The sequence below is a fragment of the Nostoc sp. DedQUE07 genome, from assembly GCF_034530975.2.
Classification (GTDB): Bacteria; Cyanobacteriota; Cyanobacteriia; order Cyanobacteriales; family Nostocaceae; genus Nostoc.
The window spans coordinates 1-46,364 of the sequence record NZ_JAVRCC020000057.1 but is presented as its reverse complement, the minus strand read 5'-3'; the positions used below and the strand labels follow the sequence as shown (position 1 = coordinate 46,364).

The window sequence follows — 46,364 nt, the reverse complement described above, 5'->3', positions numbered from 1 at the left end:
CGTTGACTAAATCATCTTTCCCATCTGCGTTAAAATTGCCGACTAGCCATTTTTGAGCATCCCAAAAACCGCCTTGGCCAGTTGCCCAGCGCTGGCTATCAAAACTCCCACCATTAGATAAGTGAGTATCGATACTGGCTAGACCCCCATCATTGAAGACGTTGACTAAATCATCTTTCCCATCTGCGTTAAAATTGCCGACTAGCCATTTTTGAGCATCCCAAAAACCGCCTTGGTCAGTTGCCCATCGCTGGATATTAGGAAAGTTTAGAGTACCACTGATAAAGTACTGCCCCAAACTGCCGTAATCCGTGTAGCCAGTTGCAAGAGGATCTTCTTTTCCTATACCATCAATTTTGAGGTAATAATTTCCAGCAACGACATTTGCTGTAATACTTGCAGATAGTAAATCTGTTGGATTGGACGATGCAATTAAGGTACCAGCAGAATTGTATAGCTCTGCCAAAATGTCTAAGTTTGGCCCTGGACTAAAAGGATTCACTGTCAAGCTAATCAGACCAGAACCTGTGACAAAACTATAAAAATCTAGGTCTGTATTGCGCTCAATGATGCCACTACCACTGACAGACGTACTAGAAATGGTTAGTGGCTTTGCTGTCGCAATTGTATCACCACAATCATCGGCTCGGTAGGTGAACCCATTTTGGGTCGTAATAATTTGCAAATCATCCTCGGTATTGTTAGCAGAAGCATACTCGCCTTTACTCCACTGGGTTAGCTCGTCGTAATACGCTGCTCCCATGATCGGTGCCCAGCCAGTCTCTCCAGTAGGATGTCCTAGATAGTATTCTTGAGCGGGGGTTATTTGTCCATCATGCTTGAGTCCCAGCGTATGACCTACTTCATGAGAGATAAGTTCAGCCGTATCCTTCTCATCATCGAACGCATTTTCAACAAAAACAAAGGCAGGAGTATCACTATTCCAGTTGAAAGAACCACGCTTGGCGATTCCTCCCACTCTTTCACCATACCAATCGTAACTGCTACCGCCGATCGCAACACGCACCCCCCAGCGAGTATCATCACTACCGCTCTTAATTAGATCGTTAATATCTGCTGGAGCCTGCGTTGTGACATTAACATTAAATGGGCTGAAATCCTCAGCGACGCGCTGCCAGATATACTGAATTCTTTCAAGTTCAGCCGAGCTAAAGGATGCTGTATCGCCGTCGAAGTCGAAGGCAGGGGTGATAATGTTAGCCGGACGTTCACTTGTGTTCCAGATAGTACCAGAGGTGATATTGCCGTCGAAATCTAAATAAATTGTCTGATTAGCTTCTAATAAGCTGTTGAGGAAGAAAGTTTTAGACAGGTCTAAAGAAGCTGATACTGACATATAATTTCATCTTTAAAGGAAATCTCTATTAATTTCTCTGTATCAAGCAAATAACTTTACGTACTTTCCTATGCAATCTTTACAAAAAGTTAGAATCTGCTCTCACCGATACTGGAAATATTTGTATTTCATCTCGCAGGATGGTATCAACTAACTGACAAACTGCTGTTGATATACCCTAGTATTTCCTTTGCGTTCAAAAATGTTATAGCCTCGTTTACGAGTTAGCAGCTCCCGTAAGTTCGGGAGTTGCTCCCATAAGTTCAGGAGTTGCTCCCATAAGTTCGGGAGTTGCTCCCATAAGTTCAGGAGTTGCTCCCGTAAGTTCAGGAGTTGCTCCCATAAGTTCGGGAGTTGCTCCCGTAAGTTTAGAGCTGCTCCCATAAGTTCGGGAGTTGCTCCCATAAGTTCGGGAGTTGCTCCCATAAGTTCGGGAGTTGCTCCCATAAGTTGTGGAACCGCTACAGTTGCAATATTGATAGCTACAGCTTAAGTATGGTGACACCAACTTCAATATTGCTGATGATACCTTAAGCATTCAAAGGTAAAGGCACGCAGTCATGCTCTTATACCGCGTATTACATCCAAAATTTTTGTATTTTCTTTATTTTCCCAAAATCCGAAATATTGCAGAGTAAAGTTGTATAAAATCTCTGTAAAAATCTCTTGCTGACGCAATTGCAAGCAGCAATTGAGGCTGATACAAATTTACCGCCAGAAGATAAAGCTGAGGCATTAGAACAAGTGAAAGCTTTAGCAGAAGCTGGGAAAAATCCTCAAGAGGGGGCGATGCAAAAGGCGGCGAAAACGGCTATAAAGATTTTAAAAGGAACAATTTCTAGTTTACCCAGTGCTACAAAGTTGGTTGAACAATGCAGCAATCTATTGCCGTTGATTTCAAATTTTTTGGGTTTAGGGTAGCGTGTCAAATTAAGAGGTTGTTTGAAAAGTGTTTTGCTGTGAATATAGGCACTTTTAGATCCCCCTTAACCCCCGTGTACATACAAATTTTTGATGAGGCCATTTAAGATTTATCGTGCAACCCCTGAGATAGCTTAAGAAAGGTTATGCTACGCAAAATCTGTTCCTCTCCTTAGTAAGGCTATGGTGTATACACAAGTTTGAAACAGTCTACTCACTTGCATTTAGGGGTAAATTTACCCCACCCTAACCCTCCCCTTATAAAGGGGAGGGAACCAGATTTTCCGGTTTCCCCCAATATATCGGGGGGATTAAGGGGGTAATTCGATGACTTGTGTACACTAGCACCCTTCGACCCCATTGAACTTTGAGATTAAGGTAAAATTATGAGTAAAAGTATTAAGAATTTTAAAGAAAATAATCAATGTCCAGCATTTCTCTTGACAAAAGTAACTCTCATGTCGTCGTTATTGGTGCGGGAATAGGTGGACTGACTGCTGGGGCATTATTAGCTCATAGGGGTTACAGTGTCTTAATTTTGGATCAAGCCCTCGTACCGGGAGGCTGTGCTTCCACGTTTAAACGCCAAGGATTTACCTTTGATGTGGGCGCAACTCAGGTGGCGGGGTTAGAACCAGGGGGAATTCACCACCGGATTTTCTCAGAATTGGACATAGATTTACCGGAAGCAACGCCTTGCGACCCTGCTTGTGCAGTGTATTTACCTGGGGAAACCACACCTATCAACGTTTGGCGCGACCAGGAGAAATGGCAAGAGGAACGACAAAAACAGTTTCCTGGTAGCGAACCGTTTTGGCAGTTGATGGCAACTTTATTTGCTGCTAGTTGGGAATTTCAAGGACGCGACCCGGTGCTACCACCGCGTAATTTATGGGATTTGTGGCAGCTAACTCAGGCGGTGCGTCCGAGTACATTAATTACCGTACCCTTCACCTTGTTTACGGTAGGAGATGCTTTACGGTTGTGCGGACTGGGAAATGACCAGCGATTGAGGACTTTTTTAGATTTGCAACTGAAGCTATACTCCCAGGTGGATGCAGAAAACACAGCATTACTTTATGCAGCCACAGCGTTGAGTGTATCCCAACTGCCCCAAGGATTGTTTCACCTCCAGGGAAGTATGCAAGTATTAAGCGATCGCTTGGTACAATCCTTAGAGAGAGACGGCGGCAAACTGTTGATGCGCCACACAGTAGAAGAAATCAAAGTAGAAAACGGTAAAGCTACTGCTATTGTTATTAGAAATCAGAAAACTGGCGAAGTTTGGACAGAAGCCGCCGACCACATAGTTAGCAACGTCACCGTGCAAAATTTGGTGCAGTTGTTGAAAGAACAAGCGCCATCTGGATATAAAAATCGGGTGGAAAAATTGCCCCAAGCATCGGGTGCTTTTGTGGTGTATTTGGGTGTAGATGCCAGCGCAATTCCGCCTGGGTGTCCTCCCCACCTGCAATTTCTGTATGATGTCAATGGCCCCATTGGCGAGAATAATTCCCTATTTGTTTCCGTCAGTCATCCTGGAGATGGTCGCGCACCGGAGGGGAAAGCGACAATTATTGCTTCTTCATTTGTCGATCCCGCACAGTGGTGGCAGACTGGTGATTATGAAGGACTAAAAGAAAAGTTTACCCAAGAAGCGATCGCTCGTCTTGCCCAATATTTCTATCTCAAACCAGAAACTATTATTCATCAAGAAGCCGCAACACCGCGCACTTTTGCCCATTTCACAGCCCGCGATCGCGGTATAGTTGGTGGCATCGGTCAAAGGATTCCCACCTTTGGCCCCTTTGGGTTCGCCAATCGGACACCAATCCAGAATTTGTGGTTAGTTGGTGACTCCACCCATCCAGGCGAAGGTACTGCTGGGGTGAGTTATTCAGCGCTAACAGTAGTTAGGCAAATTGAGGCGTGAAGAAGGCAGATTTAACTATAATTGAAAACTCTGCCTTGATTGAAAGGTAAGTCATACTTATAACCGATGGCAAACAGGACACAAAACTGGTGAAATTAAGTTAGTGTTGCGAATGCTGGAGTAATGACAGACAGCGTTTTAATTCTTGGTGGACGAGGGCGGATTGGTAGCAGTGTTGCTCAGGATCTCGCTACCCATACGCAGGCTCAAATTACGATTACTGGACGTTCTGCGGAGTTTGGGAAGGCTGTAAGCTTGTCTTCAGGAGGACAAGTGCAGTTTTTGGTATTGGACTTGGCAGAAGTTGACAAATTGCGAGATGCGATCGCAAACTCTAATTTAGTCATCCATTGTGCCGGGCCATTTCACTATCGAGATACTAATGTTCTCGAAACCTGTATTGCTGAAGGCGTTAATTATCTAGATGTTAGCGACCATCGGTCTTATACCAGCAAAGCTCTGAATTATCATGAAAAAGCTGCTGCTGCTGGCGTGACAGCAATTATTAATACTGGCATTTTTCCTGGTATTTCTAACAGCATGGTACGTCAGGGAATTGAACAATTTCAGCTACCAGAAAAGATCCATTTAAGTTATTTAGTTTCTGGTTCTGGTGGTGCTGGCATTACAGTGATGCGGACAACTTTTCTTGGGTTGCAGTATCCTTTTGAGACTTGGATAGATGGAAAATGGGAAATAATCAAGCCTTATAGTGAAAGAGAAGTAGTTGAGTTTCCACCTCCATATGGACGCACCGGAGTTTACTGGTTTGATATGCCAGAAACCTTTACACTGCCCCATGCATTCCCATCAGTGAAAACTGTAATTACTAAGTTTGGTTCCGTTCCAGATTTTTATAATCATCTAACTTGGATTGCGGCACACGTTTTTCCCAAATGGTTAATGCAGCGTCGTTACATGATTGAATTTCTGTCTCATGTCAGCCATTCAATGACAGATGTCACTAATAATTTTAGTGGAATTGGAGTAGCAGTTCGTTCTGAGGTTACAGGGCAGAAAAATGGTGAAACAGCCGTTTATTGCTCAACTGTCGTGCATGAAAATACTGCTGTGGCTTCTGGTTGTGGCACAGGTAGTATTGCCCAATTATTGCTAGAAGGTAAACTCAAAAAACCTGGAGTTTTTCCTGTAGAAGAAGCATTACCAACAAATTTATTTGAAGAGGTAATGCAAAGCCGAGGAATAAAAATTAATCATAGTTGGTCATAAGTGTCTATCCGATCGGAAAGTAAAAATATCAGTCTACTTGAGTCGATTTGAACTATTAGTCCAAAAGTTGAGTTCTAGATGGTATTGTTAGTAAGCACGACAATCTTTGACTATAGGGATTATCATTTTAAAAAAGTACACAGGTAAGGTGGCACAATTTTGTCCTCCTACTAAATCATTTCAGAACAACGAGATCCCCGACATTTTAGAGAAGTCGGGGATTTTAGTCTTGTGAATAAGATTACCCTAGCTAAAAATTAATATACCTTGAGGTAGAAGAAAGAACTGTACCTAAACACTTAGGATGCCTGTGAGCCTAAGATATTCAATCTATCTTCTACCTCAAAAGCCTCATAACAAAAAGATTAGGAGATTTTTTTCATGCAAAAAATTCTATTAAGTTTAAAACAAGCATTACGTTCAAGCTTTTTGGTTGTTGGCTTGATGGTTTTCATCAGCTTGTCAGGTTCTTTCATTTTTGTTCAGCAAACTAGTCACGCAACTACTCTTGAAGAATTAAAACTAATACCTCCAGAGTATAAACCAAATTCTGAAGAAAAAATTAATCGTGCTAACGAATTTGACCCAGGTGTTGGTATTCAAGAAGAAGAACGACAAGAAGCTTATGAGCAAGCAATAAAAGATTCAAAAAATCTTAATACTATAGAGAAGACTTACGAAAGAAATTTGAAGGCTGAACAAGAACAAAATCCGCCAGAAAGTTTTGGTGAAAAAGCGAAAGAAGTTATTGAAAAAGTGACAGGAAAATAGGGAATATAGACTGAACCTGAACCGCTTTATTACAAAGAAATTAGAATTTAAGAATCAAAGCGCCTCTCTGGTTTGAAGCAAATTCAGAAAATTAAATTGTAGCGACTGTCTTGAAAGTCGCTACATACAAGAAATATTTTCACTCAAATTCATCTATTGTGGTGGGAGGAGTAGTATTTTTATTGTTAGCAAAATTGCGCTCATACCACTTCATTAATGGAGTTGCACTAATGCCATGCACAATTACCGAGGCTACAATAGTAGTGTAAGTTATCCAAGCAATTTGTTCGGCTGCCTCACCTTTCAAACCATGACCAAAGGCATAAGCTAGATAATATAAAGAACCAACACCGCGAATCCCAAACCATCCAAATAACAACCGAGTTCCTGGGTGGAAGGTTCGGCGGCGTGAATCTAGAGGACGTTTACCTATTGTGCTAATCCAAACTCCTAAAGGTCTGACGATCAAGAATAACAAAACTATTACTAACACAGATTGCATAGCATAATTGAGTATTGGTTTCAATAATAATATTGAACCCAATAGTAAAATTGTCCCAACTTCCAGTAGTTTTTCGATTTGCTCAACAAATTCTAATTGTTCTATCGGTTTTTCAGAATTTTTGTAACTGCGTTGGACAACTAAGCCAGCAACAAATACCGCCAAAAATCCATAGCCATTAACCATTTCTGTTAAGGAATAAGTTATGAGAATTGTACTGATAGCAGTAAAGTCTTCCATTAACTTATCGGCAGGACGGCGTTTTTGAATTTTTTGTTCAATCCAAACTATAGATTTGGCAACAACAATTCCCATAATAATGCCAGATGCGATCGCCCAGATTAAATCAACTGTAATCCACTGTTTAAACCAGTTACCCCAGTTGTCATCTTTTAAAGCATGAAGACCAAAATAAACAAAGGGAAAAGCTAAAGCATCATTTAATCCACCTTCAGAGGTTAAACCAAATCTCAACTCATCTTGGTCATTTGCACTGGTCAATTGTACTTCTGATGCTAATACTGGATCTGTAGGTGCAAGAATTGCTCCTAATAAAATTGCTTCTCCCCAATTCATTCCTAAAAAGAATTTACCCACAACAGCCAGAGCAAAAATTGAAATTGGCATCAGAAATACAATCAATCGCACTGTAATATCCCAAACCCCTAATTTTAGAGGCCGAACAATTCTTAAGCCGCAGCTAAACACAGAAATAATCACGACAAGTTCTGTTATTTTCTCCAGCAGTTCGGTATTAAAAACGTCATCTCGACGTAATTCAATCAGCCCTAAGCCATAAGGGCCTAAAAAAATACCAACCACTAGGTAGATGATGGCAAAAGAAAGGGGTAAGCGAGTAATCCAACCCGACCCTAAAGTTACCATCAGTAAAAGTAGACCAATTACAAATAGGTCAATAATATAGATATCTACCATATAGCGATTTACATAAATATAAGGTGTTGCTTTGTAAGCTTAGTTGCAATACCTTTGTATTAGAATTTACCTATAGGCAGATTTTCTGGGATTAAGAATTTAGAGACATCACTAAATTAGAGAAGAAAGGAATAGATAAATTTGGCGTTGGCTTTGCCCATCCTAGACATTGCGCTTTGATTATTTGTTAAAAGTCCTTTAACTAATTGGATGTAGCACGGGAATATAGCTAAGACACACCTATACGCTTTTACGAATGATTTATAAGCTAAACGACATCTAATTTATTTATATAACTCTTGTGGCATAGACCGAAAAGCCTACGCTAATTATGCAAGTTAAATGTGGAACGGCTTAATCGTGTCCCGCGCTAAGGGCACAAAGCCTTCATTGGTGTAAACTTAAGCCGAAAACTATATCAGACAGGCGTTTTGCAAATCCTTTACACCCTCATCCCCTAATCCCTTCTCCCAAAGGAGAAGGGGAATTGAATGTCTAGTTTCCCTCTCACGGATGGGAGAGGGACTGGGGGTGAGAGCAAAACGTTGTCACCAAGCGGGTTTCGGGTTAAGTTGACACCAATGGGCCTTGCGCCCCTACGACAAGTGTGGTTCAAATACATGAAAACTGTTGTAAGACCAAAGAGCGAAGGGATTTTTGAGCTTTCCGCATAGATTAGGGAATATAGCAATTAGCTAGACATGATATATTTCCTACTTTCTGACTCAGATATCGCCCAATTTAGTACAAATATACTATAATAGATATAGCGTCCACAAAGCCTAGCCAAATGCATAATGGCTCTGTGAAAACCTTCTGGAAGATGGATTCAAGGGTTAGTTCGATGATGAAGCATTATATTCTCAACCTCAATCCGACTGCCAAGCATGAATGGGATCGGTGTATTTTACGTGACCCGCTGACTGCCAAACGCCCAGACATTGCTAAACTCATTGCCGAAGCAGTTGGTGCTGATACAGGTAGTTATTTGGTCAGCGTGAATATTGAAGTTCAAGTTTTGCAGCAAGCGGCAGTACCTCAAGCCGAACAACTCTCGCTTTCATTTCCAGAGGTGAGTGTGCCGTCACAACCACAACTGCGGGAAGCAGCTTGAGCTAAAGTGTAGAATTTAGCAGAAAATAATTAGCCTGCTTATGCAGGCTTACTTTATTAGCCGCAGACTTCAGTCTGACGGCTAAATAAGTCATGGGTATATGGGCGGACTTAATCTTAAAAGGCAAAATTAATAGTGTTATTCAAAAGACATCTCTAGAAATTAATGACGATCGATATTCATTTTTACTCCTTTGTCTAAAGCTAATTTCAAAAACTTAAAAAGTTAGCTCATACAGAGTAAAGATAAAAATTTTGGAGAGTTTATTTTAACTTTATTTTAGCTAAAAATTAGGAAAATGATTGTAAATAATTAGAGGAAAATAATTGGCATACCTGCACTTCAGGCATCGCTTTTTCTCCCCTAATTCAATACATTTGGACTATAATATATATATAGCTTCTACCAAGCTGACTTAAGTGTAAAACTGCTCTGTGACAGCCTTTTGGTAAATGGATTCAAGGGTTAGTCTTATACTTAAACACTACATTATTGACCTGAGAGGAAAATTATTAAATGATGCAACTGAGTCATTATCCAGCTGCGATCGCACAAGCTGCCCAACGGGCTAATGAAATAGATTCTCAGTTGATGGCAGTGCAGCACCAAGTTAACCGATTTGAAGGCAATGCAGACCGCACCGCCGCCTTTGAGATGGATTTGAAAAATGATGCTCAACGCAAGGCTCGCCGCTTTGAGGTGTTGCTTGTGAATCAGGAATATCAGAAAGCAATAGACACCCAAATTCGATTAACTGTCGAGAAAGCAAATGCCATCGCCCATTTGGAATATCTGCGTAACCAGTTTAGTGTAGCTAAGTTGGAAGCAAGATTAGCGATCGCTCAACAACTTTCTGATTTTGAATCTCGTGAATTAGTTGGTTTATAGTCACACCTGAACCGTAGTATGATTAGACAACTGCTAAGGAGGCTAAGTTACCTTTGTAGCCACTAATTTCAATCACAGCATCCGTGAGGGCAGAGAATCCATTAGTGTTATCATTGAGTGCCAAAAAAGTCTGCCCCTTATTCTCTGTACCAAGGGTAAAAGTTGCCGCACCTTTAGCCACAAAAGCAGTTGCACTCAATATCTGCTGTACATCGGAAAGATTTAGACTCGCAACAGTGCCAAGTTGAACTAAATTAGTAGCGTCAACTGCATACAGCCCATCTATTTTATCTTCATCGATTTTCAAATCAGTAATTTTATCAAAGCCAGACAGCAGCGAATCACTCAGACTATTGAACACAAATTTATCAGCGCCACAATCTCCTGTGAGGGTATCACGGCCAGCGCCACCCTTAAGGATGTCATTACTATGACCACCAACTAGTTTGTCATTTCCGGCTAATCCAAGGAGTTGATCGTTACCGTTTTTGCCTTTAATTTGATCGTTACCAGCCGCACCAGTGAGCGTGTCTGCACCATTGCCACCATTTAAGCTTTGGTTTGGCACAGTTCCTTCTGTGGTGGTCTTGCTAATCAGTTGACCATTGGCATCATACAGATAAGTGGCAACTGCATCAGTAGTGCCATCACTGTTGCTGTCAATATCTGCGCTAGTTACTTTGCCATTGGCATCGTAGTTGTAAGTGGTAATCTCCTCAGCGATGCCATCATTGTTGAGGTCAGCTAGCTGTGCAGCTAGTCTGTTGTTATCATCGTAACTTAGGGCAGTCACTCGATCAAAGATACCATCATTATTGTTGTCAATTTTCTGTGAAATCAGCTTGCCGCTCAAATCGTAGCTGTAGATGCCAACTGCATCAGTTACACTATCGTTGTTGAAGTCATAACTGGCGGATGTGCGTCCATAAGTATAGGTTGAGACATAATCAACTATGCCGTCGCCGCTGTTGTCACGCCTAGAAGATGTCAACTTGCCGTTGGCATCATAAGTATTATCAATTGTGACAAAATCAACTATGCCGTCGCCATTGTTGTCTTCGCTAGAGAATGTCAAGTTGCCGTTGGCATCATAAGTAGAGGTTGAGACATAATCAAATATGGCGTCGCCATTGTCGTCACGGCTATAGGATGTCTGGTTGCCGTTGGCATCATAGGTTGAGACATAATCAACTATGCCGTCGCCGCTGTTGTCATAGCTAGAGGATGTCAACTTGCCGTTGGCATCATAAGTAGAGGTGTAGCCATTATCAACTATGCCGTCGCCGTCGTAGTCTTCGCTAAAGGATGTCCGGTTGCCGTTGGCATCATAAGTATAGCTTAAGACTCTACCAACTATGCCGTCGCCGTTGAAGCTTTCCGTAGATGTCAACTTGCCGTTGGCATCATAAGTAGAGGTTTCGACATAATCAACTATGCCGTCACCGTTGTAGTCACCGCTTTTGGATGTTAACTTGCCGTTGGCATCATAAGTAAAGGTTTCGACTATATTAACTATGCCGTCGCCGTTGGAGTCTTCGCTAAAGAATGTCCGGTTGCCGTTGGCATCATAAGTAGAGGTTGAGACAAAATCAACTATGCCGTCGCCGTTGGAGTCATTGCTAAAGGATGTCAACTTGCCGTTGGCATCATAAGTAGAGGTTTCGACTGTATCAACTATGCCATCGTTGTTGATGTCAGAGCTAAAGGATGTCCGCTTGCCCTTGGCATTATAAGTATAGGTTGAGACAAAATCAACTATGCCATCGTTGTTGATGTCACCGCTATACGATGTCAACTTGCCGTTAGCATCATAAGTAGAGGTATAGACATAATCAACTATGCCATCGCCGCTGTAGTCCTGGCTTTCGGATGTTTTGTTGCCGTTGGCATCATAAGTAGAGGTTTCGGCATAATCAACTATGCCGTCGCCATTGTTGTCTTCGCTAAAGGATGTCTGGTTATAGCGGTAGGTAATAACTGAGTCTATTATCCCATCACTGTTGTTGTCTATCTTCTCAGATATCACATTGCCAGCAGCATCGTAAGCGTAAGTTGTAGTTGAAGGCATAATATTTGTGTTCCTTATCTGTTTGATTCGGTCTTGTGTCAGGGCAAACGCATCATGTCAACAAAAGGATTTTATTCTCAATGGCTCGAAAATAGTCGCATTAATCCCCGCTTATTGACATAAATTTAGCGTCACTGATAGCGTAGCGTTAGCGTTAGGAAGCGGTAGCGAGTACTCGAGCGTCCGCAGGAGCGTCACAGCCTGTCGTAGATATTGCTTTGAGTCTTGGAAACTAAACCAAATGAGAAATGCTGATTTTGTCGTTGGTTCTTAACCTTGGTTGCGATCGAGAGTAATTTAGATGCGTTTGCCTTGGGTGTTGTGTATTGCGATGTATTTTGATAATACAGCGTTATGGTCAGCAAAATCTTTTTATCTACCAAATGTGGGTAGTTGAAAGTCGCAGAAGATTGTTAAATGTATTTCTGTTGTATCATTTATAGAAATAACAATATAAGATAGAGTTTTTTCTAGTCAGTGTTCTGAATTACACTATTTATATGACATAGAGCATTGCTAAATACAGCAACTTGGTGTAAATATTCGCACACTAAGGCAAAGTTTTTAAATTCGATTCGCTGCAAACTTGTGCAAGGCTGTACTAATTTTTAATATTATTATGCCCGTCTAATTATCAATCATAAAAGCACCCCTTTGCAAGTGAGGAAGAAAGTAAAAGCTATGCTTTAGCTGGGTGGGGTTAGCATGGGTATTATGTCTATTTAAGCGGACATGATATCAGACAGCAGTTGGAAAATTTGCTGATTAATAGTTGCAATATCAAAACGCCCACTAGCAGTAATCCTGGCATTCTTAGCTATATTTGCAGTTATTTCCGTCTCCTGTAAACAGGTAGTAATTACTTGTGCAAGTTCCTGGGGTTTTCCTGGTGTGACTAAAAAACCATTAAGTCCATGTTCTACTAATTCCATTGCACCTCCAGCTTTGGCTGCAACTACAGGCTTTTCACATAGCATTGCCTCTACAATCACTCTACCAAAAGGTTCTGGTGAAGTAGAGGTATGTGCCACCAAGTTACAAACTGCCATTAACTGGGGAATATCAGAACGAAATCCTAAAAATTTGACTCTATTTTCTAATTCCAATTCACGAACTTGTTGGTGCAACTGTTGGACATAATCTTGTTCGCCAAACAGTGCATCACCCACTAAAATTGCTATTACATTATGCGGACATTTCGCAAGGGTATCAATTAAAATATGTTGCCCTTTCCAAGGTGCAAGACGGCTAAAGTGTCCAACGACAAATTTCCCTTCTAATCCTAACTTTTGCTGTAATTTCTGAATGTCAGACTCATCAGTTTGATAATTTTTGGGATTAAAGCCGTTATAAACAACTTCGATGATGTCTGGGCGTCCTCCTGCTTGTACAAAGGCAGATTGACTAGCTTGAGAATTAGCAATTACTAATGATGCAAAACGATTAGCTAGGTTAACAGCAATACGAAGATTAGTTGGGCTAAAATGTTCTTTGGAAAGAATATCATGTAAGTGATAAACCAGAGGGCGACGACTGAAAAAACTTGCCAACGCACCGACAACTAATGCTTTTTGGGTGTTGGCATAGATTAAATCGTATTCACGCGCTTTTTTAACTACCTTAGTAATTAAAGGTGCAAGTTGTCCCAAACTCTTGAATCCTTGTAGCAAACTGCTTTCTTTGCGAACTTGGATTGCTTGAGTTGCGAGAACTTCTACTGGGATATAATTTTGTTGTAGTAAATGTTTAAATGGGCCATCTGCAAATAAACCTACTAAAGCGCGATCGCCATAAGGTTTAGCAATATCTATTAAACATAATTCGGCACCGCCTGGTTTACCGCTTTGATCTAAGAAAAGTATTTTCATTAAACCTCTATTTTATCTAACTTGGCTCATGTAGTGCCCCTATAATTTCTTCAAATTACTTGTTTAAGTTAATAAAACATTCCGTACTTGCTGGGCAATTTGATTCCAGTCATAGTGTGTGGTAGCATAGTGGCGACAGGCCGATTGTGAAGGTATGGGGAGATTACCCAAAAGCACTTGCTCTAATTTTTCGGCAATAGCTGATGCTTCTGTTGAAGTAGTAATTAAATCGGGTGAAAATTCTGATAAAATTTCTGGCATTCCCCCAACTGGAGTACATAAAACAGGAGTACCACAGGCTAGAGACTCAACTATTACTAATCCAAATCCTTCAAAAGATTGGCTAGGCATAATAGTCAATTCAGCAGCTTGATAAGCTATAGGTAATTGTTCATCAGGAAGAAAACCTAAAAATTTAACGTTGTCTTCTAGTCCTAATTCTGTAGCCTGTTGTTGTAGTGCAGCTTGAATGTGACCGCGACCTGCGATCGCTAGCCAAACATCTGGTATTCTGGGCTTAATTATAGCTAGAGCTTGCAATAATTTGTCAACTCCCGTTCGATGCACTAAGCGGCGTGATGTAAATATAATCTGGCGATTAGTAGGCCAGCCTAGCTTTGCACAAGCCTCTTGGGGTGATAAATTTGGTTGAAACCAGTTAATATCAACTCCACCGGGAATAATATTAATTTTGCTCCACGGTACTTGATATCGATCGTGTAAAATTTTCCCAAATGCTTTGCTCAAAACAATGAAGCGATCGCAACGATTATAAGTGTTTTTTTCTATTAACCAGTGCTTGATTAAAAGACTGAGATTTTTATTAACTACCTCTTGCTGACTTTCAGAAGCCCAAGGGCCATGAAAGTTAAAAGTAACTGGTACTCCCTTTGGCAAAATATCTAAAATCGGAAAGCTGTATAATGCAAAGTGCAAATTAATAGCATCTGGTTTGCTAGTTCTTGTTTTCTGGAAATTCGTGCGAATTGACCATAATCTTTGCCAAATAGCACTATCGGGACTCGCTAAGTTAGTCAGCTTAATGGGCGAATTTATCTCAGTCTCTGGTAGACCGACTCCACATAATTCAATCTGGTCTTGATTTGCTGCTAATTTATGAGTTAGTTCGTAAATATACCTTTCTAGTCCTCCGGGACTTTTGGGAAACCAGCCTAATCCCAGAGTGAGAATAGATGCAGATGATGAAGTAAAGTTTTCTAGTTTATTTTCCACTATGTATCGCCTATAAATATACTAAAACAAGCGCATATCTCTGCACTTTTACATCTGTATCTAAACCTGAATCAATAGAATTTATGAGTACACATTACCAATAATAATTTTTGTATATAAAACCAATTTATAAACTATTTATATATCAACGTCAACAAGGATTTAAACCTGTATTTTTATTAACCAGATAACACTGATATAGCTATATATGATACCTATCAATTCAGAAATATGAATGCTATATAGGGAGAAAGCAAAGCTGGTATAAAGCAAGAAATATAGAAAATTTTTGTATTCATGCTTACTATTATGATATAAAAATAAGTAAATATTAATACCTTTGCTCGACTATATCCATTTTTGTTGCAACCCAAACATAGACCGGATATTAACCACTTAAAAATAGTTGTATTTTTTTACGGATTTCATAAACAATGATTGTATATAAATAATTAAAACCTGAAAATTATATGACAAATAAATTACTGACGCAGTTCAAAAAACTCCGTCATTATCTCAATCAGCACATCAAAAAATTATCTAATACTAAATATTTACAAAGAAATAAAACTTTCAACTTTTTACTCAGTCTGACTATTGGAGTTATTGTTACTACCCTTGGAATGACAACAGACTGGGCGACAACTGGAACACGCACGCTTACACATAATACTATTGGCAGCGAAAATATTCGGGTACAAAATCATACTGAAATACACCCGCTTAAACATAAAATCTCGTCAACAAATAATACTATTGCCAGCCAACATCTGTGGGTAAAAAACAATACTGAAATACCCATACTTACACACAAAATGTCGCCAATAAGTAATACTATTGGCAGTGAAAATCTGCGGGTACAAAACAATACTCAAACAGCCGCGCTGAACTACAAAACATCGTGGATAGGTAACACTATTGGTAGTGGAAATCTGCGGGTACAAAACAATATTGAGGGCATGTATGTTGCTCCTGATGGCACAGTTTATACCAACAGTCATTGGGATGAGGCGGCAATGGAGGCAGGAATATATAAAGATGGTAAGGTTATTGCTGCCCTTGGGGATACTCACGGCTGGAGTCGTGGCGGTGGCAAAGCTGTAACCGCAAATAGTAAATATGTTTACATTGCCATGACTCAAGGTTCGAGGGGCGATACAAAAGAAGATTATCCACCAGAAGGAACAACTTGGTATAGCGTTAGACGCTATGATTTATCAGGAAAACCCGCGCCGTTTCCGAATGGGCGTGGTTGGGATAAAAGTATGTTGATTACCAGTACTAAAAGTGAAGTTACTGGATTAGCAACTGTGGGAAGCGATTTGTATGTAAGTGATTCTGCTGCTAACCAGATTCGTGTTTATGATACTGATACGATGAAGAAACTTCGCAGCTTTGCCGTTGCTAATCCGGGAGCAATAACTATCGATCCACAAAAAAATCTGTGGATTATTCAAAGCAAAAATGGTAGTAAACCTGCAAAAATTTTACATTATTCCCAAAGTGGAAAGCAATTGCCCCAACAGATTGCAGATATCGTCGAACCAACTGCGATCGCTATTAATCATCAAGGTAAGCTGTTAGTAGCAGAAAATGGCCCGCGTCAGCAAATGTTGACTTATGAGATCAAAGATCGGCCAGTGCAGGTGAATAGTTTTGGTTCTAAAGGTGGTATCTATGCAGGAGTTCCTGGTGAAGTTCGAGATTTGAAACTTTACGGACTTACCGGAGTTGGTACAGATGCTTCAGGCAATATTTATATAAATAGTAATGGTTTCAACAAATCAGGAACAGATTTGCGGAAATTTTCGCCATCGGGAAAACTAATGTGGCGATCGCTGGGATTGATATTCGTCGATAATGCAGATGCCGATCCTAAAACTGATGGTATCGATTTATTCACCAAACAAGAACACTATCTGATGGATTACAGTAAGACTGCTGGTAAGCAATGGAATTACAAAGCCTACACCTTAAATCCTTTCAAATATCCTCAAGATCCACGTCTGCATACATCGCCAGATGGAACCTTTGTTCGCCGCATCCAAGGGAAGCCGTTTTTGTTCCTCACAGATATGTATAACAGCTTTCTGCAAATCTATCGTTTTAATTCCGCCACAGATGGTAAAGTCGCCATACCCGCCGGCATGTTTGTTGGTACTAATAGCGCAGATAAACCATTTATCACCGGAAATTGGCCACCGCATCAACCAGAAAAAGGAGAATGGATCTGGCGCGATCGCAACGGTAATGGCAAATTTGAAAAGAACGAATACGATCGCAGTAAAGATTATCCTTATCTCGGCGGTTGGTGGGTAGACAGCAAAGGAGATGTTTGGAAAGCTTTGCGAACAGAAGATGGCATTCGACATTATTCTTTACAGGGAATAGATCCTAAAGGCAACCCCATCTACAGTTATAGTTCGATGGAAAAGCAAACTACTCCCAAAATATTTAACGACTTGCGCCGGATCGAATATTTCCCTGAAACAGATAGTATGTTTTTGTCAGGTTTTACGGTAGATCGCCCTGCATTTAGTGACGATGCTGGAGTTGCTGGATCTGAGATTGCCCGTTTTGACAATTGGAGTAAAGGAAATCGTACTCCCAAGTGGCGGATTGTAATTCCCTATGACAGCACCGGGAAGCGTGAAGTGTCTACAGCAGCAATCAGTGTGACGGAAGACTATGTATTTGCCGTGACAGTCAAAACCGCAGAGGTATATGTCTACAATGCCAAGACGGGAGCGCAAGTACAACAGTTAAAACCAGGCCCAGAAGTTGGCAGCGAAAGTGGCTGGATTGATATACCCTACGGTATTCGCGCTTTTCGGCGTTCCAATGGTGAGCATCTAGTATTTGTAGAAGAAAATTGGAAAGGAAAAGTGATTATGTATCGGCTGGCAGGGTGAGTATTTACACTAATTACGACATAACACAGCTTTGACTCTAAAAGGATGTTTTAAAAGTAGTTAGCTGTGACTTTAATCGAATTCTTACCCCCCTTAATCCCCCCTTATAAAGGTGGGAAACAAGAAAATCCGGTTTCCTCCCCTTTATAAGGGGAGGGTTAGGGTGGGGTAAAGAAATATTTGATACATTAATCATGACTTTTAAAACATCCTCTAAGCTTAACCAAGCCACAGATTCCCGACAACTTTTACAGAGTCGGGGATTTTGTTTTTCACAAATGATTCAGTATTGCTATAGAACTAGTATTTTATTTCTGAAAAAACTCAGTACAACTAGGAAGCTTTCTTTCCCCTTGCCTATTGCCTACCTACGCAAATCAGTTCAGAAATCAAATCGGATTCGTATATATGTACAAAAATCTGCGATTAAATGTATCGCAGATTTAGTATTAATTACTTTGTCATTTCTTATTTAGCCTGAACCCGCGCCTGCTTCACCATTGCAATCAAAGTTTGATGAGCATCTTCGGCATCTACTAAAACCCGATCGAATTGAATGCGAACTGGTACAGTTTCCCCATTTACTTGCGCTGTTAAATCCATACCCTGTGCATCAATTGACAGCATTTCGGCTGCATTCGCATCTGTGACACCACCAAAAGCTTTAGCATAAATAACTACAGCATCAGCATGATCGTCATTCATGTGCTTGCAGATGCGCGAACTAATTTCAGCAGAAAAACCATTAGACATTGTGAACTTAAAAATGATGAATATGGCAAGAGCCTAAATTCTCGGCTAAGTAGTTTAAATTAGCAGAAAAAGCTAGTCTTACGCCATCGTTATTATAAGTTATATCTGAAAAACAATTGCTGTTGTATATATTTGATAAGTTAAGTTTATTACTGGTACAAAAATTAAATTAAAATAAGCATTATCCAGTATTTTTACCTTTCATTGCGGAAACCAGACAGCGTAAACTGTAGCAGAAGTATTAGCCAAAACTATTGCAGCTAAGAGACAATGAGCGAAATTAGCCCCAGACGAATTGTAATTGGGGATGTGCATGGACACTATGAAGGTTTAATGACACTGTTGGAGGCGATCGCCCCCACGTCAGAAGATCGAGTCTATTTTCTGGGAGACTTAATCGATCGCGGCCCTCATAGCGCACAAGTAGTTAATTTTGTCAAACAAAATAACTACCCATGTTTGTTGGGAAATCATGAGCAGATGTTATTAAGCATTCTGACGAATGAAAGGACTTCCTCCTCGACCATGCAAGCATGGCTGTTTGGGGGAGGGCAAGCTACCGTGGCCAGTTACCAAGAGGCTCCCATTCCTGATGACCATCTGGATTGGTTAAAAGCTTTGCCTACATACATTGACTTGGGAGATATTTGGTTAACTCATGCTGGTGTTGACCCTTCCAAATCTGTGACAGAACAAACTGCCGATGAACTGTGCTGGATACGAGAGGAATTTCACAGTATTGAAAAACCCTACTTTCCAGATAAACAAATTATCATCGGTCACACCATTACCTTTACCCTGCCGGGTGTTTCTCCTGGTAAACTGGCACAAGGAAAGGGATGGCTAGACATAGATACTGGCGCTTATCATCCCCGCAGTGGCTGGTTGACTGGACTAGATGTCACAAATCAGTTGGTTTATCAAGTTAATATCTTTAAAAACTATATCCGTACCCTGCCTTTAGAAGAGGTTGTAAGTACAGTCGATCCAGCCAAAATTAAAGTCGATCGCCGCAATAGGAATTGAGCAATGTTTGAAATGAGGGAGATGAGGGGACAAGGGGACAAGGAGATAAACAAAACTCCTAACTCCTAACTCAGCACGGGCTAAACGCCCCGCTACCGCTAACAGCACTCAGCACTCCTAACGCCCAATGCCCCATACTTCGGCTACGCTCAGTACAAGTGCCCCATGCCCAATGCCCCATACTTCGGCTACGCTCAGTACAAGTGCCCCATGCCCAATGCCCCATGCCCAATTTCCTCAAGACCTTACTAATGGTCGAATATTTGCTTTATAACTAGCATTATCCAAGCCAGATTTTCCATTACTAGGTTGAGAGTTAATTGCACGTCTGAGGGCATCAATGCGATCGCTGGTTCCGGGGTGTGTACTCAAAAATGTCGGACTGGAACCACCCTTTTTCAGCAGCTTTTGCATAAAAGAGACCATTGCTGACTGGGCATAACCAGTACGTGTCAAAGTTCGTAGTCCTCTTTGATCGGCCTCAAATTCGTTTTTACGACTGCGTGGTAAGTCTCGCGCTATCTGTACACCAATTTGCACTGCGGAATTTCGATCTAAGCCAGCCGCCGTTAATAGACCGCTTTCGAGGGCTTTTTGCTGCATTTGCTTGACTACGTGTTTCCCGCCAATGTGACCGATTTCATGGGCGAGTACACTTGCTAGTTCCGCTTCATTGTCTGCGGTTTTCAGCAAACCCGTGTGGACATATACATAGCCGCCCAAGGTCGCAAAGGCGTTAATAGCGTCATCCTCAACTATTTGAAAAGTATAGGGGAGATCGGGGCGATCGCTATTCGCTGCTAAACGCCGACCAACTTGTTCTACATAACGATTCACTTCGGGATTGCGGTAAAGTCGGACTTGACTGCCGACCAATTCCTGATTAATCTGCTTACCAAGATCAACTTCTTGATTAGGGGATATATTAGAAAGCTGAAATGCCTGAACTCCTTGGAGTAAAAGAGGTAAGAAATCTAAAGTTCTTCCAGGCAGGGGTGTACTCAGGCACAGACTCAGGGCGACTACCACTGAAATTAGGGGATAAAACCAGCGACGCCGCCATACACGGTAATTTGCAGCAAAACCTTTCCAATTGAACATAATACGCTTTGAAGATTATTTTGGAAGAACATAAAATGAGGGGACAAATTATGAGACGGATTTAGAGTATTCTAAGTTGCATTCTTAACTCAATATCAAAGGAGTTGTTATACAGATAATCTTGACTCAAATCGACCGAACTGCGGGAGGCTAGAGATTCTCTCTAGAGATAGCCCTAAACACTAGATTTTACTTTCTAGGCGCGTAAGTATTACAGCAGAATTCAGAATTCAAGAGTCAAACACGCTTTATATATGGGTAACAGACGCGAGCTTGTGTACCTTACTTTCCTTGAAATCTGCTATAACAGGTAAAATTTTCAGGGTTAGCTGCCGACTCTTCAGAAATTACGAACTCGTGATAAACTGTCGCATAACTGCAACCCTTGAATACTTTGAGTTATTACCAAATAGGGAAAATTACTGTTTCCATCGTAAACTTTCTAGCTACAATCCATTACTTCGTTATTAACTCGGAAAACTTTTTATGGCTATTTTAGATTCAAAAGGTCGCTTGTTTGGCAAAATCAATCTCCTAGATTTAGGTGCTTTACTGGTAATTTTGCTAGTTATCTTTGGCATCTTTATTTTTCCTGGCACTTCTGGTTCTGTTGCCCAAGTTGGCGCGAAAACAGTACCCATAGAAGTAGACTTAGTAGTTCGTGGTTTGAATGTACGCGACCCGGAAAAATTAATCGACAATGGTTTAAAAAAGGGTGGGAAAACCAATGTGATTATCCGCAATCAGCCATACGGACAGATTGAAATTAAATCTATTCAACAGCTACCTAGAACAATCAATGTCTTCCAACCGGATGGTACTGTTAAAGAACTGCCAGATCCAAAAAGAAACAATTATAGTGCAGATTTTCTTTTGACTTTAGATGGTAAAGCCCAAGTTACTGAAAGCGGGCCAGTTTTGGGTAACAGTAAAGTGAAAATTGGGATGCCATTTGAGTTAGAAGGCTTTAACTACAACTTCAATGCAACTGTCATTGATATCAGATTGAAAGACAAATAGTATATCACTTTTGTTGATAATATTTTCTCTAGAAATCTTATTAAACATCTGCTGAAAAAGAATGTAGAGACGCGTTAGGAAAGCAAGGCAAAGCCCAGTCCAATTTTGCGTCTCTACTACTCATGTTAATTAAGCAAAGGCAAAAATTTGCGAATTAACCCAATTGTCACTGCTGGCAATTCTAACTGTGGTGTCAATCCGACATCTTCCAACTGTTGAAAAAATCGGATCGCTAAGGGATTGATTTCAGCAAGGCGGCGACCAATTGAGGGGCCTGTAAATTGCGACTTTTGTCCCCAAATAATCGCAGTGGGAGTGACTAATTGTTGAATGTAAAGGGATAAATCAAAGCACAAATCGCCACGTACAAAGGACAGTGCTGCATACTCAGCATTAGGTTGTTGGGCAGATTCTAGATAAGCATCTACAATTTCTTCGTAAACTCGATTGGATTGAGCAAATTGCCGTTGTTCTAAAAAGCTGCGAATACCACCACTAGTAGCAATTCCAGTGCTGTAAAGTAAACGATCGACAATGGGAACGCTAACTAACTGGGCAAAAAAACTCCTAGAGTAGTCTTCGCCAAAGTCAGAAAGTCCGGCGGGGGTAGTAAGAATTAAAGACTTAAATAAATCAGGATGATTTGCTGCTACCCGAATTGTAAATGCTGCGGTCAAAGAAGAAGCGATCGCTGTTACTGGCCCAGTACAAGTCTGCTCGAAAAACTCCCGAATCGTAATCAAATAATCCTCAATTTTATAACTCCGTGCCGGATGTTCAGACCTACCCCAACCGAGCAAATCTGGCGCAATAACCCGATATTCAGCCGCAAAAGCCGGATAAACTTTCGACCACTCATAAGCAGAAGACCCACCACCAAAACCGTGCAGGAATACCAAAGTTTCGCGATCGTCTTTGGCAGTCACATTATCCTCCCAAGGCGCTCCAGCAGCAGTATAATATACCATTCTACCTAGTGAGGTATTTATAGAGCGTTGTTCAAATCCTAGTGGTTGAAGCATAAGTTTTTTTGTTGACTGTAGTGATTCGTTGGCACAAGTAAGACACGATACCTGGGGTGCAGGCGCACGAAGAGAAGATTCGATAATTTCTCCGCCTCCCCTTTAGTCACCCTAGATGTTTACCGCATTCAGTGCTGAGTAAATTAAAAAGCACTTAATATTTGTGTACTTAGTAAGAGCAACGTCCTTTATAGGCAGTCTTTTAACTCAGCACTGTTCATGTGTCTAGTTCAAACTCCCCACTCATTGTTATTATCAGCGAACCAATCACTCTCAAACTTCTCGCTAGCGTCAGATTAAGTAGATATAAAATTACTGGATTACTTGTAAAGATTTGGTGCTTTTTTTCATAAAAATAAAGTAACGGAACGTTGAAATTACTGTTTTATAAGGGTTTTTCATGGTAGCGAGGATCGCTCCAGCGTGAATCCAGCATAAGTTTTTATGGTAGTCTATCAAAAAACCGATAAATAATTTTGAGCGTCAACACGTCAAAAATAGTTAAAACGCTTATTTAAATAAGCTGTTAATTCTACTTATATATGTAGAAAACACAGCTTTTGATGTATAACTAATCTAATTTTTATCTAAGTAATAGTAAGGCGGGATGTCATGGTAAAGCAGGCTACTCTTCAATCAAATAAACTACCAACGATTGAAGACGCTAAATTTGCGCTTGACAACTTGAATATACAAAACGAAATTAAAGCTTCAGCTAGGCGGGGTGAGGTCGAACCAGCTCTTGATGTTACCAGACTTACTGTACCTACTTGTATTTGTTTAGATTTAGAAGACTTGAAGTGTTTTGAAGCGGTAGAGCGCCAATATGAACGTTGGGGAGTCATTTTTCACAATTGTCTAGCAATACAGCCATCAAATCCAGCATTTCCAACCTATTCAGGGCTAATAGTCTTAATGGGAGCGCCCAAAAGCGGATTTTTAGAAGCTACTTTCTTGCGTCCCGTGAACTCGGTTAGCGCCTTTGTGACTAGTTCGCAACGGCTAGTGCTTTCCGCTTACGATCGCGATCGGCAACTACTCGCTCAAACTGCACTACCAGGCTCTAATCTTGCCAATTCCGATTCGGCAATTTCCCCCAATACCTTATTATCTATAAATGTGAATAACATTTGCAGCGTTACCTTTTGTACTTTTGATGGGCAATTCACCCTTGATAACTTTCGTTTTTGTCTTTAATTAAGACTTACGTACAAAATGCCCTTGCTCTGAGCGATTGAAAATGGTATGTTAATTGGCGCTGTGCTGTATTAGTCTACTATCTGTCTATAAAATCGGGCATTTTGTGATTTGAGCCTTCATTCTTTCTTCATCCATAGTAAAACTTATACAATAAGTAATTTCATAATCAAGTAGGTAAACACTGTGGCACAGGCTTCGTCTTCTTGGCAGCAATTGATCAACCAAATCCCCAACTGGAACTGGTCGCTTCCAAAATTCAAGACAAAGGGAGCCATAAAGCAGCAAACATTTAAACGTTTCTCTGGCCCTGGGGGCTTTCTTGGGTTCCTGACAATTATCATTGCCATGTTGTTGTGGAACTGGAAACTGCTATTGGCTCTTTTTATCGGCATTGGAGTAATGGTATTGGTTTACTCAATGCAAGAGTGGGACTGGCAATTGCGCTGGTCTAAAATACGTAAGTTCTTAAATAGTTCAAATCGTCGGTTAGTTTTAGCAGTCATCAGTGGTGGTATCGCTACTGTCAGCACTTACATGGCAGCGGCAATATGGGTCGACTCTCACAGTCACTGGATTGCTGCTGGTGCGATCGCGCAAGCTGTGGGAACCCTGTTAACCTTAATTTTATTGGTATGGCAAATTGTCAACTTCTCTGAAAATCGAGAAGAAGACCACCTCGATCGCTTGTTGATGAATTTAACAGAAAAAGATCCATTGAAGCGGTTGATTGCTCTAGGTCAACTAAGTAAATTCATCAGCCGTAAGCGAGTTGACTCTTCAGTGCAGCAAGATATTGTCCAATGCTTGCAACTCCTACTCAGTCGAGAGGAAGAAGTTGTAGTGCGAGAGGCAGCTTTTAAGAGTTTACAAGCCTGCGATCGCCTACAAGTGCTACCCCTGAAAACAGCAATACCTTTCGTACCCGTATCATCAAAAGTCAAACACCACGTTTATTAGTTATTTGTCCTTTGTCATTTGTCCTTTGTCCTTTGCAAATGACTAATGACCAATGACTAATGACAAATAACTATTTTCGAGACAACGTTCCATTACGAACTTGCACTACCGGATGATTGCACCGCCGTACCAATTGTTCATCGTGGGTGGTGACAATTACCGTAGCCCCAAAGGAATTTAACTTCTGGAGAATCTGGATTACTTGCCAGGAATTATCGGGATCGAGATTTCCAGTAGGTTCATCGGCCAACAGTAGGGGTGGTGTACCAACGATCGCACGGGCAATACTCACCCGTTGCTGTTCTCCTCCAGACAGTTGATCTGGAAAGCAGTCAGCTTTACTCAGCAAACCTACTAGCTTTAAGGTTGGTTCTAAACGTCGTTGAATTTCTTTACGGGTATACCCTTGAGCTTGCAGCACAAAAGTGACATTTTCTGCTACTGTTCGTTGGTTAATCAGTTTGTAGTCTTGAAACACAATACCAATTCGTCGCCGCAATAATGACAAGCGATCGCCCCGCAAATCGGCTACATTACATCCATCAACAATTACTTCTCCCTGTGTAGGAAACTCCTGGCCATACAGCAGTTTCAAGAGCGTTGATTTACCAGAACCACTTGGCCCCGTGATAAACAGAAATTCTCCCTTTTTGACCTCAAGGTCAGCATTTAATAAGGCGTGAGTGCCGTTAGCATAAGTCTTGCTTACAGATTGCAATTGTATTTTAGTTGTGGTATTGCTACCGTGCTGTTGAGTTTCACTGTCTTCTCCACGAACGGAAAAGTCTTTCTTAACTTGAGTTGTTAATACTGGCATTGTTAAATTTTCCTCATACCCACAACTAAACAGTTTGACTGCTTAGAGGTGACATTCTCCCCAAAATAAGGATTCCCAGGTTTCGCCTGGGAATTTAAATTTCAACAAAGAAAATTTAAAAATTTTTCAAGACTTTAATACTTACTAAGTAATAACGCCCAGAATTGGGCATAGGGCATAGGGCATTGGGCATTGGGCATTGGGCACGGGGACAGTCTTACACAGAGATAGTATTTGATCTTTTTTTGCGTCGCCACGCCACGTCTCTTCATCCCCATACCCATGCCCTATGACGCCACTTGCTCCACTCTTAACTAATTGCACCTCTTGCTGTCAAACGATAAACAAACGCTTTCACAGCAAACGCTGGCAAAGCCAACATCCGCCGCCAGCGCCAAGGTTCTTGATAAAGGCGATACAACCATTCCAAATTATTATTTCCTAACCAGGCGGGAGCGCGAGTTTTAGTTCCCGACCAAATATCAAAACTACCACCAACGCCAATCCAAATTGCTTGGGGACACAAATGGCGGTTTTCGGCAATCCATAACTCTTGACGCGGCACTCCCAAACCAACAAAAATCACTTGTGGCTGCAATTGAGCCAGAGTTTGTCGCAATTGTGCTTCTTCTTCTGGAGAATGGTAGCCTGAGTGAGTGCCGACTATATTCAAATCTGGAATTTGCTGCTGCCAAAAATCTGCCGCATTTGCCGCCACTCTAGGCGCTCCTCCATAGAAAAATATCTTTGTCCCTGTCTTTTGTTGTCCAAGTGCTTGCAAAAGTTTTTCTGCTAATTCAATCCCTGGAAACCGCTGCACTTTTTGCCATAACAGCCATCGTAAATACAGAACAACTCCAGCTCCATCTGGAATCACCAGTTCAGCATTTTTAATCACCTGAGCTAATAATTGATTTCGCTCTGCCTGCATAGTCATTTCTGCATTGAGCGTTACGACATGAGTTCCTCTGCCTGTGTGCAGGCATTCTAACAACCAGCCTGGATAGTCAGCCATCACATGAACTGGTATTCCCAACACTGAAAATGCTTGATTGCCGTTAGACATAGCCTATTCTTAAGTAATACTCACACCAGATTTTGCATGAATGTTAAGTTTATCAAATTTTTTTATATTAGAACTTAGGCAAAAGAGATTTCCCTTTGCCCTGCAACGAGAGTAAGCATAATTAAACTAAATAGACATAATAGTGAACAAGAATGTATATACGCAGCCCTGCTACGTAATATATAAGGGTTTTAGATAACACATAATTAATTTCACTCCTTTGTCTATTAATCTTGGGCGCTTGTACTTGGGCTGAACCAGTCCAACTTTTATTGTTAAAGTGTAATATTCACTCAGTATAAAACGCTCAACTCGCAACTCTGGTTCCGGTAATAGAAGCTCCCACTATACTGCTTGCAGCTAGTGTGGGAGTATGTCACGAAACTCGACTTTATGGTTATAGTGTAACGGGCTGAAGTTGGCTATGAGTAAAATTCGTATCGCTCTGATTGAAGACCATGACCTAACTCGTGTGGGTATTCGTACAGCACTACAGCAAAAGGATGAAATTGAAGTTGTAGGTGAAGCTGCTAATGCTGCTGAGGGTCTAAAAATGTTAAAAATGCTACAACCAGATATTGCCATTGTCGATATTGGTTTACCAGATAAGGATGGCATTGAGTTAACACGGGAGGTAAAATCTACTACTAATGGCCAGCAGCTACTTACAAAAGTATTAATTTTGACGCTGCGGGATAACAAAGAAGCGGTGTTGGCAGCTTTTGCCGCTGGTGCAGACTCTTACTGTATGAAAGATATCAAATTTGATAATTTGCTGGAAGCAGTACGAGTAACTTACAATGGCAACGCCTGGATCGATCCAGCGATCGCTCGGATTGTATTACAACAAGCGCAACAAAATCCTCAAAAGTTGGAATCGGCTTTGGTCGATTCCAAGACTATTGCTCCTAACCCTGATTCTTTTGAGAATCTGGAAGAAATTCAACCTTACACCCTGACAGAAAGGGAATTGGAAGTGTTACAGTTGATTGTCGAAGGTTGTAGTAATGCAGTAATTGCGGAAAGACTTTACATCACAGTTGGCACTGTTAAAACTCACGTTCGCAATATTTTGAATAAGCTATGTGCCGATGACCGTACCCAAGCAGCAGTCCGCGCCTTGCGTTCTGGGTTAGTTGGATAAATTTAATTTTGGTGTGGATCGATTGAGAATAATCAAGGGAAACTTACAACGCCTGAAAAGTTATATTTTCAAAGTGAATGGCTTCTCTAATTTTCTCTTATTTATTAGGTGGGATAAACATCATGTTATCTCGCCATTCAAATATATAAAAACAAAAGTCAAATATGGCTGAGATTGGTACGGACAAACTTAAGCTCATGGTGGTAGATGATGAGCCAGATAACCTAGATTTACTCTACCGCACTTTTAGGCGAGATTTTCAAGTATATAAAGCCAATCATGCCTTTGGTGCTTTGGAAACCTTGGATCAATTTGGCGAAATGGCGGTAATTATTTCTGACCAAAGAATGCCAGAAATGAATGGGACTGAATTTTTTAGTCGCACCGTAGAGCGCTTTCCAGACACGATTCGGATTTTGTTAACTGGTTTTACTGATGTCGAAGATTTGGTAGATGCGATTAACTCCGGTCAGGTATTCAAGTACATTACCAAACCCTGGAATCCAGAACGGCTAAGAAGTTTAGTTGAGCAAGCTACTGATACATATCGCCTAGTTAAGAAGCGCACCCAAGAATTACGTCGGTCCTTACGGCGAGAATCTTTGTTTAATGCGGTAACAACAGCGATTCGGGAATCTTTAGACTACGATAGTATGCTGCAAAAAATTGTCGCAACTATTGGAGAAACATTTGAAGCTACCAGTTGCTTACTCAAACCAGTAGAGGGCGATCGCCTCACACAAGACGAGTTTTTCTACCGCGATCCGAAATCTGATGTATTAGATTCCTTTTTCGACTCCAGTGTTTTAATCGAAAAAGTGCTGGAAACCCGTCATTATCAACTCGCTCAAGATATATATAACGGTAATCCTGGTCATCACCTAGTTGTGCCACTTAGCTACCATCAGCATTTGTTGGCTGTGCTAACCCTCCACCAATGGGGACGCGATCGCCCTTGGGAAGACGAAGACATCCAACTAATTGCAGGTGTTGCCGAACAAGCAGCCTTAGCTCTCTCCCAAGCAAAACTCTACCAACGCCTCCAAGAAAAGCAACAGCAGATTCACACTGAGTTAGAGGTGGCTCGCCAAATTCAATACAATCTGCTACGCCAAAGTTTACCTGACATTAAAGGTGTGAAGGTACAAGCTTGCTGCTATCCGGCGCGTGAAGTAGGAGGCGATTTTTTTGAAGTTTTTGTCCATCCTAAAGGTGACTTGTGGTTGGCAGTGGGTGACGTTTCTGGTAAGGGCGTCCCAGCAGCTTTATTTATGGCTAGTATTATTTCAGTTTTGCGCCGAGAATTATCTCAAGAGACACCAGCAGAGCCGAATGTGGTTATGCAGAACCTCAACCACGCTCTCAGTGAAGATTTAATTAGCAACAATTATTTTGTCACTCTTGTGTTAGCTTGTTATACCCCTAGCACAAAAGAACTGGTCTACACCAATGCCGGTCATATTTACCCAATATTATGGTCACGCCAAGGTGCTTTAGCCGAAAATCCCAATTACCTGAAAGTTCGCAGCGTTCCTTTGGGGATTTTGCCTAAGTGGCAGGCACAGTCTGGTCGCTTGGTTCTCGCTGCTGGAGACACATTGTTACTAGCAAGCGATGGAATCACAGAAGCAATGGTATCAAATAATCCTGATTCAACAGTAAAAACTGAGGTTGGGGTTGAGTCATTAAACCGTTCGATGCTGAATCAAGATGGTCTTTGGCAACTCTTACAACAAGAGGAACAACCACTTTCTCTTAACCATTTACTAGCTCGCATCCAGGCAGATAATCACGTTCAAGAAGACGATCAAACTATACTTTCACTGGAGATTTTATAAGTCATGAAAAGTGAGCTTCATGTACCAAGCGATTTGAATTTTCTCAATATTGTTGAAAACTGGTTGTTGGGATGTTTGAAAATTCAGCTAGGGGAATCTGTGGATTGGTCGCGGCAATCAAGTCGTTTGAGACTGGCTTTAGTAGAAGCCTATTCTAATGCAGTCCGTCATGCCCACAAGGATCAACCAAATTTACCCATATTACTGCGTTTAGAAGTGAAAGACCGGGATTTTGCCTTAGAAATTTGGGACTACGGCGAAGGCTTTGACATGTCTAACTACTACGCTCCAAACCCGCTGGAAAAGCAAGAAGGTGGTTATGGTTGGCTGATTATGAATCGTCTCATGGATAAAGTAGATTACAAGTTGCAGGTTAATGGTGCCAACTGTCTGAAGTTAGAAGCTACTTTACCTGAATTAGTCCGATAGACAAAAGTTATACCAATTCAAAATTCAAGATGACGCTCACGGACTCGCTTGCCGCCGACGCTAACAAAATTCATGCATTAAGAAAGCCAGACATAACAAAGGTATGTCCGTATATATCTATTGCATTCTTTTTTTAAATTGGTATTACTATTTTTCAAGTCATGCATTTATGAGGAAGAATTCAAAATTCAAAACTCAGGAGTTAGGAGAAAGCCATAAATACTGTGTGAGTAGGTGATAAATATTGGTTTCAAATTTTGCTCTTTTTAGTTATTCGCTATTTACTTTTCACGACGTAAAGTAAGTAACTCTTTCGGGGAAGCTAAAAGTTTGATTCTAGTATAAGAAATTTGCCGTTGTTGGTTGAGGATAAATAGCCACAAGACATTGACACTACACCAGGAAGTTTGGGCTTTGCCTGTTACCTGGACTTGGATATCTCCATTTTCTAAAGTCTCGGCTATTCCTGTGTTCGGGTAAGCTTTGATGTTTTGACCTTCTTGTTTTAAGTAGGCTGCGATCGCATCTGTCCCGACAATATCAGATTCAAATGGCGGACGCATCACACCATCTATCGCAAATAAGGCAGCAGTTGCCTCAAATTCTCCTGCATTTAAGGTTTCAAAATAACGCAGTACACTTGGTTCTGTAATTCCTTCAATCTGGAATTCTTCTTTAAACTGCGCTGGCGATATAAATTCAGCAGAGGTCATAAAATTACCTGTATTATGGTATCTGAATATTAATTTCAATACAAAAATAAGTAAAAAAAAAGCCGCTATTGAAATAGATTGCTACATATTAATAAATCTTCCTAACGATGGAAGTTTTGAACTACTATGCAGTTTAAGACAGGCTACATATGAGCATTTAATAAATCTTAATTAAAGGTAATAGCTAGATCATATATAATTAAAACGCCTTTATTTGGGCAAAATCCAGATAAAAAAAATGAATCAGTATTCTGTAACGAGCAGCAGTCTGGTGAAAGAAAAAGCCAGCGAGTTGGGCTTTCACAAAGTTGGAATTACTGCTGTAGATCGGGTAAATGCCACAGAAGCGCAGAGGTTGCAAGCATGGATTGAACTAGGTTATCACGCTGATATGAAATGGATGGCTAATCCAAAGCGTCAGGATATCCGCTTAGTGATGCCAGAGGTGCGATCGCTAGTGTGTGTAGCGCTGAATTACTACACACCACATCAACGTCCTGAAAGTGAGGAGTACGCCAAAATTTCCCGTTATGGTTGGGGAAGGGATTATCACAAGGTGATGCATAGAAAACTCAAGCAGCTATCTATATGGCTAAAATCACTCGATCCAGGCGTATTGGCTCTTTATTATGCAGATACTGGCCCGGTGCAAGATAAAGTGTTGGCTCAACTTGCCGGAATTGGTTGGATTGCCAAGAATGGTAATGTGATTACACCAGAATATGGCTCTTGGGTATTTTTGGGAGAAGTGTTGACCAATTTAGAATTAGAGAGCGATCGCCCACACACAGAACACTGCGGTACCTGTACTCGTTGTCTTCAGGCTTGTCCCACAGGTGCAATTACTCAGCCTTTTGTTGTCGATGCTAATCGCTGCATTGCTTATCATACCATTGAAAATCGGGACAAAGAATTGCCAGAGGCGATCGCACCTCATTTGCAAGGTTGGGTTGCTGGTTGCGATATTTGCCAAGATGTTTGTCCTTGGAATCAACGTTTTTCCCAAACAACTGATATTGAAGAGTTTCAGCCAAATCCAGTGAATATTGCTCCCCACCTGCTAGAATTAGCCCAAATCTCAGATCGGGAGTGGGATAAACGATTTCCAGCATCTGCCTTGCGGCGGATTAAGCCAGAAATGTTACGACGCAACGCCCTAGCTAATCTTGACGCATCCAAGCAGAAGAATGACCCAGAAAGTAATTATTTTTGATTTTGATGGCACAATTGCTGATACAGTAGATGCCCTTGTAAGTATTGCTAATCGTTTAGCTATAGACTTTGGTTATAAACAAATAAGCCCAGAACAATTAGCCTTTCTCAAAGGCTTAACATCTAGGGAAATCATTAAGTACTCAGGAGTTTCTCTATTTAAGATCCCTTTTCTAGTTAAACAAGTTAAAGGGGAATTAAAAAATAAAATACCAGAATTAAAGCCAATTCTGGGTATTAAGGAAGCATTAACAGAACTCCAAAATCAAGGATATAAACTGGGTATTATCACTTCTAATTCTAAAGAAAATGTTACGCAATTCCTCACAATCAATGATTTAAATCACCTATTTGATTTTATCTACTCAGGAATTACAATTTTTGGCAAGACAACTATTATAAATAATGTTTTGAGGCAAAAGCAACTCAAACCTCAAGAGGTTATTTATGTTGGAGATGAAACCAGAGATATAGAAGCATCAAAAAAAGCAAATATCCAAGTGATTGCAGTCACTTGGGGCTTTAATTCACCGGAAGTACTAGCCAAGCAAAATCCAGATTATTTAATTCAGCAACCTAGCGAACTACTAGAAGTGATGAACAGTCGTTAAATAGTCAAAAATCGATAGTGATAATTTTAAAAATTGACAATTGAGCAAAAAAGTAGAGTGGGCAATGTCTCCCAATGGCGATAGTTTCAATTCTTTTATTTTGTGACATTGCCCATCTTACAAAATAGCAAGATATCACGAAAAACTAATTTTTCCGTTCACCCTTTTCCAAAGCTTGTTCTACTAAATCATCACTAACATTAGTTACACCCTCAGCCGGAGAATTGCCAACTTCCTTTGCTGACTCTAGAAAATCATCAGGATTACCAGTTGACTGCGTTTGAGTTTTTGTTTGTTGTGGCTGAGAGGTTTTCTGGTTAGGTGCAGTGGCTGCTTCGGCTGCTGCTGCACCTTTACCTGTGCGGTCAACTTCACTCACGCTGAATTTTTGTGCAGCTGCATAATCAGCATCAAAATCCACCGTTGGCGCTTCTTCTTCACCACTAGCTATGCTATCAGCAGCTAATTGGGCATCCTGGGTGGAAGCTTCATTTAAATTTGGCTTCACTTCTTCATCAGGCATAATTAAAACCTTAGGTAAATTTTTTATTGCTGGGAAAATTATAGCAAAGTAATGTGCTGCTTCATCGCTTCTTGGGGGAGACTTTTACCTCTATTAAAAGGTAGATTAAATCGACAATTTTTAATTAATTTAACTCTTTCTATTGGTAGTAGAATCTGATGCTTAAATTTTGGTAACCCTTAGTTTGGCCTGTAAAATTTCTTTGGAAACAAATTTATGACTGCAAGTTACGATAAAAATATTTCTCAAGCCCAGAGCAATGAAACTCAAAACTTGGTAGATGCGTTTAACGCCTTAGACACCGATGCTAAACTAGCTTGGTTCTATTTTGTTTATAAAAAAATGGGTGACTCTGTGACTCCAGCCGCTCCTGCTGCTGCTGAACCAGAACTATCACCAATTTTATCAGAAGACTATTTTAAGTTGTCAGATGAGGAGCAACTGGCAATTATGCGGGATATAGTCAACCGTAAGGACACAGAGTATTCCCGTGCTTATGGGGCAATAAAAGAGAACAATCAACTGTTAGTTTGGTATGCTTGGGCGGTAGCTATGGGAGATAAGGTGGTTGATTTACCAAGCACCTACCAGCCAACTAAAGAAATTAATGATTTGCTTTCGCAAATTGAAAAATTAGAATTTGAAGAGCAAATTTCAGTGTTTCGGACAATATCTGGTGAATTGGGTTACACCGATGTTAAGCCGATCGCAACGCAAGCAGAAACTGGAAAAACGTCAAGTTTGTAATCAGCTTTGGCGATTAGAAATCGCGGTTACACAAACTAAAGTCCGCACAGGCGGACTTTAAGAACCTACGAGACAGCTAACTGACTCAAGTCGGCTGGGGTAAGGTTGGAGTGTACTACTTGACCATCACGGAACCAAACGATGCGCTGGGTTTGACGGGCAACTTCTGGTTCATGAGTTACCATGACAACTGTAATTCCACTGGCATTGAGTTCGCCAAAAATATCTAAAACTTCTTGGGTTGTGCGCGAATCAAGTGCGCCTGTGGGTTCATCGGCGAGGAGTACTACGGGACGATTGACGATCGCCCGGGCGATCGCTACTCTTTGTTGTTGTCCACCAGATAGTTGAGTTGGTTTGTTGTTGAGGCGATTTGCCAAACCAACTCGCGTCAAGGCTTCTGTTGCGCGATCGCTTCTTTCTTTCGGATTCACACTAGCATAGACCATTGGCAACATCACATTTTCTAATGCTGTGAGTTGGGGTAATAAATGGAATTGCTGGAAGACAAACCCCAGCTTTTTATTACGGATGTGTGCCAAGGATTTATCATCCATTTGCGCCACATCAATATTATCTAAGTAATAATGTCCACCTGTGGGTCTGTCTAGACAGCCGATAATATTCATAGCTGTGGATTTTCCTGAACCAGACGGCCCCATAATTGAACAATATTCACCTTCGTGGATAGTCAAATTTACATCGTTAAGTGCTTTAACTTCAGTTTCGCCACTGCCATATACTTTAAAGATATTCTCCAAACGAATAATTGTTGATTTCGGGACGGGATTAGGAACTAGAGAATCGGTAATTGAAATAGTGTTTGCCATAAGGATTTAGTTATTAGGTGGTAGAGACGCAATTATAGCGATCGCTCAATTAGACTATAAGAAGCAGAAAAATTCTTCCTAGCTCTTGCTGTGATAACTCTGTAAGGTGATGTATTAGAGCAAATAAAAGCTAACTATTATCTAGCATACTGAAGGGGGTGCTTGTAGTGTTGTCATGTTTTAACGTAGCAGATTACTTTATCTGGTTAGCAAATGAAACAGGCTCTTTTATCAGTAATCTAAAGCTGCAAAAGCTTGTGTACTACGCTCAGGCTTGGCATCTTGCACTCAATGACACTCCTCTATTCCCAGAGGATTTTCAAGCCTGGATACATGGCCCTGTGATACCTGCGTTGTACCAGAAGTATAGGCTTTTTGGATGGCAACCAATTTTAGAAGATGTTAACCCAGAATTACCCCAAGAGGTTCAAGAGTTTCTAGATGAGGTTGCACACGAATACTTTGCTTGTGATGGTTATGAACTAGAGCAGATGACTCATGCCGAGACACCCTGGAATTTGGCTAGAGGAAATCTACCACTTGATGAAGCTTCCAACGAAGTTATTCAGAAACAGTGGATGAAGGAGTATTACGGATCTCGTGTCGAAGAAAAGGATTAAGAAGACTGAGATTGCCAAAGACGGCACATCAGGTATTAGAGCAACAAAGCTGAAGCCAACTCAAGGCATCAGCTTTTCGTTTAAATATTATCAGGACAGTAACAGCAAATTTTCTTGTAGCCAAAAAGAAATAATCTACTGGCTGACCTTGCTTGATCGGTTAAAAGCTCTATCTAGCCTAACGGCTCAAGAGTTGTTAGTAAATCGTAGCAGTACGCTCAGGTGTCATCCCATCAAGTGGGAAGATACCAGCGAGAGGGCATTTGGTTTGCCAAATGAAGAACAATTAGTTGACATACCATATCAGTTTTCCATCTCCTCAAATGAACATGGTAGGGTTCATGGGTTCTTTATTGACGAGATTTTCTACATTGTTTGGCTAGATTTAGATCATCTGCTGTACCCTGCAAAAAATTAAGGAATCATTGCTACCTTAATTACTTTACGCACCTTCATATCAGAAAACACCTGTTCTAAATCTTTTAATGGTCGTTGTTCGCTAATAAGTAACTCAAAGGGAATTTTACGACTAGCTATGAGTGCAAGGGCCGATCGCACATACTCTGGTGTATTATGAAACACGCCTTTGAGGGTAAGTTCGCTATAGTGTAGCTGTTCTGTACTGACGGTAATGCTGGTATCCCGTGGACATCCACCGAATAAGTTGACTGTTGCACCAGGACGGGCACAAGCGATCGCAGTTTCCCAAACACTTGGGACACCAGTAGCTTCAATTACTACATCTGCGCCCCATCCTTGGGTCAGTTCTTTCACTACACTGGGAATATCCGGGATTTGATGATAATTAAAGGTCTGGGTTGCACCCAATTTCTGACCAATTTCTAGTCTGTGGTTATTACCTCCCCACAGCAAAACCTCAGTTGTCTCACTCAACGCCGCCACAAACATCAACCCGATTGCCCCATCTCCTAACACGACTACTTTATCTTTGGGCTTAATATTAGAACGCGCTACACCATGCAACACACAAGCCAAAGGTTCCGTCATGGCTGCCAATTCCCACGGCAACTCATCGGGAATCTGCAACAAATTATGTTCTACTATCGGTGCAGGAATTTTCAAGTATTGGGCAAAAGTCCCATTATTCCAGGTCAAATTTGGACATAAAGAATATTCTTGACGTTGACAAAAAAAGCAATTCGTGCATGGAGCAGAATTATTAGCGACGATGCGATCGCCTACTTGCCAATTTGTCACCCCTGCACCCATAGCAACAATTCGCCCAGCCGCTTCGTGACCAAACAGGGTTGGCGGTATCAGCATCCTGGCATGACCACCACGCCGCCAGACTTTCAAATCTGTACCGCAAGTTGTTGCAGCCCCCACTTGGATTACAACCTCTCCAGCCGCCGGAGTAGGGTCAGAAACTTCCTCTAGACGTAAATCTTCTTGACCATAAAGTAACGCTGCTAACAAAACTTTAAACCTATTAACTAGCTCCATCCGATTTTACCAGTTGGCGCTTATTGATAGGTTTAAACGAAATCAGTATTGATTTTTAGTAAGTTTTATATATTGAAAAACTAGGTATTCACCGCTGGCTGGGGAACCACACCGGTGTTCCGGGTTTCCACATTAGGCAGGCGAGTAGCAGTTAACAGCGGTACTTCTTGTCGGCACGATAGGCAAAACCAATATAGTTCACCATGACGGGCATGACGCAGGAGGGAACCACCGCAGCATGGGCAAGTGTTGGCTCTCGTACTCATACCAATGTCCTCCTTAAAAAATTGTTGTTTTAAACTAAGTCAAAAAAGCAGTTGATTAAAACTGAATGTTAGCTGCATGAATGCGGCCATTCGATTCTATGCGGTCTTTTATAATTTGTCTGTAAACAGCTTCATATCCGTTAACCATTTGGCTAACGCTAAAGTTGTTTTCTACATGTTTTCGACAGGTTTGACGATTGAGTTCCAATGCTAGTGGAATCACTGCTGCCATTTCTGCGTAGCTATTGCAGATAAAACCTGTTTTACCGTGGGTAATAACTTCAGGTACGGAGCCGAAATTCATGGCAATTACTGGCGTACCAACTGCCATTGATTCAATCATTACTAAACCAAAAGGTTCTTGCCAGCTGATGGGGAAAAGAGTTATCGCAGCATTACCCAGAAGTTCAGTTTTTTGGGCGTGGTTAATTTCACCGAGATATTCGATTTGCTCACCATCTATGTGAGGGACAATCTCTTGTTCAAAAAACTCCGAGTTTTCTGCATCAACCTTTCCTGCCATCTTCAAGCGCCAACCACTTTGTTTAGCAATGGCGATCGCATGGTGCGGGCCTTTATCTGGCGAAAAACGGCCTAAAAATGCTAAATATGGATGTTCTAAGGGTTGAGCTACAAATGGGTAATCTGCTAGCTCAATTCCGTTATAAACCGTGCCAACATAATTAAGGTCAATTTGACGCTGCGAGTTACTAATGCTGATGTATGGTTGCTTTTGGTAGTAGCTAAATGCGTGACGGTTGTCAGTTGTAAAATTATTGTGCAGGGTGTGGACTGTAGCAGTTGCTGTTATCAAACTCGCTAAAGGTAACGCCGAAATCCCTACATGAGAATGGATGATATCGAATTGCTCGGCACGCTGGTAAACTTGGCTTAGTTCTAGCATTTCGTACACTGCATACTCTTTCACATTTTGGTCTAAGCGTAATGCACGTGGATAAACTGCTTCTAAGTTAGCCAAAGTTTGAGAATCACCAGAGGCAAATAAAGTTACTTCATGACCGCGACGAACAAGTTCATCAGTCAAGCGACTCACTACCAATTCTATTCCTCCATAATTAGGAGGTGGAACCCTTTCCCATAAGGGGGCAACTTGAGCGATTTTCATAAGTTTTTCTGGTTCAGTCGATGAAATTGTCCTCAATAATGAGCTAGATCATTATTTTATGAGTAAAGAGCATTTGTACTTACTCTTTTGACATTTAAATTAACCTTACAGGCTATCAAAAGCGCAATAAAGGTTAACCGTACCGCAAATTTTCTGCCAACAAATCTAACTGACTATCGGCAAAAGTCAACTCTGAGCTACACTTCTAACCGTATAGCTAACCTATTATTTGTTGCATCTGTCTTGGGGATCATAAAGAGGTAGAATGTTTTGTAGCAGAACTTACAAAATTGAATATTTGGTAGTTGACAATACTAAAATATTCAATGGGATCAAGCCATTAAAGCTTCATTTAAAGGTAATTGGGAAAAATAACAGAAAATATAAATATTAAGTAATTGTACAATAATTACATAATTTGTAATTAGTAATTTACAAAAATTCTGATATTAACTAATGAAAATCGCTACTTGGAACGTCAACTCAATTCGCACTCGCCTGGAACAGGTTATCGATTGGTTAACCCTAAATCCTGTTGATGTTCTCTGCTTGCAAGAAACCAAAGTTGTGGATGCTGAATTTCCGCGATCGCCTTTTGAGCAGTTAGGGTATAACCTTTATATGTCAGGGCAAAAATCTTATAACGGCGTAGCCCTGATTAGCCGCCAGCCACTTCTAAATGTCAGTAGCGGGTTTAGGGCGATTTTGCCAGATTTACATCACGAATGGGACGAGCAAAAGCGCGTGATTACAGGTGTAATTGATGGCGTGCGGATTGTAAACTTATATGTTCCTAATGGCGCAGCAGTAGGAACGGAGAAATACGAATACAAACTGCGTTGGTTAACAGCGTTACACGAGTATTTGCGATTGCTGGTGTTGTCAGAATCCGCAATTTGTGTGTGCGGCGACTTCAATATCGCCTTGGAAGATAAAGATATTCACGAGCAAGTGAGTACAGAAAATCACATTATGGCAACAGAAACAGAGCGCCAAGCCTTACGGGATATTCTGAAATTGGGATTTGCCGATGCTTTTCGCAAATTCACCACAGAGGGTGGAAATTATAGTTGGTGGGATTATCGCTCCGCCGCTTTTCGTCGTAACTTAGGTTGGCGAATTGACCACCACTATCTGACACCCGTGCTATATGAGCGTGCTACAAGTTGCATTATTGATGTCGCACCCAGAAAGTTAACTCAACCTAGCGACCATGTGCCAGTTATTGTGGAATTTTAAATTGGGGGATTGGGGATTGGGGATTGGGGATTGGGGATTGGGGATTGGGGAAAAACTTGCTGTAACTTTTTCTATACTCCCTTATCCCTCATCTTCATACCCGATGCCCGATGCCCAATGCCCAATGCCCAATGCCCAATGCCCCATGCCCCATGCCCAATCCCCAATTAATCAATCAATTTAACGGCTGATATATATCCTCAGAACTGGGATTGAGATAAGGACGCTGCAAATCTATTAGATGCCGCGCAAAGTGTTGGTCAATCGTCCTCATCCGCTCCTCCATTGCATTTTTACCTTTTTGCCAAGCTTCCAACAAAGCATTAGCGACGATTTGGCAACGGTTCATCCCAAAACTTTCTTGTGCTGCAAATTTTTGGGTTGGTTCCTCAGCTAAACCTAACCCTGGAGCTAAAAATTTGGTAAACAAAGGAATTTCGGGCTGGAAATGAAATTGATTTTCGATATAAACAGTCTGAAGGATTTTGCGGATTGCTGGATAGTCGGGGAGTTCAAAGTAAAGTAGCCCCGAATCATAGCGTCCGTATGCAGAGGGGTTGTGGAGAACTTGAAAGCTAAAGGGAATCGAGGCTGCATTTAGTTGCAGCGTCAAGCTTTCCATGAGAGCGATCGCACCAGATGCCGTAAAGTTAAAGTAGATTCGCCCTGCTCCTAAATCGGCGTCTGGGTTGCTTTGCCGTTCCTGTCCAACATTGCTAACTGCTAAGTAACAGCCATTTTGCAGTCGATTTTTGGGCATCCAGATTGCTACCATATCACCCACTTTGGTAGATTTCTTACTGGATTCTAGATGACAATCTGGCTCAACATAAAGTGTTAAACCGCCTTTAGTCACAGCCATAGTCCCATCAGGTTCTTTCCGCAACACCTGCCATCGAGGGTCAAAGTAACCTATGCCGTGATTACTGGCGTGCAGTTGCTCGTAAAAGTCCCAATCAATCTCCAAAATAGAATTATCTGCTAAATTATGCTTTTGCGGTTGATTAGTATTATCAGTATTGACTGCCAAAGTACTTTGCAGTGAGCCATTGTAATAGATTCCATAGAGAAAATTTCGCAGCAGGAGAGTGAGATACTTCTGTTGTAAATCTACGGAATTTTGCTGAAATCTATCGGCTATTTTAGTCGGCAGAGCAAAGGGTTGATAATTGGGATGGTAAATACAAAAATTAGACTCAATCTGGATATTCTGAGCAATATCAAATAGAGAATTTAACGATTGATTGATAGAGGAATTTAGCATTAATCCATTCAGAAATCAAACTGTAATAAAATAGAATTCAGGAGTCAGGAGTCAGAATTCAGAATTGTGTGTTCTGATTCAAATTGTTCTACTCCCTACTGCTAACAACCACGCAGCCGAGTTTTCTCGTAATAAATCCGAAGTAACTGCTGCTCTTTGACAGGCTGAGGAAGTTTATGAATCTTTGCCACAGGATTCAGGATTTCTGACTCTGACATCCCGAAAATAGTCAGTACAGCTTGCTCTGGCATTACAAGTAAACTTTTAGCTACTTGCAGCATACAGAGTTCAGCATTATTAAAGTGTTTCCGGCACGTAATCATCTCCTGAATTTGATGAATTAGTGCCAGCCCCGCAAACTGGATAACGCGCGAAATAAAGTCACTTCGGTATTCCAAAATCATCGGGAAAGCATTTATATAAGCCCTAATTAAGGCAATAATTGAAGGTTGTAAAATCTCTAACGGTGTTAACGCCAAATGTAGAGATTCTTCTAACTCAATGGTGGGGTCTACTACCAGACTCTTAAGCCAAATTCCTAAATAGCTTGCCAGTAAAGTTCCTAAATCAAAGGCTGGGTCTCCCCAAGAACAAGCTTCCCAGTCAATTAGTCGTATAAGACAATTGTCTAATTGCTCCCATCTGGAATGAACCAAAATGTTGTTCAATTTCAGGTCGTTATGAGTTAAACAACAAGGATTCCAGCTATATGCCAAATCTGCGATCGCAGATGACAAACTCTCGTACTGTTGATAAAGAACATAGAATTTTAGTGCATCCGTGGGAACGGTCGCAAAAATCTCCGGCCCAATCGACCCTACCCCTTGCGCTGGATTGTAAAACCCGTAGCGAAACTCTCCTTGGGGAGCAGTTGCCATAAAATCCTGATATTCTCGGCGATTGTAGGTGGCGCGATGCAGTCCCGCCAAAGTTATGCCGATGGCAGAAGCAATTTCTTGTGGAAAAATCTCATTGTTGTGGTATAATTCTGCAAGCTCTAGATATTCATTCAAGTAGCTACGGACAAGAATTGAATTTTCTTCGTCAAAATGCACTACCAATGGCGCAATTGCTGAAGTATTACCTAGAACTGGAAACTGTTGTAACAACTGGTGAAACAGCCACTCCTGAAACAATTCATGAGGCGCGCCGTCATTGTTGTTAACGTTACGTTCTTGTTTAATCAGCAGTTGGTGATTATCTGCTAAAGTCACTAGTAAATTGAAATTGTTCTGACTACTTCCTGGCAACTCAGATTTGTCTGATGGGCCATCTTCTGAGCTACACAGACCCGCGTCTTGCAGATACTGGATAACGTTATGAGAAGACAGTGATAATACCATGTATTATTTCCTACTTCATTAAATTACTTAAACTTATCGTGTCAAATTTGCTTGGTCTTAAGAGTTTTAGTAGATAGGAACTAATGCAAGAAGAGAGATGTGAATAAGAATAAAGATTTCTACAATCTACTAATATCTCATATTTTGGAGAAAAACTTGCCAAATTGGCACCAAGTCCTTTGCGATTCCTTTAAAATTGGCTGCCAGATACCGTGACATCTTTACACTTTATCAGCATAGTTACTTAGATACATCTAGAGTAGGTTTTGTGGTAGAGCCTTTTTTTGTGGCAAAGAAGCATCCCCAGCAAAAAACTGATTGGTAGCAGATGTTGTTTGATGTTTAGTAGTCATCTTGAAAGCAGCGAAGAATTTCAGTAATCCTTCGCGGTACGAAGCACGTGATTCAACAGTATTACTTTTATTTATCATCACAAAGCCAAAAAAACCGGAGTTTTTTAGCAATTAGTAATTATTTTTTGATTTAATTTTCAGAATTGATGTCTGGAAAGCTAGTTATCACGTTATTTTCGTCACCTACAAATTGTAGATGACTATGGGCGATCGCAAACAAAGCCTACATGAGCACATCTTATGTAAGTGTACTTTTGTCAAGCTTGAAACACGGCATTTTTCAAGTATGATTTGTGATTACTAGTTGGCGGATAACTTTTAAAACTTTAACCTGAGAATGCACAAGCCTACTTTGAATGGAACGCGTTGTTAAAACCGGATTGGGTTGGCGTATTGGCTGGAACCCCGATACACCTGAGTTTAAAGGTTTAGTTGGTACAGATGATTGGGCAATTGAGTTAACCGAAGCCGAGTTAAATGATTTTTGTCGTCTACTAGCACAGCTAGCAGACACCATGAAGCAACTCGCAACTGAATTGATGGAAGAGGAAAAAATTACTTGTGAAGCCGAAAGCGATTTATTATGGATGGAAGTGGAAGGCTATCCTGATGATTACAGTCTGCGCTTCATCTTGAATACAGGGCGATGTGTAGAAGGTAAATGGAATGCTTCTGCTGTTCCAGATTTACTGCAAGCTAGTGGGATGCTTAAGGTTTTTTAAAATTGCCTCTTGATTATCCTACAGTTTTGCTATATAATAGGAATTCTGACCGGGGCGTAGCGCAGCTTGGTAGCGCGCCACTTTGGGGTAGTGGAGGTCGTGGGTTCGAATCCCGCCGCTCCGATTGATGATAAGCCATACCTGCTAGTCTTTTTCAAAGATTAGCAGGTTTTTTCATAGCTTTTTCCTGAAAAAACCTAACCGAACAGTAAATAGGGATGTTATACCAATTTGAAAAATGATTGCGACAGATGGAAAACTGAAACACTTATCCAATGGATGTTTCACTATCCAAAATCTAAAATCCAAAATGGTATTACCCGCACAATCAAATTTTGTCAATGATAAGTAATTAGGCGGACTTAATATAAAATCTCTAGCAGATTAGTAGGTAGATTGGCATGAGTGAAACTACAGAAACGATTTTCAGCAAAATCATTCGTCGGGAAATTCCCGCTGATATTGTTTATGAGGATGATTTAGCCCTAGCATTCAAAGACATCCATCCCCAAGCGCCCGTTCACATCCTCATCATTCCCAAAAAACCCATTGCAACACTAGCTGAGGCTGAATCTGAGGATCATGCTGTGTTGGGGCATCTTTTGTTAACTGCTAAACGTGTTGCAGAAGAAGCTGGATTAAAAAATGGTTATCGAGTTGTCATCAATGCTGGTGATGACGGGGGTCAAACAGTCGATCACTTACATTTGCATATCTTGGGAGGACGGCAGTTAAATTGGCCTCCTGGTTGATTAGAGGCAGGGGTAGGGTAAAAGGTACAAACTGAGTCAAATTGTGGGCAAAAGCACCCCTTTGCCCCTGCTTTCTAGTATCAAGGATCGTAGTGCCAAATTCTGGCAGCGCGTTTTCACTTGACTGTGCGGTAGTGTAAAAACAGATCGCTTCCAACCTGACGAGTTTCTATAAGTTCTAGATGAGGAGCAGCATAGGGAAGAAAACCCTCTCCTTCCACTGGGCTAGGGGCGTGCTTTCCCCCAAAAATGAGCGGCCAAATGGTCAACCACCAATCGTCAATTCGCCCTGCCTGAACTAGAGCAGCTGTTAAAGAGCCACCTCCCAAAGCAACAACTTTGCGAATACCCCGCTCTGCCATCAAGGTGTAGGCCCGATCCCAGTCCAGGTCTGTATCTCCCAAATCAATTAATTCAGCCAGTTTTTGCAAAGTTGTTGTATCAGAACTGCGCTCTAAAGCAGTCCGTGTGGTAAATATCCATCGCTCAATGTCCTGACTCAAAAAAGGCAAGTCCGGCGATAAGTTAAGGGAACCTGAAACAACACAAGTAATCGGCTGAGGAGACTGGCCGCGAACCTCACGTGCTGCCAACAGTTCGCGATCGCTAATTGTAAAGGCTCCCCCCTCAGCCCGAATTGTCCCTGCTCCTACCAGCAATAGATCGGCAAGAGAGACTTGATACTCCAAGTGTGCATGATCGACTACATTGGGTTCACGAGGCGCTTTCGGATCTACGGCACTAATTTTTCCATCGGCCGTCATCGCCAGAACCACAGTTGTTTGGATGGTTGACATGATTATGTTGTAACGATTCTTTATAATTTTACCTTTTTGAATCCTCTCCATACTTGAGAGTGAATAGTTGTTGCATTGTGCTTTAAATCACTTTGTTAAGTATGGCTCAAGGTGGTAAAAAACTGTTGTTGAATGATTCTCTCTACACAAGAGTTTTTTTACGCCTTAGAAACTATCATGCCTAACCACATATCTGCAATCGTCGTATTTGTCTTAATTTTAATTTTGGGGTTTGCATCTCCAGTTCAAGCTGCAACTCCCCGTTCAAGTTGGGTGGTGAATGAAATTTACCAATATAATCATCCCTTTGCTTCTCAATTGCCTCAAGAACTGGCAACGAAAATGCAAAAGATGACAGCTAAAGATAGCTTTTTCACTTTTTATCGGGGGACGGCTCACATTTTTTATCGTGATATGCAGACTTTACCAAGTTCACGATTTGTAAACTCTTCAACCTCAGCCATCTGGTTAGAAGGAGATATGCATCTGCAAAATCTTGGAGCGATAAGAGATAGCAAAGACAACAACGTTTTTGACACCACCGACTTTGATGAAGGCTATCTTGGCCCTTACGTTTGGGACTTGCGACGGATGGCAATCTCTATTTTGTTGGTAGCTAAAGAGAATGGTTTTAATTCAACGGATGCTGAGGATGTTGTGCGAAACTTCTTGGATGCTTACCTCAACAAGATGAATGACTTTAAGGGAAGCAATGATGAACTGTCATACCGTTTAGAATCCAGCAATACGAACGGTGTAGTCAAAGATTTGATTCAAAAGGCATCAGATAAGAGCCGTTCTAAGCTTTTAAAAAAGTATACAGTGCTAAATAACAGTAACAATCGTCTCTTCAAGACAGCCTCAGAACTCCAGCCTGTATCCAGCAGCACCTATTCTGATATTGCTGGGGCTATGAGCAGCTATATCGCCTCAATTCCTATCAGTAAGCGCTACAACGACAGTTACTATACCCTCAAGGACATTCGGCTTAAATTAGGTTCAGGTGTTGGTAGTCTTGGGAAGTACCGATATTACTTGCTGATTGAGGGGCCAAGTTCAGCAACCGACGACGATCGCATTTTGGAGATGAAACAGGAAGGCAGTAGCGCAGTGGCGATCGCAGTTCCAGGTCTGCTGCCAAGTTCAGTCTACGGAAACCAAGAAGGGGCAAGGGTGACAATCACTACGAAAGCGATGTTATCCAATCTCGATCCCTTGGTTGGTTATACTACTGTCAGTAGCATCCCCTTTATGGTGCGTGAAAAATCACCCTACCAAGTGGACTTTGACTATAAGTTGTTAACCAGTAAGTCAAAATTCATGGATGCGATGGGGTACGCAGGGAAGGTGGTTGCCAAAAACCATGCAATCTCCGATCGAGACTATGATGCTGCGATTATTCCTGTCAGCGTTGACAAAGAAGTAACTGATATTGTAAGTGGTAATAAAGCTATATTCAAAGACGAAATTTTTAACTTTGCTGTGGATTATGCAACTCAAGTCGAATATGACTACAGGAGTTTTATAGATGCTTATAAACAAGGGGTAAAACTCTACTAGAACATCAAATAATTGCTCTAATCAATTCACCTGATTGTACATCAGACTTGCCTTAAAAATAGGGACTGGGGACTGGGGACTGGGGACTGGGGACTGGGGACTGGGGACTGGGGACT

Annotated in this window: 43 protein-coding genes, 1 tRNA gene and 1 pseudogene; 24 read left to right on the top strand and 21 right to left on the bottom strand. The window is 41.2% G+C overall.

Translation table 11 applies throughout. The features are described from left to right. Both RMZ95_RS28815 and RMZ95_RS28810 read right to left on the bottom strand, forming a co-directional pair. Window positions 1-1,357, bottom strand: a 1,357-nt coding sequence (locus RMZ95_RS28815) for a hypothetical protein (protein WP_409884037.1), incomplete at its 3' end; no start/stop codon positions are given. 217 nt (window positions 1,358-1,574) lie between these two features. Beyond that, window positions 1,575-1,862, bottom strand: a complete 288-nt coding sequence (locus tag RMZ95_RS28810; RefSeq protein ID WP_409884035.1) for a hypothetical protein — start codon at window positions 1,860-1,862, stop codon at window positions 1,575-1,577. A 161-nt stretch (window positions 1,863-2,023) separates the two neighbouring features. On the opposite strand from RMZ95_RS28810, the pseudogene RMZ95_RS28805 reads away from it, so the two are divergent. The 4 genes and pseudogenes from RMZ95_RS28805 to RMZ95_RS28790 all read left to right on the top strand — a co-directional run. After that, a pseudogene (locus tag RMZ95_RS28805) lies at window positions 2,024-2,278 on the top strand (hypothetical protein); the annotation flags it as partial. Window positions 2,279-2,702: 424 nt separating this feature from the next. Beyond that, complete coding sequence (gene crtD, locus RMZ95_RS28800) at window positions 2,703-4,211, top strand: C-3',4' desaturase CrtD (protein ID WP_322683702.1); 1,509 nt, start codon at window positions 2,703-2,705, stop codon at window positions 4,209-4,211. A gap of 123 nt (window positions 4,212-4,334) precedes the next feature. Beyond that, window positions 4,335-5,441, top strand: a complete 1,107-nt coding sequence (locus RMZ95_RS28795) for a saccharopine dehydrogenase family protein (protein WP_322683701.1) — start codon at window positions 4,335-4,337, stop codon at window positions 5,439-5,441. Between the two features lie 381 nt (window positions 5,442-5,822). Continuing rightward, complete coding sequence (locus tag RMZ95_RS28790; protein WP_322683700.1) at window positions 5,823-6,212, top strand: hypothetical protein; 390 nt, start codon at window positions 5,823-5,825, stop codon at window positions 6,210-6,212. A 139-nt stretch (window positions 6,213-6,351) separates the two neighbouring features. Here RMZ95_RS28790 and RMZ95_RS28785 read toward each other — a convergent pair whose 3' ends face one another. Continuing rightward, window positions 6,352-7,650, bottom strand: coding sequence for a sodium:proton antiporter (locus tag RMZ95_RS28785; protein WP_322683699.1), 1,299 nt, complete (start codon window positions 7,648-7,650; stop codon window positions 6,352-6,354). A gap of 844 nt (window positions 7,651-8,494) precedes the next feature. Here RMZ95_RS28785 and RMZ95_RS28780 point away from each other — a divergent pair. Further along, the gene (locus RMZ95_RS28780) at window positions 8,495-8,764 is read left to right on the top strand and encodes a hypothetical protein (RefSeq protein WP_069069307.1); all 270 of its coding nucleotides are present in this window, start codon (window positions 8,495-8,497) and stop codon (window positions 8,762-8,764) included. A 516-nt stretch (window positions 8,765-9,280) separates the two neighbouring features. Further along, a complete protein-coding gene (locus tag RMZ95_RS28775; protein WP_322674831.1) occupies window positions 9,281-9,652 on the top strand; it encodes a hypothetical protein in 372 nt (123 codons plus the stop codon). A gap of 22 nt (window positions 9,653-9,674) precedes the next feature. Here RMZ95_RS28775 and RMZ95_RS28770 read toward each other — a convergent pair whose 3' ends face one another. The 3 genes from RMZ95_RS28770 to RMZ95_RS28760 all read right to left on the bottom strand — a co-directional run bounded on the left by RMZ95_RS28770 (window position 9,675) and on the right by RMZ95_RS28760 (window position 14,821). After that, entirely contained in the window at window positions 9,675-11,720 is a 2,046-nt protein-coding gene (locus RMZ95_RS28770; RefSeq protein ID WP_409884031.1) for a bluetail domain-containing putative surface protein, read from the bottom strand. A gap of 722 nt (window positions 11,721-12,442) precedes the next feature. Next, the gene (locus RMZ95_RS28765) at window positions 12,443-13,588 is read right to left on the bottom strand and encodes a glycosyltransferase (protein ID WP_322683697.1); all 1,146 of its coding nucleotides are present in this window, start codon (window positions 13,586-13,588) and stop codon (window positions 12,443-12,445) included. A 63-nt stretch (window positions 13,589-13,651) separates the two neighbouring features. After that, complete coding sequence (locus tag RMZ95_RS28760; RefSeq protein ID WP_322683696.1) at window positions 13,652-14,821, bottom strand: glycosyltransferase family 4 protein; 1,170 nt, start codon at window positions 14,819-14,821, stop codon at window positions 13,652-13,654. Window positions 14,822-15,291: 470 nt separating this feature from the next. Here RMZ95_RS28760 and RMZ95_RS28755 point away from each other — a divergent pair, with 470 nt between their 5' ends. Continuing rightward, window positions 15,292-17,733, top strand: coding sequence for a hypothetical protein (locus tag RMZ95_RS28755; RefSeq protein WP_322683695.1), 2,442 nt, complete (start codon window positions 15,292-15,294; stop codon window positions 17,731-17,733). Window positions 17,734-18,201: 468 nt separating this feature from the next. Here the strand turns inward: RMZ95_RS28755 and RMZ95_RS28750 are convergent, their stop codons facing one another. Next, window positions 18,202-18,486 (bottom strand): DUF2470 domain-containing protein, encoded by a 285-nt coding sequence (locus RMZ95_RS28750; RefSeq protein ID WP_322683694.1) that lies wholly within the window; start codon window positions 18,484-18,486, stop codon window positions 18,202-18,204. 270 nt (window positions 18,487-18,756) lie between these two features. On the opposite strand from RMZ95_RS28750, the gene RMZ95_RS28745 reads away from it, so the two are divergent. Beyond that, the gene (locus tag RMZ95_RS28745; RefSeq protein ID WP_322683693.1) at window positions 18,757-19,512 is read left to right on the top strand and encodes a metallophosphoesterase family protein; all 756 of its coding nucleotides are present in this window, start codon (window positions 18,757-18,759) and stop codon (window positions 19,510-19,512) included. Between the two features lie 237 nt (window positions 19,513-19,749). Here RMZ95_RS28745 and RMZ95_RS28740 read toward each other — a convergent pair whose 3' ends face one another. Then, window positions 19,750-20,613: a M48 family metallopeptidase gene (locus RMZ95_RS28740; protein WP_322683692.1), complete on the bottom strand. Its 864-nt coding sequence runs from the start codon at window positions 20,611-20,613 to the stop codon at window positions 19,750-19,752. 486 nt (window positions 20,614-21,099) lie between these two features. On the opposite strand from RMZ95_RS28740, the gene RMZ95_RS28735 reads away from it, so the two are divergent. Then, window positions 21,100-21,633 (top strand): DUF4330 domain-containing protein, encoded by a 534-nt coding sequence (locus RMZ95_RS28735; RefSeq protein WP_322674839.1) that lies wholly within the window; start codon window positions 21,100-21,102, stop codon window positions 21,631-21,633. Between the two features lie 125 nt (window positions 21,634-21,758). Here RMZ95_RS28735 and RMZ95_RS28730 read toward each other — a convergent pair whose 3' ends face one another. Further along, entirely contained in the window at window positions 21,759-22,655 is an 897-nt protein-coding gene (locus tag RMZ95_RS28730; RefSeq protein WP_322683691.1) for an alpha/beta hydrolase, read from the bottom strand. A 612-nt stretch (window positions 22,656-23,267) separates the two neighbouring features. Here RMZ95_RS28730 and RMZ95_RS28725 point away from each other — a divergent pair. Both RMZ95_RS28725 and RMZ95_RS28720 read left to right on the top strand, forming a co-directional pair. Continuing rightward, entirely contained in the window at window positions 23,268-23,852 is a 585-nt protein-coding gene (locus RMZ95_RS28725) for a hypothetical protein (RefSeq protein ID WP_322683690.1), read from the top strand. 186 nt (window positions 23,853-24,038) lie between these two features. Then, a complete protein-coding gene (locus tag RMZ95_RS28720; protein ID WP_322683689.1) occupies window positions 24,039-24,812 on the top strand; it encodes an armadillo-type fold-containing protein in 774 nt (257 codons plus the stop codon). Window positions 24,813-24,882: 70 nt separating this feature from the next. Here RMZ95_RS28720 and ftsE read toward each other — a convergent pair whose 3' ends face one another. Together ftsE and RMZ95_RS28710 are read right to left on the bottom strand one after the other, a co-directional pair. After that, window positions 24,883-25,629, bottom strand: a complete 747-nt coding sequence (gene ftsE, locus RMZ95_RS28715) for a cell division ATP-binding protein FtsE (protein WP_322674843.1) — start codon at window positions 25,627-25,629, stop codon at window positions 24,883-24,885. A gap of 310 nt (window positions 25,630-25,939) precedes the next feature. Then, window positions 25,940-26,695, bottom strand: coding sequence for a WecB/TagA/CpsF family glycosyltransferase (locus RMZ95_RS28710; RefSeq protein WP_322683688.1), 756 nt, complete (start codon window positions 26,693-26,695; stop codon window positions 25,940-25,942). Window positions 26,696-27,119: 424 nt separating this feature from the next. Here RMZ95_RS28710 and RMZ95_RS28705 point away from each other — a divergent pair, with 424 nt between their 5' ends. From RMZ95_RS28705 to RMZ95_RS28695, 3 genes are all read left to right on the top strand, one after another. Beyond that, window positions 27,120-27,839 (top strand): response regulator transcription factor, encoded by a 720-nt coding sequence (locus RMZ95_RS28705; protein WP_322674845.1) that lies wholly within the window; start codon window positions 27,120-27,122, stop codon window positions 27,837-27,839. Window positions 27,840-28,003: 164 nt separating this feature from the next. Continuing rightward, a complete protein-coding gene (locus RMZ95_RS28700) occupies window positions 28,004-29,677 on the top strand; it encodes a SpoIIE family protein phosphatase (protein ID WP_322683687.1) in 1,674 nt (557 codons plus the stop codon). Between the two features lie 3 nt (window positions 29,678-29,680). Then, window positions 29,681-30,106 (top strand): anti-sigma regulatory factor, encoded by a 426-nt coding sequence (locus tag RMZ95_RS28695; protein WP_322674847.1) that lies wholly within the window; start codon window positions 29,681-29,683, stop codon window positions 30,104-30,106. Window positions 30,107-30,387: 281 nt separating this feature from the next. Here RMZ95_RS28695 and RMZ95_RS28690 read toward each other — a convergent pair whose 3' ends face one another. Beyond that, window positions 30,388-30,819, bottom strand: a complete 432-nt coding sequence (locus RMZ95_RS28690) for a ketosteroid isomerase family protein (RefSeq protein ID WP_322674848.1) — start codon at window positions 30,817-30,819, stop codon at window positions 30,388-30,390. Between the two features lie 238 nt (window positions 30,820-31,057). On the opposite strand from RMZ95_RS28690, the gene queG reads away from it, so the two are divergent. Then, a complete protein-coding gene (gene queG, locus RMZ95_RS28685; RefSeq protein WP_322683686.1) occupies window positions 31,058-32,032 on the top strand; it encodes a tRNA epoxyqueuosine(34) reductase QueG in 975 nt (324 codons plus the stop codon). Further along, a complete protein-coding gene (locus tag RMZ95_RS28680; protein WP_322674850.1) occupies window positions 32,007-32,642 on the top strand; it encodes an HAD-IA family hydrolase in 636 nt (211 codons plus the stop codon). The genes queG and RMZ95_RS28680 overlap by 26 nt, the downstream gene beginning before the upstream one ends. 145 nt (window positions 32,643-32,787) lie before the next feature. On the opposite strand, the gene RMZ95_RS28675 is transcribed toward RMZ95_RS28680, so the two are convergent. Further along, complete coding sequence (locus RMZ95_RS28675; RefSeq protein ID WP_322674851.1) at window positions 32,788-33,165, bottom strand: hypothetical protein; 378 nt, start codon at window positions 33,163-33,165, stop codon at window positions 32,788-32,790. 216 nt (window positions 33,166-33,381) lie between these two features. Between RMZ95_RS28675 and RMZ95_RS28670 the strand changes: the two genes are divergently transcribed. Then, window positions 33,382-33,912, top strand: a complete 531-nt coding sequence (locus tag RMZ95_RS28670) for an orange carotenoid protein N-terminal domain-containing protein (protein ID WP_322683685.1) — start codon at window positions 33,382-33,384, stop codon at window positions 33,910-33,912. A gap of 65 nt (window positions 33,913-33,977) precedes the next feature. Here RMZ95_RS28670 and RMZ95_RS28665 read toward each other — a convergent pair whose 3' ends face one another. Next, window positions 33,978-34,742, bottom strand: a complete 765-nt coding sequence (locus RMZ95_RS28665; RefSeq protein ID WP_322674853.1) for an ABC transporter ATP-binding protein — start codon at window positions 34,740-34,742, stop codon at window positions 33,978-33,980. A gap of 167 nt (window positions 34,743-34,909) precedes the next feature. Here RMZ95_RS28665 and RMZ95_RS28660 point away from each other — a divergent pair, with 167 nt between their 5' ends. Continuing rightward, entirely contained in the window at window positions 34,910-35,362 is a 453-nt protein-coding gene (locus RMZ95_RS28660; protein WP_322674854.1) for a Panacea domain-containing protein, read from the top strand. Beyond that, window positions 35,343-35,780, top strand: a complete 438-nt coding sequence (locus tag RMZ95_RS28655; RefSeq protein WP_322683684.1) for a hypothetical protein — start codon at window positions 35,343-35,345, stop codon at window positions 35,778-35,780. The genes RMZ95_RS28660 and RMZ95_RS28655 overlap by 20 nt, the downstream gene beginning before the upstream one ends. On the opposite strand, the gene RMZ95_RS28650 is transcribed toward RMZ95_RS28655, so the two are convergent. The 3 genes from RMZ95_RS28650 to RMZ95_RS28640 all read right to left on the bottom strand — a co-directional run bounded on the left by RMZ95_RS28650 (window position 35,777) and on the right by RMZ95_RS28640 (window position 38,218). Then, complete coding sequence (locus RMZ95_RS28650; protein WP_322683862.1) at window positions 35,777-36,799, bottom strand: zinc-dependent alcohol dehydrogenase; 1,023 nt, start codon at window positions 36,797-36,799, stop codon at window positions 35,777-35,779. The two genes, RMZ95_RS28655 and RMZ95_RS28650, sit on opposite strands and share 4 nt — an antisense overlap. Window positions 36,800-36,906: 107 nt before the next feature. After that, the gene (locus RMZ95_RS28645) at window positions 36,907-37,092 is read right to left on the bottom strand and encodes a hypothetical protein (protein ID WP_104909358.1); all 186 of its coding nucleotides are present in this window, start codon (window positions 37,090-37,092) and stop codon (window positions 36,907-36,909) included. A 55-nt stretch (window positions 37,093-37,147) separates the two neighbouring features. Beyond that, on the bottom strand, window positions 37,148-38,218 hold the full coding sequence (locus tag RMZ95_RS28640; protein ID WP_322683683.1) for a glycosyltransferase family 4 protein: 1,071 nt from the start codon (window positions 38,216-38,218) through the stop codon (window positions 37,148-37,150). 456 nt (window positions 38,219-38,674) lie between these two features. Between RMZ95_RS28640 and xth the strand changes: the two genes are divergently transcribed. Beyond that, on the top strand, window positions 38,675-39,457 hold the full coding sequence (xth, locus tag RMZ95_RS28635) for an exodeoxyribonuclease III (protein WP_322674857.1): 783 nt from the start codon (window positions 38,675-38,677) through the stop codon (window positions 39,455-39,457). Between the two features lie 175 nt (window positions 39,458-39,632). Here xth and RMZ95_RS28630 read toward each other — a convergent pair whose 3' ends face one another. The 3 genes from RMZ95_RS28630 to RMZ95_RS28620 all read right to left on the bottom strand — a co-directional run bounded on the left by RMZ95_RS28630 (window position 39,633) and on the right by RMZ95_RS28620 (window position 42,495). Further along, window positions 39,633-40,721 (bottom strand): T3SS effector HopA1 family protein, encoded by a 1,089-nt coding sequence (locus tag RMZ95_RS28630; protein WP_322683682.1) that lies wholly within the window; start codon window positions 40,719-40,721, stop codon window positions 39,633-39,635. 101 nt (window positions 40,722-40,822) lie between these two features. Next, window positions 40,823-42,064 (bottom strand): aminoglycoside phosphotransferase family protein, encoded by a 1,242-nt coding sequence (locus RMZ95_RS28625; RefSeq protein WP_322683681.1) that lies wholly within the window; start codon window positions 42,062-42,064, stop codon window positions 40,823-40,825. A gap of 254 nt (window positions 42,065-42,318) precedes the next feature. Then, the gene (locus RMZ95_RS28620; RefSeq protein ID WP_322683680.1) at window positions 42,319-42,495 is read right to left on the bottom strand and encodes a hypothetical protein; all 177 of its coding nucleotides are present in this window, start codon (window positions 42,493-42,495) and stop codon (window positions 42,319-42,321) included. A gap of 278 nt (window positions 42,496-42,773) precedes the next feature. Here RMZ95_RS28620 and RMZ95_RS28615 point away from each other — a divergent pair, with 278 nt between their 5' ends. The 3 genes from RMZ95_RS28615 to RMZ95_RS28605 all read left to right on the top strand — a co-directional run bounded on the left by RMZ95_RS28615 (window position 42,774) and on the right by RMZ95_RS28605 (window position 43,891). Next, on the top strand, window positions 42,774-43,139 hold the full coding sequence (locus RMZ95_RS28615; RefSeq protein WP_322674860.1) for a DUF1818 family protein: 366 nt from the start codon (window positions 42,774-42,776) through the stop codon (window positions 43,137-43,139). Window positions 43,140-43,189: 50 nt separating this feature from the next. Beyond that, window positions 43,190-43,263 (top strand) — tRNA-Pro (locus RMZ95_RS28610). A gap of 277 nt (window positions 43,264-43,540) precedes the next feature. Continuing rightward, window positions 43,541-43,891 carry a histidine triad nucleotide-binding protein gene (locus RMZ95_RS28605; protein ID WP_322674861.1) on the top strand — a complete coding sequence of 117 codons (351 nt, stop codon included), beginning with the start codon at window positions 43,541-43,543 and terminating at the stop codon, window positions 43,889-43,891. Between the two features lie 116 nt (window positions 43,892-44,007). Here RMZ95_RS28605 and RMZ95_RS28600 read toward each other — a convergent pair whose 3' ends face one another. Further along, entirely contained in the window at window positions 44,008-44,688 is a 681-nt protein-coding gene (locus RMZ95_RS28600) for a RibD family protein (protein ID WP_322683679.1), read from the bottom strand. A 132-nt stretch (window positions 44,689-44,820) separates the two neighbouring features. Between RMZ95_RS28600 and RMZ95_RS28595 the strand changes: the two genes are divergently transcribed. Continuing rightward, complete coding sequence (locus tag RMZ95_RS28595; protein WP_322683678.1) at window positions 44,821-46,248, top strand: DUF2252 domain-containing protein; 1,428 nt, start codon at window positions 44,821-44,823, stop codon at window positions 46,246-46,248. The last annotated feature ends 116 nt before the right edge of the window (window positions 46,249-46,364 follow it).

What these genes read in the sequence shown, in the direction of transcription:
- RMZ95_RS28765 (WP_322683697.1), bottom strand. Translation starts at nt 13,588, where the DNA reads ATGAAAATACTTTTCTTAGATCAAAGCGGTAAACCAGGCGGTGCCGAA.
- RMZ95_RS28795 (WP_322683701.1), top strand. Translation starts at nt 4,335, where the DNA reads ATGACAGACAGCGTTTTAATTCTTGGTGGACGAGGGCGGATTGGTAGC.
- RMZ95_RS28755 (WP_322683695.1), top strand. Translation starts at nt 15,292, where the DNA reads ATGACAAATAAATTACTGACGCAGTTCAAAAAACTCCGTCATTATCTC.
- RMZ95_RS28640 (WP_322683683.1), bottom strand. Translation starts at nt 38,218, where the DNA reads ATGAAAATCGCTCAAGTTGCCCCCTTATGGGAAAGGGTTCCACCTCCT.
- RMZ95_RS28735 (WP_322674839.1), top strand. Translation starts at nt 21,100, where the DNA reads ATGGCTATTTTAGATTCAAAAGGTCGCTTGTTTGGCAAAATCAATCTC.
- RMZ95_RS28700 (WP_322683687.1), top strand. Translation starts at nt 28,004, where the DNA reads ATGGCTGAGATTGGTACGGACAAACTTAAGCTCATGGTGGTAGATGAT.
- RMZ95_RS28625 (WP_322683681.1), bottom strand. Translation starts at nt 42,064, where the DNA reads ATGGTATTATCACTGTCTTCTCATAACGTTATCCAGTATCTGCAAGAC.
- RMZ95_RS28785 (WP_322683699.1), bottom strand. Translation starts at nt 7,650, where the DNA reads ATGGTAGATATCTATATTATTGACCTATTTGTAATTGGTCTACTTTTA.
- RMZ95_RS28710 (WP_322683688.1), bottom strand. Translation starts at nt 26,695, where the DNA reads ATGTCTAACGGCAATCAAGCATTTTCAGTGTTGGGAATACCAGTTCAT.
- RMZ95_RS28670 (WP_322683685.1), top strand. Translation starts at nt 33,382, where the DNA reads ATGACTGCAAGTTACGATAAAAATATTTCTCAAGCCCAGAGCAATGAA.
- RMZ95_RS28790 (WP_322683700.1), top strand. Translation starts at nt 5,823, where the DNA reads ATGCAAAAAATTCTATTAAGTTTAAAACAAGCATTACGTTCAAGCTTT.
- RMZ95_RS28750 (WP_322683694.1), bottom strand. Translation starts at nt 18,486, where the DNA reads ATGTCTAATGGTTTTTCTGCTGAAATTAGTTCGCGCATCTGCAAGCAC.
- RMZ95_RS28745 (WP_322683693.1), top strand. Translation starts at nt 18,757, where the DNA reads ATGAGCGAAATTAGCCCCAGACGAATTGTAATTGGGGATGTGCATGGA.
- RMZ95_RS28645 (WP_104909358.1), bottom strand. Translation starts at nt 37,092, where the DNA reads ATGAGTACGAGAGCCAACACTTGCCCATGCTGCGGTGGTTCCCTCCTG.
- RMZ95_RS28620 (WP_322683680.1), bottom strand. Translation starts at nt 42,495, where the DNA reads ATGATAAATAAAAGTAATACTGTTGAATCACGTGCTTCGTACCGCGAA.
- RMZ95_RS28730 (WP_322683691.1), bottom strand. Translation starts at nt 22,655, where the DNA reads ATGCTTCAACCACTAGGATTTGAACAACGCTCTATAAATACCTCACTA.
- crtD (WP_322683702.1), top strand. Translation starts at nt 2,703, where the DNA reads ATGTCCAGCATTTCTCTTGACAAAAGTAACTCTCATGTCGTCGTTATT.
- RMZ95_RS28780 (WP_069069307.1), top strand. Translation starts at nt 8,495, where the DNA reads ATGATGAAGCATTATATTCTCAACCTCAATCCGACTGCCAAGCATGAA.
- RMZ95_RS28725 (WP_322683690.1), top strand. Translation starts at nt 23,268, where the DNA reads ATGGTAAAGCAGGCTACTCTTCAATCAAATAAACTACCAACGATTGAA.
- queG (WP_322683686.1), top strand. Translation starts at nt 31,058, where the DNA reads ATGAATCAGTATTCTGTAACGAGCAGCAGTCTGGTGAAAGAAAAAGCC.
- ftsE (WP_322674843.1), bottom strand. Translation starts at nt 25,629, where the DNA reads ATGCCAGTATTAACAACTCAAGTTAAGAAAGACTTTTCCGTTCGTGGA.
- xth (WP_322674857.1), top strand. Translation starts at nt 38,675, where the DNA reads ATGAAAATCGCTACTTGGAACGTCAACTCAATTCGCACTCGCCTGGAA.
- RMZ95_RS28775 (WP_322674831.1), top strand. Translation starts at nt 9,281, where the DNA reads ATGATGCAACTGAGTCATTATCCAGCTGCGATCGCACAAGCTGCCCAA.
- RMZ95_RS28605 (WP_322674861.1), top strand. Translation starts at nt 43,541, where the DNA reads ATGAGTGAAACTACAGAAACGATTTTCAGCAAAATCATTCGTCGGGAA.
- RMZ95_RS28665 (WP_322674853.1), bottom strand. Translation starts at nt 34,742, where the DNA reads ATGGCAAACACTATTTCAATTACCGATTCTCTAGTTCCTAATCCCGTC.
- RMZ95_RS28740 (WP_322683692.1), bottom strand. Translation starts at nt 20,613, where the DNA reads ATGTTCAATTGGAAAGGTTTTGCTGCAAATTACCGTGTATGGCGGCGT.
- RMZ95_RS28600 (WP_322683679.1), bottom strand. Translation starts at nt 44,688, where the DNA reads ATGTCAACCATCCAAACAACTGTGGTTCTGGCGATGACGGCCGATGGA.
- RMZ95_RS28680 (WP_322674850.1), top strand. Translation starts at nt 32,007, where the DNA reads ATGACCCAGAAAGTAATTATTTTTGATTTTGATGGCACAATTGCTGAT.
- RMZ95_RS28705 (WP_322674845.1), top strand. Translation starts at nt 27,120, where the DNA reads ATGAGTAAAATTCGTATCGCTCTGATTGAAGACCATGACCTAACTCGT.
- RMZ95_RS28595 (WP_322683678.1), top strand. Translation starts at nt 44,821, where the DNA reads ATGATTCTCTCTACACAAGAGTTTTTTTACGCCTTAGAAACTATCATG.
- RMZ95_RS28770 (WP_409884031.1), bottom strand. Translation starts at nt 11,720, where the DNA reads ATGCCTTCAACTACAACTTACGCTTACGATGCTGCTGGCAATGTGATA.
- RMZ95_RS28695 (WP_322674847.1), top strand. Translation starts at nt 29,681, where the DNA reads ATGAAAAGTGAGCTTCATGTACCAAGCGATTTGAATTTTCTCAATATT.
- RMZ95_RS28615 (WP_322674860.1), top strand. Translation starts at nt 42,774, where the DNA reads ATGGAACGCGTTGTTAAAACCGGATTGGGTTGGCGTATTGGCTGGAAC.
- RMZ95_RS28690 (WP_322674848.1), bottom strand. Translation starts at nt 30,819, where the DNA reads ATGACCTCTGCTGAATTTATATCGCCAGCGCAGTTTAAAGAAGAATTC.
- RMZ95_RS28630 (WP_322683682.1), bottom strand. Translation starts at nt 40,721, where the DNA reads ATGCTAAATTCCTCTATCAATCAATCGTTAAATTCTCTATTTGATATT.
- RMZ95_RS28675 (WP_322674851.1), bottom strand. Translation starts at nt 33,165, where the DNA reads ATGCCTGATGAAGAAGTGAAGCCAAATTTAAATGAAGCTTCCACCCAG.